This window comes from Streptomyces sp. NEAU-YJ-81 (genome assembly GCF_017592595.1).
Lineage (GTDB): Bacteria > Actinomycetota > Actinomycetes > Streptomycetales > Streptomycetaceae > Streptomyces > Streptomyces hygroscopicus_B.
Genome location: NZ_JAGFNO010000002.1, coordinates 565047 through 621609, shown reverse-complemented (window position 1 = coordinate 621609; position 56563 = coordinate 565047). Strand labels below are relative to the sequence as shown.

51 protein-coding genes and 1 pseudogene (1 of these 52 running past the window's edge) are annotated in these 56563 nt (G+C 71.4%); 20 read left to right on the top strand and 32 right to left on the bottom strand.

Going from position 1 to position 56563, the window contains the following annotated elements:
• The 11 genes from J5X86_RS08380 to J5X86_RS08330 form a co-directional block, all read right to left on the bottom strand.
• Nucleotides 1–168, bottom strand: the beginning of a protein-coding gene (locus tag J5X86_RS08380) for an OmpA family protein (RefSeq protein ID WP_208516105.1). The gene continues 468 nt to the left of window position 1, outside the view; only the first 168 of its 636 coding nucleotides appear in the window; it begins with the start codon at nucleotides 166–168; the stop codon falls past the left edge of the window.
• 8 nt (nucleotides 169–176) lie between these two features.
• Nucleotides 177–764, bottom strand: coding sequence for a hypothetical protein (locus J5X86_RS08375; RefSeq protein WP_208516104.1), 588 nt, complete (start codon nucleotides 762–764; stop codon nucleotides 177–179).
• Nucleotides 765–806: 42 nt separating this feature from the next.
• The gene (locus tag J5X86_RS08370) at nucleotides 807–1505 is read right to left on the bottom strand and encodes a pilus assembly protein TadG-related protein (RefSeq protein ID WP_208516103.1); all 699 of its coding nucleotides are present in this window, start codon (nucleotides 1503–1505) and stop codon (nucleotides 807–809) included.
• Nucleotides 1506–1513: 8 nt separating this feature from the next.
• Nucleotides 1514–1663 carry a hypothetical protein gene (locus tag J5X86_RS08365; protein ID WP_162496074.1) on the bottom strand — a complete coding sequence of 50 codons (150 nt, stop codon included), beginning with the start codon at nucleotides 1661–1663 and terminating at the stop codon, nucleotides 1514–1516.
• A gap of 290 nt (nucleotides 1664–1953) precedes the next feature.
• Entirely contained in the window at nucleotides 1954–2841 is an 888-nt protein-coding gene (locus J5X86_RS08360) for a DUF5936 domain-containing protein (RefSeq protein WP_208516102.1), read from the bottom strand.
• Nucleotides 2842–2911: 70 nt separating this feature from the next.
• On the bottom strand, nucleotides 2912–3850 hold the full coding sequence (locus J5X86_RS08355) for a type II secretion system F family protein (RefSeq protein ID WP_208516101.1): 939 nt from the start codon (nucleotides 3848–3850) through the stop codon (nucleotides 2912–2914).
• An 8-nt stretch (nucleotides 3851–3858) separates the two neighbouring features.
• Nucleotides 3859–5355 (bottom strand): CpaF family protein, encoded by a 1497-nt coding sequence (locus J5X86_RS08350; RefSeq protein ID WP_208516100.1) that lies wholly within the window; start codon nucleotides 5353–5355, stop codon nucleotides 3859–3861.
• Nucleotides 5352–5837: a TadE/TadG family type IV pilus assembly protein gene (locus J5X86_RS08345; RefSeq protein WP_374229231.1), complete on the bottom strand. Its 486-nt coding sequence runs from the start codon at nucleotides 5835–5837 to the stop codon at nucleotides 5352–5354. The genes J5X86_RS08350 and J5X86_RS08345 overlap by 4 nt, the downstream gene beginning before the upstream one ends.
• Before the next feature lie 583 nt (nucleotides 5838–6420).
• On the bottom strand, nucleotides 6421–8163 hold the full coding sequence (locus J5X86_RS08340; RefSeq protein WP_208516099.1) for an AAA family ATPase: 1743 nt from the start codon (nucleotides 8161–8163) through the stop codon (nucleotides 6421–6423).
• Between the two features lie 16 nt (nucleotides 8164–8179).
• Nucleotides 8180–8884, bottom strand: coding sequence for a Flp pilus assembly protein CpaB (cpaB, locus tag J5X86_RS08335; RefSeq protein ID WP_208516098.1), 705 nt, complete (start codon nucleotides 8882–8884; stop codon nucleotides 8180–8182).
• Between the two features lie 26 nt (nucleotides 8885–8910).
• Entirely contained in the window at nucleotides 8911–9816 is a 906-nt protein-coding gene (locus J5X86_RS08330; protein WP_119991288.1) for a hypothetical protein, read from the bottom strand.
• Nucleotides 9817–10097: 281 nt separating this feature from the next.
• Between J5X86_RS08330 and J5X86_RS08325 the strand changes: the two genes are divergently transcribed.
• Together J5X86_RS08325 and J5X86_RS08320 are read left to right on the top strand one after the other, a co-directional pair.
• Nucleotides 10098–11807, top strand: a complete 1710-nt coding sequence (locus J5X86_RS08325) for a chitinase (protein WP_208516097.1) — start codon at nucleotides 10098–10100, stop codon at nucleotides 11805–11807.
• A gap of 213 nt (nucleotides 11808–12020) precedes the next feature.
• Nucleotides 12021–13031, top strand: a complete 1011-nt coding sequence (locus tag J5X86_RS08320; protein WP_208516096.1) for a chitinase — start codon at nucleotides 12021–12023, stop codon at nucleotides 13029–13031.
• 84 nt (nucleotides 13032–13115) lie between these two features.
• Here the strand turns inward: J5X86_RS08320 and J5X86_RS08315 are convergent, their stop codons facing one another.
• On the bottom strand, nucleotides 13116–13958 hold the full coding sequence (locus J5X86_RS08315; protein WP_208516095.1) for a serine protease: 843 nt from the start codon (nucleotides 13956–13958) through the stop codon (nucleotides 13116–13118).
• Nucleotides 13959–14085: 127 nt separating this feature from the next.
• Between J5X86_RS08315 and J5X86_RS08310 the strand changes: the two genes are divergently transcribed.
• Complete coding sequence (locus J5X86_RS08310) at nucleotides 14086–15438, top strand: M14 family metallopeptidase (RefSeq protein WP_208516094.1); 1353 nt, start codon at nucleotides 14086–14088, stop codon at nucleotides 15436–15438.
• A 118-nt stretch (nucleotides 15439–15556) separates the two neighbouring features.
• Here the strand turns inward: J5X86_RS08310 and J5X86_RS08305 are convergent, their stop codons facing one another.
• Both J5X86_RS08305 and J5X86_RS08300 read right to left on the bottom strand, forming a co-directional pair.
• Complete coding sequence (locus J5X86_RS08305) at nucleotides 15557–15808, bottom strand: hypothetical protein (RefSeq protein WP_208516093.1); 252 nt, start codon at nucleotides 15806–15808, stop codon at nucleotides 15557–15559.
• The gene (locus tag J5X86_RS08300; protein WP_208516092.1) at nucleotides 15805–16149 is read right to left on the bottom strand and encodes a hypothetical protein; all 345 of its coding nucleotides are present in this window, start codon (nucleotides 16147–16149) and stop codon (nucleotides 15805–15807) included. The genes J5X86_RS08305 and J5X86_RS08300 overlap by 4 nt, the downstream gene beginning before the upstream one ends.
• A gap of 292 nt (nucleotides 16150–16441) precedes the next feature.
• Here J5X86_RS08300 and J5X86_RS08295 point away from each other — a divergent pair, with 292 nt between their 5' ends.
• Together J5X86_RS08295 and J5X86_RS52805 are read left to right on the top strand one after the other, a co-directional pair.
• Entirely contained in the window at nucleotides 16442–17266 is an 825-nt protein-coding gene (locus tag J5X86_RS08295) for a helix-turn-helix transcriptional regulator (RefSeq protein WP_208516091.1), read from the top strand.
• A complete protein-coding gene (locus tag J5X86_RS52805) occupies nucleotides 17253–17654 on the top strand; it encodes a DUF397 domain-containing protein (RefSeq protein WP_208516090.1) in 402 nt (133 codons plus the stop codon). The genes J5X86_RS08295 and J5X86_RS52805 overlap by 14 nt, the downstream gene beginning before the upstream one ends.
• A 70-nt stretch (nucleotides 17655–17724) precedes the next feature.
• Here J5X86_RS52805 and J5X86_RS08285 read toward each other — a convergent pair whose 3' ends face one another.
• From J5X86_RS08285 to J5X86_RS08270, 4 genes are all read right to left on the bottom strand, one after another.
• Nucleotides 17725–19197 carry a GntP family permease gene (locus J5X86_RS08285; protein WP_078643250.1) on the bottom strand — a complete coding sequence of 491 codons (1473 nt, stop codon included), beginning with the start codon at nucleotides 19195–19197 and terminating at the stop codon, nucleotides 17725–17727.
• Nucleotides 19198–19373: 176 nt separating this feature from the next.
• Complete coding sequence (locus J5X86_RS08280) at nucleotides 19374–19787, bottom strand: RidA family protein (protein ID WP_014054565.1); 414 nt, start codon at nucleotides 19785–19787, stop codon at nucleotides 19374–19376.
• Nucleotides 19784–20617: an IclR family transcriptional regulator gene (locus J5X86_RS08275; protein WP_208516089.1), complete on the bottom strand. Its 834-nt coding sequence runs from the start codon at nucleotides 20615–20617 to the stop codon at nucleotides 19784–19786. The genes J5X86_RS08280 and J5X86_RS08275 overlap by 4 nt, the downstream gene beginning before the upstream one ends.
• The gene (locus tag J5X86_RS08270) at nucleotides 20614–21852 is read right to left on the bottom strand and encodes a sugar kinase (RefSeq protein ID WP_208516088.1); all 1239 of its coding nucleotides are present in this window, start codon (nucleotides 21850–21852) and stop codon (nucleotides 20614–20616) included. The genes J5X86_RS08275 and J5X86_RS08270 overlap by 4 nt, the downstream gene beginning before the upstream one ends.
• Before the next feature lie 147 nt (nucleotides 21853–21999).
• On the opposite strand from J5X86_RS08270, the gene J5X86_RS08265 reads away from it, so the two are divergent.
• The 5 genes from J5X86_RS08265 to J5X86_RS08245 all read left to right on the top strand — a co-directional run bounded on the left by J5X86_RS08265 (nucleotide 22000) and on the right by J5X86_RS08245 (nucleotide 27429).
• The gene (locus J5X86_RS08265) at nucleotides 22000–23289 is read left to right on the top strand and encodes an amino acid deaminase (protein WP_119991261.1); all 1290 of its coding nucleotides are present in this window, start codon (nucleotides 22000–22002) and stop codon (nucleotides 23287–23289) included.
• A gap of 45 nt (nucleotides 23290–23334) precedes the next feature.
• On the top strand, nucleotides 23335–24945 hold the full coding sequence (locus J5X86_RS08260) for an amidohydrolase family protein (RefSeq protein ID WP_208516087.1): 1611 nt from the start codon (nucleotides 23335–23337) through the stop codon (nucleotides 24943–24945).
• A 593-nt stretch (nucleotides 24946–25538) separates the two neighbouring features.
• Nucleotides 25539–26186 carry a hypothetical protein gene (locus tag J5X86_RS08255; RefSeq protein ID WP_208516086.1) on the top strand — a complete coding sequence of 216 codons (648 nt, stop codon included), beginning with the start codon at nucleotides 25539–25541 and terminating at the stop codon, nucleotides 26184–26186.
• 173 nt (nucleotides 26187–26359) lie between these two features.
• A complete protein-coding gene (locus J5X86_RS08250) occupies nucleotides 26360–26929 on the top strand; it encodes a SigE family RNA polymerase sigma factor (RefSeq protein WP_374229230.1) in 570 nt (189 codons plus the stop codon).
• Nucleotides 26930–26997: 68 nt separating this feature from the next.
• A complete protein-coding gene (locus tag J5X86_RS08245) occupies nucleotides 26998–27429 on the top strand; it encodes a hypothetical protein (protein WP_243979691.1) in 432 nt (143 codons plus the stop codon).
• 90 nt (nucleotides 27430–27519) lie between these two features.
• Here J5X86_RS08245 and J5X86_RS08240 read toward each other — a convergent pair whose 3' ends face one another.
• The 6 genes from J5X86_RS08240 to J5X86_RS08215 form a co-directional block, all read right to left on the bottom strand.
• Nucleotides 27520–28188 (bottom strand): TetR/AcrR family transcriptional regulator, encoded by a 669-nt coding sequence (locus J5X86_RS08240; protein WP_208516084.1) that lies wholly within the window; start codon nucleotides 28186–28188, stop codon nucleotides 27520–27522.
• A complete protein-coding gene (locus J5X86_RS08235; RefSeq protein ID WP_208516083.1) occupies nucleotides 28155–30167 on the bottom strand; it encodes a CocE/NonD family hydrolase in 2013 nt (670 codons plus the stop codon). Before J5X86_RS08235 ends, J5X86_RS08240 begins: the two co-directional genes overlap by 34 nt.
• A 120-nt stretch (nucleotides 30168–30287) precedes the next feature.
• Nucleotides 30288–32090, bottom strand: a complete 1803-nt coding sequence (locus tag J5X86_RS08230) for an ABC transporter ATP-binding protein (protein WP_208516082.1) — start codon at nucleotides 32088–32090, stop codon at nucleotides 30288–30290.
• A complete protein-coding gene (locus J5X86_RS08225) occupies nucleotides 32090–33001 on the bottom strand; it encodes an ABC transporter permease (protein WP_208516158.1) in 912 nt (303 codons plus the stop codon). The genes J5X86_RS08230 and J5X86_RS08225 overlap by 1 nt, the downstream gene beginning before the upstream one ends.
• Before the next feature lie 17 nt (nucleotides 33002–33018).
• Nucleotides 33019–33978 (bottom strand): ABC transporter permease, encoded by a 960-nt coding sequence (locus J5X86_RS08220; protein WP_208516157.1) that lies wholly within the window; start codon nucleotides 33976–33978, stop codon nucleotides 33019–33021.
• A 5-nt stretch (nucleotides 33979–33983) separates the two neighbouring features.
• On the bottom strand, nucleotides 33984–35612 hold the full coding sequence (locus J5X86_RS08215) for an ABC transporter substrate-binding protein (protein ID WP_208516081.1): 1629 nt from the start codon (nucleotides 35610–35612) through the stop codon (nucleotides 33984–33986).
• Between the two features lie 265 nt (nucleotides 35613–35877).
• On the opposite strand from J5X86_RS08215, the gene J5X86_RS08210 reads away from it, so the two are divergent.
• Together J5X86_RS08210 and J5X86_RS08205 are read left to right on the top strand one after the other, a co-directional pair.
• The gene (locus J5X86_RS08210; RefSeq protein WP_208516156.1) at nucleotides 35878–37089 is read left to right on the top strand and encodes a pyridoxal phosphate-dependent aminotransferase; all 1212 of its coding nucleotides are present in this window, start codon (nucleotides 35878–35880) and stop codon (nucleotides 37087–37089) included.
• 72 nt (nucleotides 37090–37161) lie between these two features.
• Nucleotides 37162–37584 carry a hypothetical protein gene (locus tag J5X86_RS08205; protein WP_208516080.1) on the top strand — a complete coding sequence of 141 codons (423 nt, stop codon included), beginning with the start codon at nucleotides 37162–37164 and terminating at the stop codon, nucleotides 37582–37584.
• Nucleotides 37585–37786: 202 nt separating this feature from the next.
• Here J5X86_RS08205 and J5X86_RS08200 read toward each other — a convergent pair whose 3' ends face one another.
• Nucleotides 37787–39622 carry a phosphoenolpyruvate carboxykinase (GTP) gene (locus tag J5X86_RS08200; protein ID WP_208516079.1) on the bottom strand — a complete coding sequence of 612 codons (1836 nt, stop codon included), beginning with the start codon at nucleotides 39620–39622 and terminating at the stop codon, nucleotides 37787–37789.
• A 246-nt stretch (nucleotides 39623–39868) separates the two neighbouring features.
• Here J5X86_RS08200 and J5X86_RS08195 point away from each other — a divergent pair, with 246 nt between their 5' ends.
• On the top strand, nucleotides 39869–40579 hold the full coding sequence (locus J5X86_RS08195) for a hemolysin III family protein (protein ID WP_208516078.1): 711 nt from the start codon (nucleotides 39869–39871) through the stop codon (nucleotides 40577–40579).
• A gap of 1 nt (nucleotide 40580) precedes the next feature.
• Nucleotides 40581–41258, top strand: a complete 678-nt coding sequence (locus J5X86_RS08190; protein ID WP_208516077.1) for a TetR/AcrR family transcriptional regulator — start codon at nucleotides 40581–40583, stop codon at nucleotides 41256–41258.
• Nucleotides 41259–41820: 562 nt separating this feature from the next.
• Here J5X86_RS08190 and J5X86_RS08185 read toward each other — a convergent pair.
• Nucleotides 41821–43857: a thioredoxin domain-containing protein gene (locus J5X86_RS08185; RefSeq protein WP_208516076.1), complete on the bottom strand. Its 2037-nt coding sequence runs from the start codon at nucleotides 43855–43857 to the stop codon at nucleotides 41821–41823.
• A gap of 121 nt (nucleotides 43858–43978) precedes the next feature.
• On the opposite strand from J5X86_RS08185, the gene J5X86_RS08180 reads away from it, so the two are divergent.
• Nucleotides 43979–47266 carry a tetratricopeptide repeat protein gene (locus tag J5X86_RS08180; RefSeq protein ID WP_208516075.1) on the top strand — a complete coding sequence of 1096 codons (3288 nt, stop codon included), beginning with the start codon at nucleotides 43979–43981 and terminating at the stop codon, nucleotides 47264–47266.
• A gap of 108 nt (nucleotides 47267–47374) precedes the next feature.
• Here the strand turns inward: J5X86_RS08180 and J5X86_RS08175 are convergent, their stop codons facing one another.
• Together J5X86_RS08175 and mca are read right to left on the bottom strand one after the other, a co-directional pair.
• Nucleotides 47375–47623 (bottom strand): hypothetical protein, encoded by a 249-nt coding sequence (locus tag J5X86_RS08175; protein WP_208516155.1) that lies wholly within the window; start codon nucleotides 47621–47623, stop codon nucleotides 47375–47377.
• A gap of 7 nt (nucleotides 47624–47630) precedes the next feature.
• Nucleotides 47631–48503: a mycothiol conjugate amidase Mca gene (gene mca, locus J5X86_RS08170; protein ID WP_208516074.1), complete on the bottom strand. Its 873-nt coding sequence runs from the start codon at nucleotides 48501–48503 to the stop codon at nucleotides 47631–47633.
• A 97-nt stretch (nucleotides 48504–48600) separates the two neighbouring features.
• Here mca and J5X86_RS08165 point away from each other — a divergent pair, with 97 nt between their 5' ends.
• Together J5X86_RS08165 and greA are read left to right on the top strand one after the other, a co-directional pair.
• Entirely contained in the window at nucleotides 48601–49005 is a 405-nt protein-coding gene (locus J5X86_RS08165; RefSeq protein WP_208516073.1) for a DUF4307 domain-containing protein, read from the top strand.
• A 187-nt stretch (nucleotides 49006–49192) separates the two neighbouring features.
• Nucleotides 49193–49690 carry a transcription elongation factor GreA gene (gene greA, locus J5X86_RS08160; protein ID WP_078643222.1) on the top strand — a complete coding sequence of 166 codons (498 nt, stop codon included), beginning with the start codon at nucleotides 49193–49195 and terminating at the stop codon, nucleotides 49688–49690.
• A 145-nt stretch (nucleotides 49691–49835) separates the two neighbouring features.
• On the opposite strand, the gene J5X86_RS08155 is transcribed toward greA, so the two are convergent.
• From J5X86_RS08155 to ilvA, 3 genes are all read right to left on the bottom strand, one after another.
• Nucleotides 49836–50699, bottom strand: coding sequence for an ABC transporter permease (locus J5X86_RS08155; RefSeq protein ID WP_208516072.1), 864 nt, complete (start codon nucleotides 50697–50699; stop codon nucleotides 49836–49838).
• Nucleotides 50699–51685, bottom strand: coding sequence for an ATP-binding cassette domain-containing protein (locus J5X86_RS08150; protein ID WP_078643221.1), 987 nt, complete (start codon nucleotides 51683–51685; stop codon nucleotides 50699–50701). Before J5X86_RS08150 ends, J5X86_RS08155 begins: the two co-directional genes overlap by 1 nt.
• 239 nt (nucleotides 51686–51924) lie before the next feature.
• The gene (gene ilvA / locus J5X86_RS08145; RefSeq protein WP_243979686.1) at nucleotides 51925–53382 is read right to left on the bottom strand and encodes a threonine ammonia-lyase; all 1458 of its coding nucleotides are present in this window, start codon (nucleotides 53380–53382) and stop codon (nucleotides 51925–51927) included.
• A gap of 250 nt (nucleotides 53383–53632) precedes the next feature.
• Here ilvA and J5X86_RS08140 point away from each other — a divergent pair, with 250 nt between their 5' ends.
• The 3 genes and pseudogenes from J5X86_RS08140 to J5X86_RS08130 all read left to right on the top strand — a co-directional run bounded on the left by J5X86_RS08140 (nucleotide 53633) and on the right by J5X86_RS08130 (nucleotide 55162).
• The gene (locus tag J5X86_RS08140; protein WP_208516071.1) at nucleotides 53633–54133 is read left to right on the top strand and encodes a MarR family winged helix-turn-helix transcriptional regulator; all 501 of its coding nucleotides are present in this window, start codon (nucleotides 53633–53635) and stop codon (nucleotides 54131–54133) included.
• Between the two features lie 97 nt (nucleotides 54134–54230).
• Nucleotides 54231–54710 (top strand): annotated as a pseudogene (locus tag J5X86_RS08135) (sigma factor-like helix-turn-helix DNA-binding protein); the annotation flags it as partial.
• Nucleotides 54711–54907: 197 nt separating this feature from the next.
• Entirely contained in the window at nucleotides 54908–55162 is a 255-nt protein-coding gene (locus tag J5X86_RS08130) for a hypothetical protein (protein ID WP_208516070.1), read from the top strand.
• A 134-nt stretch (nucleotides 55163–55296) separates the two neighbouring features.
• Here the strand turns inward: J5X86_RS08130 and J5X86_RS08125 are convergent, their stop codons facing one another.
• Nucleotides 55297–56460: a cystathionine gamma-synthase gene (locus J5X86_RS08125; protein WP_208516069.1), complete on the bottom strand. Its 1164-nt coding sequence runs from the start codon at nucleotides 56458–56460 to the stop codon at nucleotides 55297–55299.
• Between the last annotated feature and the right edge of the window lie 103 nt (nucleotides 56461–56563).

Sequence of the window (56563 nt, the reverse complement as noted above, 5' to 3'; positions counted from 1 at the left end):
GGCGTCGATCTTCAGGGGCGGGGTGGTGTCGGCGGGCGCGCCGGGGCCGCTGTCCGCGTGGGCTGGCGGCGCCGGGGCGGTGAGGGTGACCAGGAGCGCGGTGGAGGCCAGCGCGGCCAGTACGGGGCCGCGGCGCGCGGGGCGGCGGGCCGCCGTCTGCGGTGTCATGTCCCGGCTCATCCGGAGAGGGTGATGCCGACGGACGGCATGGTCGGGATCTGGAAGTCGACCTCGGTGACGCTCTTCGGCGGGGCCGGGAACTGTGCGAACAGCGGCCGGCTCTCATTGGGCTTGATCCCGGAGAGCCCCGTGGTGCACAGGCACTGACCGTCGGTGTCCCGCAGGACGAGATAGCGCTTCTTGCCCTTCTCGTCGACCAGGGACGCGCCGGAGACGGACGACAGGGACTTCACCTCGGTCTCCTTCGAGCGCCAGTCGATCGCGTTGAAGAGCCGGCTGCCGTGGTTGGTGACGGTGGCGTTCACGGTGACGAACCCGCCGTCGTCGCGCTCCGCGGAGTGCAGGGTGACGACGATCCCGCCGGGACCCTTCATCTCGCCGATGGTCTTGGACGAGTCCGCCGCGGGCTCCTGATCCCCGCCGTCGTCCTTGGGCGCGGTCGACGTCCGGTTCGCGCCGTCGCCGGGCTTCTTGTCGCCGTCGCCGTCGCCGCTGCCGCACCCGGCCACGGCGAGGGCCAGGGCCGCGGCGAGCGCCGTCGCGGCGGCCCCCCTCCGGGCCTTCGTCGTGTGCCGAATGCTCATCGCTCGCTGTCCTTTGCTCTTCGTTCGCTCGTCAGTCGGCCGTCAGTCGGCAAGGTGCACGGAGAACAGGTCCTTGGCGTCGGGGAAGAGGTCGAGACGCGTCGGGTCGATGGTCAGGTCGAGTCCGTCGCAGCGGAGGTCGATGGGCGGCTTGTCGTCCTTGCCGTCGTCCTTACCGCCGTCCCCGTCGTCCTTACCGCCGTCCCCGCCCTCGTCGTCCTTACCGCCGTCGCCGTCATCGGGCCCCTTGGTCGGCGGGGCGGGCGGCTCGGCCGTGCAGCGCGGGGTGACGACCGCCTTGGCCGTCGCCTTCGCGTGCTTGGTCTCCGTGCCGGGGATGACGGTCTTGCCCACGGGCTTCTGCGTCCTGACGGTGACGGTGAAGGACGTCGGCAGGAACTCGGGCCCGTGGCAGTCGGTCACGTCCGCACCGTTCTGACCGGCGAACCACTGCGCCTCATCACAGGCGCTGGTCGAGCCCAATCCCCGTCCGTTCAGCAGGTCGTCCCAGGCGCTGCCGTCCGCGATCGCCTCCAGGAACCCCTTGCGCAACTGGTCGCGGTAGTCCTGGGCGGCCGCGAGGGCCGCCGCGTCGGCGGCGGTCTGTCCGCCGTTGCGGGTGGCTCCGGCCTGGCCGACGGCGAAGAGGGCGAGCGCGAGGAAGAGCAGGCCCGCCACCGCGGTGATGTAGATCGGAAATGCCTGCCCCGCGTCGCTCCTGAGATCTCGGCGCGCTGTCACGGGACCGGTCAGATGCCGACGACCTGTGAGATCTTGTCGGAGATGGCGTTCGCGATCATGCTGCCGAAGTCCGTGGTCGACAGGACCAGCACGATGGCCACCACCACGGCGATGATGCCCAGATATTCGATCGAGGTCTGTCCCCGATCGTTCCGCATGACGCGCTTCCCCATTGTGTTCCCCTCCATGGGCTGCCGTCCCTCTGTGGTCCGGCGACTCAACCCCCGTTGTGTCGCTCGCGACACGAGCAAAGTACGCCGAAACAGCCGTCTCGGAACAGTGCCCCAGGAAGCATTGCCTTCCCCGTTCACCACGTTCGAACCGTGGACGTGACGACCGGCCCCGGTCGTGCATCCGTCTCACCCCCTCCCGCCACCGAGGAGTTCTCCGTCGACGACTGTCCCACATTCAATTGCAACCGCGAAGGAGCTTCACCTAAAAGTGACCGTCAGTCCCCGGTCACCGAGCCGAAGTCGGTGCCGGAGCCGATGAAGAACCCCGCGACGAGCAGCACCATGGTTCCGGGGACCATGAAGGTCGTAATGACCATGGTCGCCTTCGGCACCGCGCGCGCCGCGCGCCGCCGTGCGTTCTGGGCGTCCGTACGGCGCATATCGTTCGCAATGGCGATCAGCGTTTCGACAATCGGAGCGCCCAGCTCCTCCCCCTGCTGGAGGGCGGTGACGAACTGCGCGACCTGTTCCGAGTCATTACGTTTACGTAGCTCCTCGAACGCATGGCGGCGGCTGACGCCCATGTCCATTTGCCGAAGTGTGATGCGAAGTTCATCCGCCCAGGGACCCTCATACTTCTCCGCGACCCGGTCCAGGGCCTGACGGAAGCTCAATCCGGCGCTCACCACGACGGCCAGAACATCCAGAAAGTCCGGCAGCGTTCGCTCGATCGCGTCCTTGCGCTCCCGCACCGCCGCCCAGATGCCCACCTCGATCCAGAACAGCCCGAACGCCACCAGCATCAGCGCCAGCAGGACTTGACTCTTGATCAGCATCACCAGCGCCCCGCCGAAGCCGAGCGCCCCGTAGACCGCCCGCCGGGCCGCGTAGCGGTCCACCGTCAGACCGCCCGGATTGCCCGCCAGATCGATCCGGCGGCGGACCCTGCCCACCCGCTTCTCGCCCATCAACCGCAGCACCAGCGGGGCGTAGCGGATGCCCAGCCGGTCGACGGCCGAGCCGACCGCGGTCGTCCGGCTGGAGCCGACCTCCAGGGCCACCGCGAGGTCGCTGGGCAGCTTGGCCTCGCTGCGGTACAGCGTGATGCCGTAGGCGATGCCCGCCACCGCGAGACCGGCCGCCAGCGCCAGCAGCAGTGCCATCTCCCTGAGTCCCCTTTACCTGTTTACCTGGATTCGCTCGTACGTCGGTCTCGGACGGTCTCGGACGGCCTCAGACGTCGATCTTGGACATGCGGCGGATGAGGAAGAAGCCGATCCCGTACAAGCAGAAGGCCACGACCACGGCGGCCTGCCCCCAGAAGGACGAGGTCATCCGGTCCAGCGAACCGGCCGCGATCCGGTTCATCAGCAGCAGCGTCCCGATCCCCAGCAGCGGTACGACATAGGCGGTGACGGTCACCTGCGAGAGCTGGGTGCGCACCTCCCGCCGGGTCTCCTTGCGCTCCTCCAGCGTCTGGGTGAGGTTGCGCAGCGAGCTGACCACGGTCCCGCCCGCGCGGTTGGACAGCACCAGCGTGGTGACCAGCACCACCAGCTCCCGGGAGGGCAGCCGCTCGGCCAGCTCCTCCAGCGCGTCGTCGATCGAGTGGCCGACGGCCAGCTTGGCCGCGACCTTGGCCAGCTCCTCGCCCGCCGGCGCCTCCATCTCGTCCGCCGCCATGCCGAGCGCGGTGCGCAGCGCCAGCCCGGCCTGGGTGGCGTTGGCCAGGATCCTTGACAGCTCCGGCAGTTGGTTGATGAAGCGCTCTATCCGCTTCTGCCGCTGCCAGCCGAGGAACGCGAAGGCACCCCAGACGGCGACCACCGCCGCTATCGGGCCGAAGAACGCGGCGAGGAAGGACGCCGCGATCAGCCACAGCCCGGCCGCCGCCCCCGCCGTGTAGACGAAGAACTCCCCCGGGGTGATCTCCAGGCCCGTCGCCGCCAGCCGCAGCTCCAGCTTCCGGCCGAGGGACATAGTGCGCAGCCGCCGGTCGACCCCGGCGAAGCGGCGCGCGCGGACGGTGCCCGGCAGCGGGCCGGTCTCCGAGAGCCGGTCGATCAGCGCGCGCTGCTGCTCCTTGCCGCGGACGTAGGTGTGCACGCCCACGACGCCCAGCGCGCCGCACACCAGCGTCGCGCCGAGTGCGGCCGTCGCGAGATGGTCCATGGGCCCTGCTACCTCCGGTCCCTGGGGTCGAACGGGGGTGGATCGAACGGGGGTCGGTCGTGCGGCGGTCGGCCGAACGGCGGCCGGTCGTGCGGCGGCCGGTCGTACGGCGGCCGGTCGTACGGCGGCCGGTCGTACGGCGGCCGGTCGTACGGGTCGTACCCGGCCGCGCGGGTAGCCAGTTGCGCCGGGAAGGCGGCCACGCCGAAGGCCGGCGGCACCGATTCGCTCGCCATCCGCAGCCGCTCCGCGACCCGCTCCGGCAGCGGGAAGTAGCCGAACCGCCCGTGCACCACCCGGTCCGCGCCCATGGGCTGGGCGTCGAAGCGGCAGACGGTGGCGATGCGGTACGCCTCGTGGCCGTGGCTGTCGAGCAGCGCGATCTCGCTGATCCGCCGGGATCCGTCGGCGTTACGGACGAGCTGGACGATGCAGTCCACCGCGCTGTTGATCTGGTCCCGCAGCGCCTCGTAGGGGATCGCCACCTCCGACATGGAGGCGAGCGTCTGCAGCCGCATCAGCGCGTCCTCGGCGTTGTTGGCGTGGACGGTGGCCAGCGAGCCGTCGTGGCCGGTGGACATGGCCTGGAGCATGTCGAGGGTCTCACCGCCGCGCACCTCGCCGACGATGATGCGGTCGGGGCGCATCCGCAGCGAGTTGCGGACCAGGTCGCGGATGGTGATACGGCCCTTGCCCTCGACATTGGGCGGCCGGGATTCCAGCCGGATGACATGGGTCTGCTGCAACTGCAGCTCGGCGGCATCCTCGACGGTGATGATGCGCTCCCCGTCGGGGATCAGCCCGGAGAGGGCGTTGAGCAGCGTGGTCTTGCCGGAGCCGGTGGGGCCGGAGACCACCACGTTGAACTTGGCCCGCACCAGCGCCGCGAGCAGCATCAGCATCTGCTCGTCCAGCGTGCCCATGCCGATCAGCTCATGGAGGGTGTAGGCGCGGGGGAAGCGGCGGATGGTGAGCGTGGCGCCGGTGAGGGCGAGCGGCGGGATGATCACGTTGACCCGCTCGCCGGACGGGAGCCGGGCGTCGACCATCGGATTCGACTCGTCCACCCGGCGGTTGACCGTGGAGACGATGCGCTCGATGGTCTGCATCAACTGCTCTTCGGAGGCGAAGCGGACGGGGACCTGCTCGACCCGGCCGGAGCGCTCCACGAAGATCTGGTCCGGGCCGTTGACCATGATCTCGGTGATGGAGGCGTCTTCGAGGAGGGGTTCGAGCACCCCGAGGCCGAGCGCCTCGTCCACCACCCGGCGGATGAGCTGGGAGCGCTCGGTGGTCGAGAGCACCGGGCCCTCGCGGCTGATGATGTGGCCGAGCACGCGCTCCAGCCGGGAGCGGCGCTCGGCGGTGGAGAGCGAGGACATCTCCGCGAGGTCGATCTCCTCGAGCAGCTTGGCGCGGTAGGCGGAGACGAGGTGGCCGTCCTGGCGTCCACCGCCGCCCTCGCCGGGCCCCTCGGGTGCGGTGATACGGGCCCGCAGGCTCATCGGTCGCCTCCCAACGCCGCCGCCTCCGGACTGTCCGTACCGCCATCTCCGTCGTCGCAGGGCATCGTGGCGCTCTTCTCGGCGCTGCCGAAGTCGAAGCCGGGGATGACGGAGGGGATCTCCACGGTCGCGGTGGCCCGCGCCTCCCCGCCGCCGCAGCCGCCGCTGCTGATACCGGCGCCGTCGGCCAGCCATCCGCTCATCGCCGCCTTCCCGGCGGCCTGCGGGCTGGTCCGCGGCTCGTCCAGCGACGCCGTGCGCGCCGCCGCCCGCGCCGCGGTCCCGGCCTGCTGCGCGGTGTACGCGGCGATGCCGAGCTGCGCGGCGGCGAGTGCGACCAGGATGAGGATCGGCAAGAACCCCAGGAACTCGATGGACGCCGACCCGGCGTCGGCCCGCCACCGGCGCGACGCACCGGGGCGCCGGTCCGCCCGGCCGAGGATCCCGCCGGGCAGGTGCCGAGCCCCCGCCCGTTCGCCCAACGGCGCGCCCGTCCCTGGGCGGTCGGCCGTGCGGCGACGTGCCCGCGAAGACCCGGCGGCCAGGTGGCTCGCCGCCGCCCCGGCGGCCCCCCACACGCGCGTCCGCCCGCCGCCCCCCGGCATCACGGCCGCGCGGCGCCGCACCGAGGCGCGACCGGCCGCGCCGTGCCACCGCGACGAGCCGCCCACCGTCACAGTCCCTCGGACCACTCGCAGCACGGCTGCCTCCCAACGGCCCCACCGCTCGGCGGCCTTCGCCGCACCGAGGAGTCCCGCCGGTGCCGGGCCCTGGTCCCCGGGCCGCGCGGCGGCGGGCGCGGGGCGGTCCCCCTGCTGGGCCGTCGTCCCGCCCCGGCGCGTGGCGACGGCGCGGAGTGACGACGCACGACCGGCCGCCCCGCGCCTGCGCAACGAACCGACCGCCTCGGGACGGCGCCGCGCCGTGGGAGCCGCGGCGGGCCCGCCGCCCGGCACCGCGGGCCCCGCAACCGGGGAGGCGGCCGCTCCAGGGCGGTTACGGCGGCGGGGCGCCGTCAGAGGGGCGCCCGGGACCGTTGCTACGGATACACGGTGACCGCTCATGTCACTCCCCTCCGCCCGCCAGGTCGCTCTCGTCCGCCGCCCCCGCCGTACCCGTGACCGTCCACGGGAAGTCGGCGGCGCCCGGGAAGAGGATCGGGACGTGGAGCTTGACCGTGGCCTTGTAGACCGAGCCGTCGCCGCCGGCGCAGTCGATGTCGGCGCTCCAGGAGCCGGGGATGTCCTTGCTCGCCGCGTCCTGGCAGGCGCCCGCGCCCTTGGTGGCGCCCGCGCGGGCGCCCTTGTCGGCCGAGTTGCCCGCCAGCGAGTACGTATAGCCGACCAGCACCACCTGCCAGACGACCGCGAGCACGATCAGCGCCAGCGGCAGGACGCCGAGGAATTCGACCGTCACCTGGCCGCGGTCGCCGCCGCGCTTGCGCAGGAAGCCCTTGGTGGACGGCGGGGCGATCTCGTTGAGCGCGTCGGTGCCGTCGCCCACGCTGCCCTGCGCCGGGTCGCCGCCCGCCTCTATGGCATGGCGCCGCCGCAGCCCCGCCAGGGCGCGCTCGCCGCCGCTCCCGGCCGCGTGGCCGCCCCGGTGGGCGGCGCGGCGGCCGCCGCCCGGGGGCGCGGCGTCCACCAGGCCCAGCTCACCGGCCAGCCCCCACAACGCCTGTTTGACGGCCGACTTGGCGTCCAGGTCCTGCATCCGGCCCGAGTCCACGGCGGGCTGCAGCTCCTTGAAGCCGGCCGGGATCGCCGTGCGCGCCACGGTCGTCCCGGTGGCCCGCTGGACGAGCTGCGGCTGGATCTCCGCGCTGCGGGTGTGCCGGTTGACCACGGTCACGGTCTCCTCCGCCTTGCGGATCTGGAGCCGGTCCCACAGCCGGACCATGCGCTTGGCGGCGCGCACCGCGACCACGTCCGGGGTGGTCACCAGCAGCGCGATGTCCGCGGTCTCGACGGCGGCGGCGCCCGCGGAGGTCATCTGCGTACCGCAGTCGACGACCACCAGCTCGAAGCGCGACCGCAGCGCGCCGATGACCTGGCGGGCGGTGCGGTCGGTCACTTCCTCGCCGCGCTCGCCCTCGCCGGGCGCGAGCAGCAGCCCGAGCCCGGTCTGGTGGGTGAACACCGCGTCCTGGAGCACCCGTGGCGAGATGTCGCTGATCTGCGCCAGATCGGCGATCGAGCGCCGGAACTGGACGTCGAGGTACGAGGCGATGTCCCCGGACTGCAGGTCCAGGTCGACGAGCGCGACCTTACGGCCCGCGGCCCGCGCGGCGAGCGCGAGCTGCACGGCGGTCACGGTGGTGCCGACCCCGCCCTTGGCTCCCGCGACCGCGACCAGCTTGCCTCCGGGCCCGGCGGCCAACGGATCACCGCCGCCCCCGAGATGGCGCCGCACGCCGGTGGCCCACTGGGCGGCGCCCTGGACGCGGGCCGCCAGCTCGTCGTACGACAGCGGTATCCCGGCGATGCCGCGGGCCCCGGCGTCCATGGCGGCCGAGTACAGCGCGGGCCCCGCGTCGGCGGTCACCAGCACCACGCCCACCGCCGGGAAGCGCAGCGCGATCTCGCGGATCAGCTCCAGCGCCGGGGCCGGGCCGATGCGCTCATGGACGAGGACGACCTCCGGCAGCTCCTCCAGGGAGGCGGCGGCCAGCGAGGCGAGGGTGTCGAGCAGCAGGGTCGAGTCGCCGACCGGCGCCGACGGTTCGACACCGGGCAGCTGGCCGAGCAGCCCGCTCAGGGAGCGGGCGGCGTCGGGGTCGCCGGCGGCCGGCAGAATCCTGATCGTCACCGCGGCACCTCCTCACTCATTTGTCGCCGTCGAGGGTGTAGGTGCGGTCGCCGGGGCCTATGGAGGTGCCCCCGCCGGGGGCGACCAGCGCGAGCCGCACATGCGAGGCGAAGGACTCTGCGTAGGCCACGCGCTGTGCGTTCTTGGTGTCGAGCGCGAAGGTGATCGGCACGGCCTCGTCGATCCGCCGCTTGTCGTCCTGGTTGGGCTCCAGGGCGGTGATCTTGCCGAGGTCGAGCACCTCGGCGCCCGCGACGATCAGTTTGGAGACCGCTTCCTCGCCCTGGGAGTTGCCCTCGAAGGTCGCGTAGATGTTGACCTTCGCACCGGGGGTGATCTTCCCGGCGACGCCGGTCGCCGCGTCGATCATGATGGCGATCTCCTGTTGGCCGGGCTTCAGGGCGGGCCGGTTCGCGATCATGTCCCGCTGCAGCAGCGACCCCTTGGTGAGCTGGGTCACCGCGATCTTCCCGCGTAGCTCGTCGAGATCGGTGACGGCGGTGGAGGGCACATAGCGCTTGGGCATCGAGACCTTCTCGAACTCCCCCGCGTCCAGCGCCTTGTAGGGCTTGACGTCCGAGGTGAGCTTGTAGGCGGTGGTCTCGGGGCCGACCTTCGACTCCACGTCGTTGACGACGGAGAGCACTCCGGCGAAGGCGCCGACGGCGCACAGGACCGACAGGAGCAGCAGGATGACTCCGCGGCGCTGGCGTGAATTCATGGGACGCACAACCTCGTTCGGGGACGTTACCGGCTGGTCAGGGCGGGACGTTGGGACGTGAGCAGTGCGGGGATCTCATCGCCGCGCGCCACCGGGCAGGAGCAGAAGGCACAGCGGTCGCCGATGAGTTCGAAACCGCACCAGTGGCATTCCTCTCTCCTTACGGAGGCCACGAGCTGGTAGAGGACCGAGAGGTCGGGGATGGCCGCGGCGAACTCGATCAGCTTCGGGGTGCCCCACCAGCGCGCCGACTCGGCGGGCAGCGGCACCTCCTCCACGCCCCGTACGCCCCAGGCGGGGGCGAGGGCGCCGGCGACCCAGTCGTCGTGGCCCGCGCCGCCGCCCCCGTAGCCATGGCTGTTGAGCTGGCCCCGGGCGACGGTCATGGAGGTGGCATACCCGGGGGCGGGCAGCTCGGACGCACCGCCGACCTTCACCAGCCGCGGGGTGGGATGGGCGAGCACCCCGAAGTGGGCGCCGGGCACCCAGGACTTGACGTGCGAGGTGAGGCTGACCGGGACCCGGTCCAGCCGGGCGACGCTGCCCAGCAGGGCGCCCGCGTGGATGTAGTGGGAGAGCAGCCGGGCGGCGCACGCCAGAACGCCGGGGCTGAAGTCGGATATGGATAGCTGACGTAACTGACGGGCCAGTACGGCGACGGCCAGCGGGGGCAGTTCGAGCGGCAGCAGCGCCATCCGGTCGCTCTCCAGGACGGAGCGCACGATATGGAGCCGGCGGACCACAGCCGCGGGGGTCGCGGCGGGATAGAGCACGACGAGATAGCCCTGCTGGTCGAGAAGGTTCCCGACCTCGGCGAGGGCGTCGTCGAGTGACTGTGCGTCCGGCGGGCGGAGCACGACGGCCGACGGGGTCTGCCCGTCGGGCGGCGGAAGCACCAGCTCACGGCCGGTGACTGCTATCGCGGTGGGCACGTCGGCTACCCCGTCTCACATCGGCGCCGAGCGGCGGCGGCCACAGGTCTCTACTGCCCCTGTCTCATTACTGCCCCTGTCCTGGTGCGTCGTCACTTTATCCACGAAAACGGCGTGAGAGAACAGTTCCTCTGGGTTACGCCACCCGGGTCCGATGCGGAGTCCGCGCATCCCCTTGACAAGGTTATTGGTCTGGACCACTTTACGTTCATACGGTGGCCACCGTCCGCAATCTCCTCCTTCACACCGGCTTCCCAACGGATTCCCCCACGGAGGCAGTCATGGACCGTGCCCCACACCCCCGCCCCACCCGACTCAGACGCAGCTTCGCCCGACTGACCAGCGCATTCGCCGCAATCGCCCTGGGCGCCACCGGCCTGGTCGCCCTCGGCGGCACCGCCGCGGGCGCCGCCGCCAACCTCGCCCAGAACCCCGGCTTCGAGTCCGGCCTCAGCGGCTGGACCTGTTCCGCCGGGAGCGGAGCCACGGTCGCGAGCCCCGTCCACGGCGGCTCGGCCGCGCTCAAGGCCACCCCGGCGGGCACGGACAACGCCCGCTGCGCCCAGACCGTGGCCGTCAAGCCCAACTCCTCGTACACGCTGAGCGCCTGGGTCCAGGGCAGCTATGTCTACCTCGGCGCGAGCGGCACCGGCACCACCGACGTCTCGGCCTGGACGCCCTCCGCGCCCGGCTGGCAGCAGCTCAGCACCGGCTTCACCACCGGTGCCAACACCACCTCGGTGACCGTCTACACCCACGGCTGGTACGGCCAGCCCGCCTACTACGCCGACGACATCAGCCTGGCCGGCCCCGGCGGCGACCCCGGCGACCCCGTGCCGGGCGCGCCGAGCGGGCTGCGGACCGGCGGCGCCACCTCGTCCTCCATCGATCTGTCCTGGTCCCCGGTCACCGGCGCGACCGGCTACAACGTCTACCGCGACGGCTCCAAGGTGCAGTCGGTGGGCGGCGCTTCGGCGACCGTGACGGGTCTCGCGGCCTCCACCTCGTACCAGTTCCAGGTCACCGCCACCAACGCGGCGGGCGAATCGCCCAGGTCGTCCGCCGTCACGGGCACGACCACGGCCGGAGGCGGCGGGGGCGACGGCACCGTGCCCAAGCACGCGGTCACCGGGTACTGGCAGAACTTCAACAACGGCGCGGCCGTGCAGAAGCTGCGCGAGGTTCAGGACCAGTACGACATCATCGCGGTCGCCTTCGCGGACGCCACCGGCACCCCCGGAGCCGTCGACTTCACCCTCGACCCCGCCGTCGGCTACGGCAGCGAGCAGCAGTTCAAGGACGACATCAAGGCCAAGCAGGCGGCCGGAAAGTCCGTCGTGATCTCGATCGGCGGCCAGAACGGCACGGTGTCCATCAACGACTCGGCCTCCGCGAACAACTTCGCCAACTCGGTCTACGCCCTGATGCGCGAGTACGGCTTCAACGGCGTCGACATCGACCTGGAGAACGGCCTCAACGCCACCTATATGACCCAGGCGCTGCGTTCCCTGTCGGCGAAGGCCGGGTCCGGCCTGGTGATCACCATGGCCCCGCAGACCATCGACATGCAGTCCACCTCGGGCGCCTACTTCCAGACGGCGCTGAACATCAAGGACATCCTGACGGTGGTCAACATGCAGTACTACAACAGCGGCTCGATGCTGGGCTGCGACGGCAAGGTCTACTCCCAGGGCTCGGTCGACTTCCTCACCGCCCTCGCCTGCATCCAGTTGGAGGGCGGTCTGTCGCCGTCCCAGGTCGGCCTCGGCCTGCCCGCCTCGACGCGCGGCGCGGGCAGCGGCTATGTCTCCCCGGCGATCGTGAACAACGCCCTGGACTGCCTGGCCCGCGGCACGAACTGCGGCTCCTTCAAACCGGCCCGGACCTACCCGGGTCTGCGCGGCGCGATGACCTGGTCCACGAACTGGGACGCGACCGCGGGCAACGCGTGGTCGAACGCGGTGGGCCCCAAGGTCCACGGTCTGCCCTAGCGTGACGCGGCCCCTCCCGCGGGGATGGGCCAAGGGGGCCGGGGCGCAAGCGCTCGGCCCCCTCATCCGCATTTTTCACCCTCATGTGCAGGGAAGATGTCGCGCGGGCTTGACAACGGCATTGGTCTGGACCACCTTGTACGCACGCCACAGGGGCCCCTGAACGCGCAATCGCACCACCTCCCCCACATCCCCCCACGCACGGAGGCTGTCGTGGTACGCGCACAGTTCACCAAGCGGCTGCTCGGAGCCGCCGCAGTCGTCGCCATCGCCGCCGGAGGGCTGATATCCGCCGGCTCGGCCAACGCGTCGGAAGAGCACCCCGACGCCAAGCAGCACGCCGCCGCCGTCCCCGAACACGCCGTCACCGGGTACTGGCAGAATTTCGACAACGGCGCGACGAAGCAGAAGCTCTCGGACGTCCCGGACGACTACGACATCATCGCGGTCGCCTTCGCGGACGCCACCGGCTCTCCCGGAGCGGTCGACTTCAAGCTCGACCCCGCCACCGGCTACGGCGACGAGCAGCAGTTCAAGGACGACATCAAGGCCAAGCAGGCGGCCGGGAAGTCCGTGATCATCTCCGTCGGCGGCGAGAAGGGCACCGTCTCGGTCAGCGACGACGCCTCGGCCGACGCCTTCGCCTCCTCCATCACCGGCCTGATGGACAAGTACGGCTTCAACGGGGTCGACATCGACCTCGAGAACGGCGTCAACTCCACCTACATGACCAAGGCCCTCAAGGCCGTCCACGACAAGAAGAGCGATGTCGTGGTCACCATGGCGCCGCAGACGATCGACATGCAGTCGGCGTCCACCGAGTACTTCAAGACCGCCCTGGGGATCAAGGACTTCCTGACGGTGGTCAACATGCAGTACTACAACAGCGGCTCGATGCTGGGCTGCGACGGCAAGGTCTACTCCCAGGGCTCGGTCGACTTCCTCACCGCCCTCGCCTGCATCCAGCTGGAGAACGGCCTCGACCCGTCCCAGGTCGGCATCGGCGTACCCGCCTCCACCAGCGGCGCCGGCTCCGGCTATGTCGAGCCGGGCGTGGTCAACAACGCTCTCGACTGCCTCGCCAAGGGCACCGGCTGCGGCTCCTTCAAGCCGTCCAAGACCTACCCCGGCATCCGCGGCGCGATGACCTGGTCCACCAACTGGGACGCGGCCGGCGGGAACGCCTGGTCGAAGGCGGTCGGCCCGCACGTTCACGGGCTGTAGGCCCTCGGAGCACGAACGACAGTTCGACGTACGCCGGTGCGCCCCGCTCACGCCATGCGGGGCACACCGGCGTACTGGTGTTCGCTACGGCTTGGGCAGCGCACACCCCGCCAGGTTCAGGTCGATCTTGTTGCCGGTGGTCACGCACTTGGTGATGCCGTAGGTCTCCTGGGCGTAGTTGATGCCCTGGCGCACCGTCACCGTGCCGTTCTCGTCCACCTCGCACGGGTTGTTGAGGGTGCAGCGGCCGCCGTCCTCGTTGCCCGTGTTGTTCACGGCCACGACCTTGCCGGACGCCGGGTCGACGACGGGAGAGCCCGAGGTTCCGCCGATCGTGTTACAGGCGGAGGTGTAGCGGACCGAGTCCTTCCAGGTCCAGTCCCCCTCCTTAAGGCGGTATGCAAATCCGTCGATATTGCAGGAGTAGATCTTCTTCCAGTAGCCGGAGACCACATTGATGGCGGAGCCCTGGGTCGGGTGGCTGTCCGACAGCGGCAGCGCCTTGATGCCGTACGCCGACTGGATCTGGGCGTATGTGGACGTCAGCTGGTACAGCGAGATGTCGGTGTCGGTCATCGTCGCGTACGCGACCTTGCTGGCCCGTACAGTGCCGGCGCTGCCACCCGAACCGGTCAGCAGGGTGAAGCTCCGGCTCGACGGCTTGTCGACGATCACCTCTCCCGCGCCGGGGAAGCCGCTCTCCAGGCAGTGGCCGTTGGAGAGCACGAGCGCGGGGTCGGTGTCGGCCGAGCCCGGCGTCCGGACGACGGAGCCGGAGCAGTTGCTGAGCGCCACCGTGCCCGCGAAGTCGACCGCCTTCGGGGCCTTGGCGGGGGATGCGGCCGCCGCGGGCGCCGCGCCCGCGCCGACGAGGGTCGCGCCGCCCAGCAACAGGGCCGAGAACGCACCGACGAGAGATCTGTTCATGCGGGGGGGTTCCTTCCCTCGATGAGAGATTCCTTCGGCTTCGACCATTTCCCACCCTTGCGCATGTCATGCGCATGGCCGAACACTGGCGCAGCAGTCGCTCGCCCCTCACCCCCCAGGAGATGTCATGCGACGTCGCATCCGCGGCAGACGGGCCACCGCCCTCACCGCCTTGCTCACCCTCGCACTCGCCGCCCCCATGGCAGCTCAGGCCGACGATCCCGCCCCACGGCCCGGCACCGACCGCACCGCATCACCCACTGCCCAGAGCGCCGACGAGAGCGTACGGCAGTACGAGGTATCCGGCCCCGCCACCCGGGCCGACCGCTCCGCCGTCGCCGCCACCGGCGTGTCCATCGACGAGGTGGACGCCCGCTCCCTGGTCGTCACCGCCGACGCGGCGCAGGCCAAACGGCTGCGCGCACTCGGCTACCGGCTCACCGCGCTCCAGGGCCCGCCCGACCGCGCCGAGGGCAGGTCCGCCAAGCCGTTCGACTTCCCGTCGGCCGATGCGAAGTACCACAACTACGCCGAAGCGAACGCCGAGATCAACGCGGCGGTCGCCAAGTATCCGTCGATCCTCAGCAAGCGCGTCATCGGAAAGTCGTACGAGGGCCGCGACATCGTCGCCCTCAAGATCAGCGACAATGTGGCCTCGGACGAGAGCGAGCCCGAGGTTCTCTTCACCGCCCATCAGCACGCGCGTGAGCACCTGACGGTGGAGATGGCGCTCTATCTGGTGCGGCAGTTCACCGAGGGCTACGGCAGCGACTCCCGGATCACCGGCGCGGTCAACGGCCGGGAGATCTGGATCATCCCGGATGTGAACCCGGACGGCGGCGAGTACGACATCGCCACCGGCTCCTACCGAAGCTGGCGCAAGAACCGCCAGCCCAACTCCGGCTCCTCGTCCGTCGGCACCGACCTCAACCGCAACTGGGACTTCAAATGGGGCTGCTGCGGCGGCTCCTCCGGCTCCCCCGGCTCGGAGACCTACCGCGGCCCCAGCGCCGGCTCCGCCCCCGAGGTGAAGGTCGTCGCCGACTTCGCCCGCAGCCGCGTCGTCGGCGGCAAGCAGCAGATCAAGGCCGCCATCGACTTCCACACCTACAGCGAACTGGTGCTGTGGCCCTTCGGCTGGACGTACGACGAAACCACCACCGGCATGACGCGGGACGACTACGACGCCTTCGCGGCGGTCGGCAAGAAGATGGCCGCGAGCAACGGCTACACCCCCGAGCAGTCCAGCGAGCTCTACATCACCGACGGCGCGATCGACGACTATCTGTGGGGCACCCAGAAGGTCTTCGCCTACACCTTCGAGATGTACCCGACCGACTCCGGCGACGGCGGCTTCTACCCGCCCGACGAGGTCATCGACCGCGAAACCAGCCGCAACCGCGACGCGGTGCTCCAGCTCGTGGAGAACGCGGACTGCATGTACCGCTCGATCGGCAAGGAAGCGCAGTACTGCTCCTGAGCCGGGGCCTGGGTCTGGGTCTGGGTCTGGGCCGAGGCCGTACGGCACGACGCGGGCGCCGTCCCGGCGGGGAGACCGTCGGGACGGCGCCTCGCGAAGACCCTGAGGGGGATCGCCTTCAGTACCGCTGTCGGCCGCCCGGGTAGCGGACGGGCTGACGGCACTCGGGCGCACCGGGGGGCGGGGGCTGCTCACCGAGCGCGTAGCACAGGGCCGCGTGCAACTGCTCCGCCTCGGCCGGGGTCAACTCAAGTTGGGCGATGGCGCAATGCTGCCCCCCATGGAGGATCTGGAGCGGCAACGCGAGTTCCCCACCGTTCACCCGGCGCAGGCCCCGGCCCGGAACGGGACCAATTCGCCAGTCGGTCACGACGCCCCCGCAGCGCCGCCAGGCGCCGTGCCCACGTCCGGGTCGTCGCCTTCGCCGTACGAGGGCAGTCGGGCGCCCCTGCTCTCGGCGACCCGCAACACATCGCGCAGCGCCTCACACAGCCGGTCCGCGAGGTACCGCAGTTCTCGCCTGTCGGCCTTGGGGGCGTCCAGCAGCGCTCGGGCGTGCCGGAGGAGTTCGGTCCCCATGGACATCTGTACGGCCTCGATCGCATCCGCACGTCGGCTCAGAGGGCTGTTCCCGTCGTCCGACGCCAGATAACACGGCTTGCCGTCGGGATCCGACCACGGCAGCAGGCGCAGACCGGTCATCGCGCCCATCCGGACATCTCCACACCATGGATTGCCGCCCGAGCCCCGGCCCAGTGACGGCCGGACGGCAGTAAGGCGAGAAGCGCACTCACCCATGCGAAGAACCGTCCCATAGGGTCGCTCACGTTCATCAGCTCCATTCAGCTGGTGGGCCACGCCCTCGGGCCGGTGCACCCCGGTCGCGAGGGTTCTGCGTCTCTTCACGCTGTGTGGCGATTTCCTCACAGAGTGGAGGTCGTTCTGGCTACGCTGCTAGGAGGGCGCGCCTGACAACGCACCTTTCAACTCGGGAGGTCAGCCCATGACGAGGGAACGAAGGCCACGCGCCCCCAGGGAGAAGTACGGGGAGGAGCTGAGGCTTCGTCGGATAGCGGCCGACCTGACGCAGGAGGCGCTGAGCGAACGGGTGGTGTGCTCGCCCACGCTGATCAGCCACTTCGAAGCGGGGCGCCGATTGCCGAAGCCGGATGACGCGGCCCGGATCGACCAGGCGCTGCAGACGGACGGGTTCTTCGTGCGGTGGCTTGAGGATCTGGAGTCGAAGTGGACCGATCACTTCGCGGCCGTCGCCGAGCTGGAGCAACAGGCCACGCTGATCCAGCAGTTCGCGCTCACGCTTGTTCCCGGCGTTCTCCAGACTCCCGCCTACGCCCGGGCCCTGTTCAGCGCGTACCGCCCCAACCACACGACCGAGGAACTTGACCGGGATGTCGTCATTCGAACGGAGCGTGCCCGGCTTCTGGACAGGCCCTCGAATCCTGTTGTGTGGACGCTCCTCGACGAAGCTGTCCTGCGGCGCCACGTCGGTGGCCCCCAAGTCATGGCCGAACAACTGAACAAGATCGCGGACATGGCTGGGGCGGGGCGCCTGCGGCTGCACGTGCTGCCCTACACCGCTGGGGCCCACGCACTCCAGCAGAGTCTGCTCACGCTCATGAGCTTCGGGGACTCCGCCCCGGTGGCTTACGTCGAAGGCTTCCTCACCGGCAACTTGATGGATGATCCGTCACTGGTGACCGCCAGCCAGACCGCCTACGCTCTGGCCCTGAGCGACGCGTTGTCGCAGCAGGAGTCACTGGCTCTCGTCAGGGCGGTAGCGGAGGAACACGCACATGGTCAGCAGTGAGCACACCACCCCCCATGCCTCCGCACTCACCGGGTGGTACAAGTCCAGCTACAGCGGCGGCGATCAGGGCGAATGTCTCGAAATAGCCCGGGGATACGCCGACGTCCCCGTTCGTGACAGCAAGCACCCCCATGGCCCGGCGCTCGTGTTCGAGTCGTCCGCGTGGTCGGCGTTCATCTCCGCCGTCAAGCGCGGGGAGTTCCCCGGGTGGTTCAAGTCCAGCTATAGCGGACCCAGCAACGGCGACTGCCTCGAAGTGGCGCGAGGTTACACCGACGTGCCCGTCCGCGACAGCAAAGACCCGCACGGCCCGGCGCTCGTATTCGAGCCGTCCGCCTGGTCGGCGTTCATCTCCGCCGTCAAGCACGGGGAGTTCCCCACCTCCTGAACCACCCGACTCCCCACCACAAAAGCGAACGGCCCCCAACCGGGGGCCGTCGTCATGTGGGCGCAGTCCGCTAGATGACGATGCTCAGCAGGGCCGCCACCACGAACCCCGCCACCGACAGCACCGTCTCCAGCACCGTCCACGACTTCAGCGTGTCGCTCTCGGAGATGCCGAAGTACTTCGCCACCATCCAGAAGCCGCCGTCGTTCACATGCGAGGCGAAGATCGAGCCCGCCGAGATGGCCATGATGACCAGCGCCAGATGGGCCTGGGAGTAGTGGCCCTCGGAGAGCATCGGGGTGACGATGCCCGCCGTCGTGACGATCGCGACCGTCGCCGAGCCCTGGGCCACCCGGAGCACCACCGAGATCAGCCAGGCCAGCACGATGACCGGCAGACCCGCGCTGTCGAAGGCGTCGGCCAGGGCCTGGGCGACACCGCTGCCCTTGAGGACCGCGCCGAAGACCCCGCCCGCGCCGACGACCAGGAGGATGTTGCCGACGGGCTTCAGGGAGGCGGTGGAGACGGTCTCCAGGGACTTGCGGGACCAGCCGCGCCGGATGCCCAGCAGGTAGTAGGCGAGGAGCAGGGCGATCGTCAGCGCCACGAAGGGGTGGCCGAAGAACTCGATGACCGAGCGGCCGGTGCTCGGGTCCAGCGCGACGGAGGAGAAGGTGGCGCAGAGGATCAGGACGAGCGGGGTGCCGATGATGGCGAGCACCGTGGCCACCGAAACCGGCCGCTCGGCCGGGGTGACGCCGGAGGCGCGCTGCTCGGCCGCGACCGCCTCCCGGGACTCCTCGGCCGCCTCCACCATGTCCTGCGGTACGGGGACGAAGATGCGCTTGCCGATCCAGGCGGCGTAGCCCCACGCGGCCAGCACCGAGGGGATGCCGACGACGATGCCCATCAGGATGACCCAGCCCAGGTCGACATGGAACAGTCCGGCCGCGGCCACCGGGCCGGGGTGCGGCGGCAGAAAGGCGTGGGTCATGGACAGGCCCGCGAGCAGCGGCATCGCGTAGAGCAGGATGGACTTGCCGCTGCGCTTGGCCGCCGCGTAGACGATCGGCGCGAGGACGAAGATGCCGACGTCGAAGAAGACGGGTATGCCGAAGATCAGGCCGGTCAGCCCCATCGCGAGCGGTGACCGCTTCTCCCCGAAGATGCCGAGCAGCCGGGCGCTGAGCGCCTCCGCGCCGCCGGAGACTTCGAGTATCGCCCCGAGCATGGTGCCCAGGCCGATGATGATGGCTATGTGGCCGAGGATGCCGCCCATACCGGATTCGATGAGCGAGACGGCGTCCGACTTCTGGACCGTGCCGAAGAGTTCGGTGACCGAGAGACCGGCGGCCAGGCCGACCGCGATGGAGACGCCGAGCAGCGCCACGAAGGGCTGCAGCCGGACCTTGATGATCAGGTAGAGCAGTAGCGCGATGCCGAGGGCGGCGACGGTCAGCAGACCGGCGGTGCCGTCGATGAGCGCGAGCAGACCACCGGTGTGGGGTGGTGTCTCGGCAGCGGGGGCGGCCGCGAGCAGCATGGGAACTCCGGGTGTGGGTAGGGGGTATCGCCGCACGGCGGGGGGCCGCGCGCTGGGTGAGCGTGGGTGCGGTTGATCAGGGCTCGAGCTTCCGACGGCGGGGACGGTGAGGACGAGTCAGGGGTGGAACCCGCGGCGGGCGAAAGGCGCTCCCGCCCGCCGCGGGGTTTTCGGGGTCAGCCCAGGACGGCGAGGGCGTCGATCTCGACGAGCAGACCGGCGGGGAGGCCGACGTAGACCGTCGTACGAGCGGCCGGGGCCTCCTTGAGATCGGCGAAGAACTCGTTGTAGATCTCGTTGAATTCGGCGAAGTGGCCGGTGTCGGTGAGGTAGACGCGCACCATCATGGCGTCCTCCCAGCTCGCGCCGCCCTCCTCCAGCACGGCCTGCACATTGCGCAGGGTCTGCAGGGTCTGCTCGCGCAGGGTCGGCCCGACGGGGGTGGGGGCCTGGCCCGCGACGGCGGGGCCGAAGCCGACCTGACCGGCGACCTGGAGGACGTTCCCCTTCTTCACACCGTGGGAGAACTTGGCGGGCGGGGTGGTGTGCGTGGCCGGGGTGATCGGGGTCTTCTGCAGCTTCTCGGTCATGAGGAGGGCTCCTCGGCTTTCTTCTCGGGTGTTTCTGCTGTTACTTGGGAGGGGTTCTGCGAGGCGTGGGACACCGGTGCCGACACCGGGACGCCGCCCGAGTATTCCCGGCTGATCTCCTCCGCCGTGCGGCGCACCAGCGGCAGCAGGGAGAGGAGTTCCTCGGCGCTGACGACGACGTTCGGCGCCGACACCGAGCAGGCGGCGACGACCCGCCCGTCCGTTCCCCGGATCGGTGCCCCGACGCAGTTGATCGACTCCTCGTGGCCGCCGAAGTCGGTGGCCCAGCCCTGTTCGCGCACGGTCGCCAGCTCCTTGAGGAACGCGGCGGCGTTCGGCGTCGAACGGGGCGTGTACGCGGGGTAGGTGAGCCGCTCGGCCAGCGTCCGCCGCTCGGGCTCGGGCAGATCGGCCAGCAGCAGCTTGGCCACGGCGGCGACGGTGATGGCGACGGGCTTGCCGATCCGCGAGTACATCCGCACCGGGTAGCGGCTCTCCACCTTGTCGATGTAGAGCACCTCGTTCTCCTCGTACACCGCGAGATGGACGGTGTGCCCGCACCGCTCGTTGAGCGCGATCAGATGGGGGTGGGCGATCTCGCGGACGTCGAGGTTCTCCACCGCCTCCTGCGCGAGCGCGAAGAGTCGGGCGCCCAGGCGGTAGCGCTGGTCCTGCTGGCGGTAGACCATGCCGTGCTCATGGAGGGTGCGCAGCAGCCGCAGCGCGGTCGACTTGTGCACGCCCAGCCGCGTGGCGACCTGCTCCAGATTGGCCGGGCCCTCCGCCAGCAGCGGCAGGATGCTCAGCGCTCGGTCGACGGTCTGGCTCATAGGTCGGATACCTCCACCGCTGCGGTCTCGGCCCACTTTTCGGCGGGACTCGGCAGATCTGTCCAGCCGGGGCCGAATCGCAGTGTCCCCCACTGCGCGGCATCGAGTGCCACCAATTGGTCGGCCTGCTCACGGGAGGGCGGGGTGCCGAGGTCGCCGGGGACGGTGAGGGCGGCGGCGGCCATGAGGTGGCCGTGGCGCAGCCGTTCGGCGACGGGCAGTCCGCGCAGGGTGCCGGAGAGGAAGCCGGCGGCGAAGGCGTCGCCCGCGCCGACGGGGGCGACGACATCGACGCGCGGGGCCGGTTCGAAGGTGACGTCGTCGGTGCCGTCCGGGCGGCGGGCGTAGGCGGTGGCCCCGGCGCCGCCCTGCTTGACGACCAGCACCGCCGGTTCGGGCAGCGCCGCCCGGATCGCCGCCGGGCCGCGCGTCCCCCAGACCGCCTCCGCCTCGTCCTCGCCGACGAAGACGAGGTCGCAGCCGCGGGCGAGGCCGAGCAGGACGGCGGGGCCCTGTTCGGCATCCTCCTCCCGCTGCCAGAGGGAGACCCGGTAGTTGAGGTCGAAGGAGACGAGGGGGCGGCCGGGGGCGCGGGCGGTCAGCTCACGCATCAGCGTGCGGCAGTCGGCGGAGAGGGCCGGGGTGATCCCGGTCAGATGGAGCACCCGGCCGGACCAGGCCCGCTCCCGGGGGATGAGCGCAGGGGACATGGCCGCGGCGGCGGATCCGGCCCGGTAGTAGACCACCTCGGCGAGCGGCTCCGGCGACTCCGGCGACTCGGGCGACTCCGGCGACTGTGCGGCGCCCTTCCCGTCGGCGGCGCCGTCCCCATCGGCGGGTCCGGAGCCGTCGGCGGGTCCGGACCCGTCCACCGTTTCCGACCCGACGGCGCGCTCGCCCGCCGTACGGAAGTAGATGCCGGTGGGGCGGTGCGGATCGCGCTGGACGTAGGCCGTGTCCACGCCGGTGGCCGCGATCTCCCGTACGAGGTGCTCGCCGAAGCCGTCCGTGCCCACCCGGCTGATCCACCGCGCGCGGTGCCCGGCGCGGGCCAGGCCACAGGCGACATTGGACTCGGCGCCGCCGATGCCCCGGGCGAAGGAGGGGACGTCCGCCAGCCGGCCCGGGCGGGACGGCACGAAGGTCACCATCGACTCGCCGAGGCAGACGACGTCGATGTCATCGGCGACATCAGCGACGCCATCGGCGGTCTCGACGCTGGGGAGAGGGGACACGTTTGGTCTCGCTCCTCGTGGGTGGACGGATGGGGGTCAGCCACACACCGTTGACCCGGTGCTGGGCGGGATGTTAGACAGCGCTAAGCGATATGCGCAATGAACGTTGCAGAGATTGCAACCGTAATCCGTAATGGAGGCGCCTCCATGGCCACCGACCACAGCGACCAGGCCGTCGCCGCTCTCGCACGGGAGCGCGTGGACCACCGCTTCAAGGGGCTGCCTGCGAGCGCCGAGGGCCTTACGGTCGGCGAGCTCGCCGCCGAGCGGCGGTCCCTGTTCACCGGCGGCTTCACCACGCCCGTCCTGGCACTGTCGGCCGAGGCGCTGGAGCACAATCTGGTGGCGATGGAGCGCTACTCCGCCGCCCATGGGCTCGCCTTCGCCCCGCACGGCAAGACCTCCATGGCCCCCCAGCTCTTCGAGCGCCAGCTCGCCCACGGGGCCTGGGGCATCACCGCGGCCGTCCCCACCCAGGTGCGGGTCTACCGGGCCTTCGGCATCCAGCGGATCTTCCTCGCCAACGAGGTCGTCGACGCCGCCGCCCTGCACTGGCTCGCGGCCGAGCTCGACGCCGACCCCGATTTCCGCTTCATCGCCTACGTCGACTCGGTGCGCGGCGTCGAGCTGATGGACGCGGCGCTGCGGGAGGCGGGCGCGCGGCGGCCGGTCGAGGTGGTGGTCGAGCTGGGCGGCGGCGAAGGAGCGCGCACCGGGGTCCGTACGGAGGCGGAGTGCGCGGCGGTCGCCGACGCGGTCGCGGCCACCGGGACCCTGCGGCTGGTCGGCGTGGCCGGCTACGAAGGCGAGGTGCCCAAGCCGGACGGCGAGCGGGTACGGGCATGGCTGCGCCGGCTCACCGCGCTGGCCGCGGACTTCGACGCGGCGGGCCGCTTCGAGGGCGTGGACGAGGTGGTCGTCAGCGCGGGCGGCAGCGCGTGGTTCGACGCGGTCGCGGACGTCCTCGCGGAGCTGCCCACACTGTCCCGGCCGGTGCTGAAGCTGCTGCGCTCGGGTGCGTACGTCTCCCACGACGACGGCCACTACCGACACCTCACCCCCTTCAACCGCGTCCCGGAAGAGGGCGAGCTGCACCCGGCCTTCCGCCTGTGGGCCCAGGTCGTCTCCCGCCCCGAGCCCGGCCAGGCGTTCCTCAACGCGGGCAAGCGGGACGCGGCCTACGACCTCGACCTGCCCGCACCCCAGCTCATCCGCTCCGCCCGCGACGGCGCCACCCGCCCCGCCACGGGCCTGGCCATCACGGCCCTCTCCGACCAGCACGCCTGGGTCACCGTCGCGGACGGCACGGAGCTGGAGGTCGGCGACTGGGTGGCCCTGGGGCTCTCGCATCCGTGCACCAGCTTCGACAAGTGGCAGCTCATTCCGGTGGCGGAGGCGGACGGCACGGTCACGGACTACATCCGCACCTTCTTCTGATCCCTCCGGGGCCCCGCCCCACTCCGCGCACAGGGAGACGCACCCATGGACCTGGTCATCCGCGACGCACGCGTCATCGACGGCACCGGTGGTGCCGCCTACCGGGCCGACGTGGCCGTGGACGGCGGCCGGATCGCCGCCGTCGTCCGTGAGGACGGCGGCGGGCCGCGCCCCACCGCCCGCCGCACCGTGGACGCGGACGGCCTCGTCCTCTCCCCCGGCTTCATCGACATGCACGCGCACAGCGACCTCGCGCTGCTCCGCGACCCCGACCACTCGGCGAAGGCCGCGCAGGGCGTGACCCTCGAAGTCATCGGCCAGGACGGGCTCTCGTACGCCCCCGTGGACGACCGGACCCTCGCCCAGATCCGTACGGCCATCACCGGCTGGAACGGCGACGGTTCCGACATCGACTTCACCTGGCGCACCGTCGGCGAGTTCCTGGACCGCCTGGACCACGGCTTCGACGGCCAGGGCATCGCGGTCAACGCCGCCTACCTCATCCCCCAGGGCACCGTGCGGATGCTCGCGGTCGGCTGGGAGGACCGCGACGCGACACCGGCGGAGGTCGCCCGGATGAAGGAGCTGGTGGCCGAGGGGCTTCAGCAGGGCGCCGTCGGCCTCTCCTCCGGCCTCACCTACACCCCCGGGATGTACGCCTCCGACGCCGAACTCACCGAGCTGTGCCGGGTCGTGGCCGCGTACGACGGCTACTACTGCCCGCACCACCGCTCCTACGGCGCCGGCGCCCTGCGCGCGTACGAGGAGATGGTGGCCCTCACCCGCGAGGCCGGCTGCGCGCTCCACCTCGCCCACGCCACCATGAACTTCGGCCTCAACAAGGGCCGCGCCCCCGAACTCCTCACCCTCCTCGACACCGCCCTCGCCGACGGTGCCGACATCACCCTCGACACCTACCCCTACCTCCCCGGCTGCACCACGCTGGCCGCGATGATGCCGAGCTGGGCGGCCGAGGGCGGCCCCGACGCGGCGCTCGCGCGGCTGCGCGACGACGCGACGGCCGAGCGCATCCGCCACGTGATGGAGGTGGAGGGAGCGGACGGCTGCCATGGCGTACCGATGGACTGGGACACGATCGAGATCTCCGGCGTGAACGACCCGTCCCTCACCGGCTACGTAGGCCGGACCATCGCCGCGAGCGCCCGCGAACGGGGCGAGGCCCCCTGGATCACCGCCCGCCGCCTCCTCCTGGACGACCACCTCGGCCCGACGATCCTGCAGCACGTCGGGCACGAGGAGAACGTCCAGGCGATCATGCAGCACCCCGTCCACACGGGCGGCAGCGACGGCATCCTCCACGGCGCCAAGCCCCACCCCCGCGCGTACGGCACCTTCCCGCAGTACCTCGGCCGCTACGTCCGCGAGCTGGGCGTCCTCACCCTGGAGGAGTGCGTCGCCCACCTCACCTCCCGCCCCGCGGCCCGCCTCCGCCTCCCCGACCGCGGGCAGATCCACGAGGGCTACCGCGCCGACCTCGTCCTCTTCGACCCGGAGACGGTGGCGGCGGGCTCGACCTTCGACACCCCGCGCACCCTGCCGACCGGCATCCCCCACGTCCTCATCGACGGCCGCTTCGTCATCGAGAACGGCCGCCGGACGGACGTCCTGGCGGGACGTTCGGTGCGGCGCGCCTAGGGCCTGGTATCCGATCGCCGCCGGACTCGGCGCTCAGTCGCACCGCTGGCACAGATTCCCACGCCGCACAGCGGACCGAGCCCCGACCACTCCCGGCACCGGCGCCCACCGGCCGCGGTGTGCCCGGCGCGGAGGCGGACCGTACGGCGACTGCCAGGCCGGCCGATCGCGCCGTACGACCGGGTCGGGCTCGGTGGTGTCTCCGCACCTGGTGCACAGCGCGAGGGACCAGGCGTTGATCGGGAGGCAGGTGGGCACGACAGCCCAGTTCTTGGCCACAGAGTGAACCGCTTCCAGTGAGAAAACCACAGCGAAAAGCAGCACGCCGCATATGCGCGACGCGCGACGGATCAGCGCTTGGGGGGTCTCACTTGGTGTACAACGGCATGTCCTTGACAGCGCGACTGTGGGCGAGACCACGCTAACGGCACACGGGAGCGCGGCTCCACCGCTTTTCAACGTGCCCGTCCTTCATCCTGCTAACGGCCGTGTTAGCGGGGTGTTAGCGGAGCGGCAGGCTTGCGGTAGCGGCCCCGGCCAGAGTGGGTGACGTACCGAGAACGACGTCACCGACTGCCCCTGGGGGACCCGACATGAACGCCAACACCACTGTCCGCACCGCTCGTCGCCGCACCATTCGCATCGCCGCCGCCGCCCTGATCGCAGCCGCCAGCCTCAGCCTGACCGCCTGCAACAACGACACGGACGACACCGGCACGAAGAAGCCCGCGGCCTCCGCCGAGTCCAGCAGTGGGGGCTCCTCCTCCGGAGCGCAGGGCTCCGACGCCAAGCCCGACGCCAAGACGGGCGATACGGACAAGGCGCCATCCTCGACCGGCGGCCAGAAGTTGGCGGACGGCAGCACGGCCAAGATCGACAAGCTCGGTACCCAGCACTACCGCCTCAAGATCATCAACGACGGTGCCGTCCTGGCCACGCTGGAGGCGAACCAGCGCGACGCCGGGCTCGACGCCAACGGCATGTACGTCGTGCTCACGCTGGGCGGCGAGGTCCACTCCTGGATGGGCGGCGAGCACAGCGGACCGGGCACCTTCAAGCTCGCGGGCGGCTGGACGGCCAAGGTCACGAAGGTCGGCGACGCCCACTTCCGCGCGGACATCATCGGCAACGAGGGCTCGGTGGACGGCACGCTGGAGGCGAACCAGCACGACGCCGGGATGGACGCCAACGGCGTGTACATCGTGCTCAGCGCCGGCGGTGTGATCAGCGCCCACGAGTAAGCCCCTGCCCCGACCGCGGCGGTGGAGTTGCCTACGGCGACTCCACCGCCGCCGCGTTCGCCGCCCGTCGCGGACCCGTCGCGCGCCTCGCCCTGTGACCCAGCTCTCATCGTGGCCATGCAGCAGATGAGCGGGCCTCCCCGTCAAGGAGGGGTGACAGGAAGGGAGGACGTGTGGATCTGGCAACTGAGTGGAAGCTGAGAACCGGCCTCGCCGAGGCCGGTTCGGCTGAGATGGACTTCCATGGTTTTGTCGCGACGCGGTCGGCCGCGTTGTTCCGCGGCGCCCTTGTCTTGACGGGGAACCGTGAGGCGGCGGAGGACCTGGTCCAGGAGACGCTGGAGCGGGCCTGCCGTAAGTGGCGCACGATCGCCGCCAAGGATGCTCCGGACGCCTACGTCCGGCGGATCATGGTGAACCTGGCCAACGACCGGTGGCGGAGGTTCCGCCGCATGGTTCCGCACCAGGACAGCGGCGAGCGGGCGGTTGCCGGGGACGAGTACAGGCGTATCGACAGCCGGGACCAGTTGGTCCGCGCCCTTCAGGGTCTGCCGATGCGCATGCGCACGGTCGTGGTGCTGCGGTACTTCCACGATCTGTCCGATGCCGAGATCGCGGCGGACCTGAACATCTCACCCAGCACCGTGCGGTCCCAGCTCTCCCGTGGCATGGACAAGCTCAGAAGCCAGTTCCCCGCGCTTTCCGGCCCTTCACCGCGGCAGCCCACGGAAGGAACCCGATGACCTCGCATGGTTCGCGGCCTCCCGGCTGCACCGGTTCTACGCCCTTCGAAGAGGAATTGGTGAACGCCATGAACGACTTTGTGAACGCGGCCGAGGCGCCGGACTTCGACACGGCCGGCATGGTGCGCAAGGCCCGTCGTAAGCGGGCCACGGCCATAGCGGGCATCGCCACCGCCCTCGTGGTGGTCGGCGGCGGCACCGCCCTGGCCTCCATCAACGGCGCTTCGGACAGCCCGAGGCCCGCCGCCGGCACCGCGACCGCCGACCCCGAAGCCGCCTACGTCGCGCTGGAGGACAGCAAGTACAAGCTCGACTTCGGGGGCCTGAGCCTGGAGTTCGCCAAGCAGCAGTTGCTGAAGTCGCAGCTCAAGCTCGGCAAGGTCGGCGAGGTGGACTGCGGCAAGAACGGCAAGCCGGGCACGGTCGTCGAGGTCTCCCCCCACAGCCCGAACGCCGTGCCCAGAGGCGCCAGCATCAGCCTGATCCTCTGCGCCGGGTGACCTGAGGCGCCCTGTCCTGAGGCGCCCTGTCCCCGTTCCTCCGGGCACCGGTGCCGGTGCCGGTGCCCGGAGGGGCGGGGCACTCCCCGTTCAGCCCTCCAGCTCCGCCGCCACGAAGCGGCGCAGGTGGCGGCGGGCATCCGCCACGGTCAGGGCGGGGGCCTGGCGGAGGCGGCGCAGGGCCAGGCCGTCGGCCAGGGCGGAGAAGCGGAGGGCGAAGTCGGCCGGGTCGTCGCATACGAAGTCGCCCTCGTCCCGGCCCCGTTCGACCAGGGACCGGATCTCGCCGTGCCATGCCTCGTAGCGCTCGGCCTGGCCACGGGCGAAGGACTGGTCGCGTTCGCCCGCGTTCCAGTAGTCGAACCACATCCGCCAGTGCTGGTCCGTGTCGTCCGTGAAGAGCGCGTCGATGAGCAGCCGCAGCCCCTCCGCGCCGCTGGTGGCCGTCGCCGCGGCCTCGCTCAACGCGGCGTAGTAGCGCTCTATGTGCAGCACCATCGCCTCGGAGAGGACTTCCTGCACGCTCTCGAAGTGGTACGTGACCGTGCCGACCGAGACCTCGGCCGCGGCCGCCACCTCGCGCACCCCGACCCCCTTGGTGCCGCGCTCCGCGATGAGCGGAACGGCGGCCTCCACGATGAGGCGGCGGCGCACCTCGGTGGGCTGCCGGGTGCGGCGCGAGGCGTCGACGGCGCGGCGCGGGGGGCGGCGTTCGGCGGGGGACGTCACGCGGATGTCCTCGGCGTGGTGTGGTGCCATGCGCGCGTGGCCACTGTCTCTCCGTTCGCCCGTGCCTCGATGCTGCTGTCCATGATGAATTCCTCCGCCGTGGCACGCAGTTCCACGGCGGTGATGACCTCCGCGTCCCAGGCCCCGCGCCGCAGCCGGATGGTCCACCGAGAGCTTGCCACGGCCGACAGCGGATCCTCGGAGCGGATGCGGTAGATCTCGCGGGCGCTCTCCTCGTAGCGGAGTCCGTCGGGATAGGTGCGGGAGCCGCCGTAGTTGGGGTCCACGTCCAGCACCCACTCGCCCGTCGCCACGTCGTGGGTGACGGTCCGCTCGGGGCGTGGTTCAGCGGGCGGGTCGACGGTCACGGCGAGCGGCGCGGCCTGCTCGGGCTCCTCGAAGACGATGGGCGGGCGGCCCGCGTCGGCGCCCGGATCCCGTACGGGCAGCAGCAGGGCGCTGTCCCCGGGCCGTACGGTCAGCCGGCCGCGCTCGCCGTGTGGCCAGACCCACGGCCAGTACGCGTCGGAGACGGCGACCCTGATGCGGTGGCCGGGCGGGAAGGCGTAGCCGGTGGCGTTCAGCTCGAACTCCACGTCCTCCTCGCGCCCTGGCCGCCACTCCACGGCCTTGTCCCGTCCCTTCCTCGACAGGAGGTTGAGCACCCCACGGGTGACCAGGGTGGACGAGCCGTCGGGCGCCACATCGCAGACCCGGGCGATGACATGGGCGCGCGGGGTGGCGCTGTCGAGGCGTAGCCGGACGCGGGGACGGCCCAGGATCTCGACCCTTCCGGTCAGCGGCGCCGAATCGAAGCAGACCGAGCGGCCGTCCTCCTCGCGCTGGTCGGGCGGCAGATCGGTGGCGTTGCCGAACGGGAAGAAGCGGCCCGCGTCCAGCCCGGTGTGCAGCGGCGAGCGTACGATCACCGGCTCGTCGGCGGGGCCGCCCAGGGGGCGTTCGTCCCAGGTGACGGACGGCGACGGCCAGGCGTCCTCGCCGACCCAGCGGCCGGGCATGGTGTCGTACGAGGTGGCGGGCGGTACGGGGTCGTTGATCCAGGCGCGCAGCGGCGGCTCGTCCAGCACGCCGGTCGGCTCGTCCTTGAGCCAGTGGTCCCACCAGCGCAGCGTCTCCTGGAGGAAGCCGATCGCCGGGCCCGGCGGCAGCCCCCGGTCCGGGTACTGATGCGACCAGGGGCCGATGAGCCCGCGCACGGGCGCGTCGAGGTGTTCCAGCAGGCGCAGCACGGTGTCCCGGTACGGATCGGCCCAGCCGCCGACCGCGAGCACGGCGGCCTCGATCGCGCCGTAGTCCTCGCAGACGCTGCCGTGCCGCCAGTAGTCATCCCGCTCCTGGTGGGCGAGCCAGGTGTGCAGATACGGCTCGAGCGCGTCGAGCCGCTCCCGCCACATGGGCAGCCAGCGGTCCTCGCCGACGGAGGTGGGGTGCGGGGGGCGGGCGGTGAACGCCAGCATGGTCCCGGCCCAGGCGAGCATGTCGATGCCGAGGACGGCGCCGCCGGTGTAGTGGACGTCGTTGTCGTAACGGTCGTCGGTGGAGCAGACGGTGACGATCGCCTTCAGCGGCTCGGGGCGCAGGGCGGCGATCTGGAGGGAGTTGAACCCGCCCCAGGAGATGCCGAACATCCCCACCTTGCCGGTGCACCAGGGCTGCTCCGCGAGCCAGTTGACGACGTCGACGCCGTCGGCGAGCTCGGTCGCGGTGTACTCGTCGAGCATCACGCCCTCGGAGTCGCCGCTGCCGCGCAGATCGACTCGTACGGAGGCGTAGCCGTGCCCGGCGTACCAGGGGTGGCGCTGGGCGTCGCGGGGTGCGGTCCAGTCGCTCTTGCGGTACGGGAGGTATTCGAGGAGGGCGGGGACGGGGGCGGTCTCGGCGTCTGTCGGGCGCCAGATGCGTGCGTGCAGCCGCGTTTTCCCGTCCCGGGTGGGGATCCATACGTCCTCGACCCGCACCTCGCGGTCGAACGTCTCGCGGTACTTCACGCTGCTCCCTTTTTGCGCCTAAGCCGGCGCCGCTCTCGCGGACCTGGTTCTCGCCGTTGGGGTTTCTCAATGAGTGGTTGCGGCAGCGGACGAGGGCTCACCACAGCAGCGTGCCAACGGCTAGCCATCCGCCGGCCGCCACCTGCGCACCCGGTGGCCCCCGCCCAACTCATCCCACACCGCCCCCGGCTCGGCGGCGTCCGCCCACTCCTCGGCCGGGGCCGAAGCCGCCGCCCCCTCCGCCTCCGGATCCGGCTCCAGCGCCGCCCCCATCAACGCCCGCGTATACGGATGCCCCGGCCCCTCGAAGACCGCATCCGTGGGCCCCTCCTCCACCACCACCCCATGCCGCAGCACCACCACCCGATCCGCGATCCCCCGCACCACCGCCAGGTCGTGGCTGATGAACAAGCACGCCAACTCCCGCTCGCGGCGCAGATCGTCCAGCAGCCGCAACACATCGGCCTGTACGGAGACGTCCAGCGCCGTCGTGATCTCGTCCGCGATCAGCACCTCCGGCTCCCCGGCCAGCGCCCGCGCGATCCCGATCCGCTGGCGCTGGCCGCCCGACAGTTGCGCGGGCAGCCGGTCGGCGAAGTCGGGGTCGAGGCGGACGTCGGCGATCAGCTTCCGGGCCCGCGAGGCCGCCTCGCCCCGCGACCCCGCCGAGCCGAAGAAGCGCAGGGGGCGCCGTATCGCATCGCCCACCGAACGCCGCGGATTGAGCGAGGTGTCGGCGTTCTGGAAGACGAGCTGCACGGTGCGGCGCAGGGCGAGCGGACGCCGCCGCGCGGGGGCGCCCAGGTCACCGCCGGACGCACTGCCGGGCGCACCGGCCGCCGCATCGCTCGACGCAGCCCTCATCGTCCCGCCCGACGCCCCCCGCAGTCCCGCCAGCGACCACGCGATCGTCGACTTGCCGCTCCCCGATTCGCCGACCAGCGCCAGCACCTCCCCCCTCCGCACGCTGAAGGAGACCCCGTCCACGGCGCGGCTGGTGCCGTAGTCGATCGTCACCTCCCGTACGTCCAGCGCCTCGGCCGCGTCCGCGGGCACCTCGGCCCGGGGGCGGATCTCGCGCGTGCCGTCCTCGCCCACCAGCGCCAGCCCGGCGTCCGCGATGCGCGGGACGCTGGCCAGCAGACGGCGGGTGTACGGGTCGGCGGGGGCGGCGAAGAGCCGCCGGGTGGGGGCGGCCTCGACGACCCGCCCGGCGCGTAGCACGCATACCTCGTCGGCCATGTGCGCGACCACGCCGAGGTCATGGCTGACCAGGACGGCGGCGAGGCCGAGTTCCTCGCGGAGGGCGCCGACCAGGTCCAGCACCCCGCGCTGGGTGATCACGTCGAGGCCAGTGGTGGGCTCGTCCAGGACGAGCACCTTGGGGCGGGCCGCGATGGCCATGGCGATCGCGACGCGCTGCTGCTGTCCGCCGGAGAGCTCATGCGGATAGCGGCGGGCGAGTTCGCGGGGGTGCGGCAGCCTGACCTGCTCCAGGAGATCCGTGACGGGCACCTCGCCGCCCGCCTCCGCGATCTGCCGTCCGATGCGCATGCTCGGCGTCAGGGCGTGGCCCGCGTTCTGGGAGACCATCGCGACCGTACCGCCGCGCAGCCGCCGCAGCTCCCGTGCGGAGAGCGCGAAGACGTCCTTGCCCTCGACGGCGACCCGTCCGCCGGTCAGCCGCGATCCGTGCCGCAGATGCCCCAGAAGCGTCGCGGCGACCGTCGACTTGCCGCTGCCCGACTCGCCGACCAGGGCCAGCGTCCGGCCGGGGCCGACCTCCAGCGACACCTCGTCCACGACGGGCACCTCGCGCCCGCCCGACCCGCCCGAACGGTAGGCCACGGACAACGCGTCCACCGAGACGATGGGCGTCGTCTTCGCCGGAACATTCGCGTCCGCCGACGTGATAGCCGTCATCAGGAGCCCTCCCGGATCCGGTCCACGCCCCACGCCTTGGACAGGCCGTCGGCCGCGAGGTTGAGCCCGACCACCAGCGTGGCCAGGGCGATGATCGGCGCGAGGCTGGCCATCGGGACGACGGTGATGGCGGTGCGGTTCTCCGAGACCATCAGCCCCCAGTCGGGGGTGGGCGGGTCGGCGCCGAAGCCCAGGAAGGACAGCGAGGAGATCAACAGCACCACCCAGGAGGCGCGCATCGCGAACTCGACGCACACCACGTCGGTGATGTTGGGCAGCACCTCGCGCCGCAGGATCGCCCAGGTGCTCTCACCGCGGGCGCGCGCCGCGGTGACGTAGTCCTGGGGGACGACGGCGAGCGCGGCGCCGCGCACGACCCGTACCACCTGGGGGACGCAGACGACGGCGATGGCCAGCACGATGACCGCGGATCCGGTGCCCAGCGCGGTGACGATCACCAGCAGGACGAGGATCGCGGGGATGGACAGCACCGCGTCCAGGACCCGCATGAGCAGATCGTCCAGCCAGCCGCCGCGCAGGGCGGCCGCGCAGCCGAGGACGGCGCCGAGGGCGACGGTGAGGACGGTCGCGGTGACGGAGACGCCGAGCGCGTACCGCCCGCCGTACAGCACCCGGGTCAGCACGTCGCGCCCGTAGCTGTCGGTGCCCGCCCAGTGGTCCGCGCCGGGCCCCAGCAGCGCGTGCGAGGCGTCGCCGGTGGTGGGGTGGTAGGGGGTGAGCAGCGGGGCGAGCAGCGCGACCACGAGGTGGACGGCGACGATCGCGAGCCCGATGGCGGTGGGGCGGGAGGAGCGCACGGCGCGCCAGGTGCGGGCGGCGACACCGGGCCGGACGGGCGCGGGCGGTGCGGCGGCCGGGGCCGCGCCCGCGGGTGCCTTCAGGGAGTTCATCGGATCTTCCAGCGAGCTCATCGGATCCTCCCTCCTCGGGTGCGGAGCTTGGGGTTGAGGGCCATGGAGCCGAGGTCGGCGGCGAGGTTGCACAGGACGTAGACGACCGCGCTGATGAGGGCGATGGCCTGGATGACGGGCAGGTCGCGGTTCTGGACGGAGGAGAGCATCAGCTTGCCGATGCCCGGGTAGTTGAAGACGTTCTCGACCACGGCCACGCCGCCGACCAGCCAGGCCACGTTGAGCGCGATGACGTGGAGGGTGGGCAGCAGGGCGCCGGGCAGGGCATGCCGGGTGACCACCCGCCAGGTGGACAGGCCCTTGAGCCGGGCGGTGGTGACGTATTCGCTCGCCATGACGTCGATCACCGACGTACGGGCCATCCGCACGATGTACGCGGCCATGACGATCGCGAGCGAGGCGGCGGGCAGCCAGACCGCAGGGAGGAGCTGCCCGGTGCCGGCGCCCGGTCCGTACAGCACCACGGCGGGAAGCACCGGCACGGTGACCGAGAAGGCGAGCACCAGCACGGTGGCCACGACGAATTCGGGGACGCTCATCCCGATCAGGCTGACCGTGGAGATCAGGTGGTCGGGCCAGCGGTCGCGGTAGAGCCCGGCGACGATGCCGAGGACGAGGGAGCCGGTGACCGCGAAGAGGATGGTGACGACGGCGATGAGGGCGGAGTTGCCGAGGTACTGGGCGACCTCGCCGCCCACCGGTTTGGTGGTGACCAGCGAGGTGCCGAAGTCGCCGTGCAGGGCGCCGCTGATCCAGTGGCCGTAGCGCTCCCATGCGGGCTGGTCGAGCCCCATCTGCTTGCGCAGCGCGGCGACCGCGTCGGGGGTGGCGTCCCTGCCGAGCACCTGGGTGGCGACATCGCCGGGCAGCGCCTGGACGGCCAGGAAGACCAGGACCGAGGAGAGCAGCAGGGTGCCCAGCGCGGAGACCACGCGGCGGACGAGGAAGGAGAGCATGCGCCTCATGCCCCCTTCAGGCCGATGCGGAGGTAGTCGAACTCGAAGCCGTGCTCGGCGTAGCCGCGCACCTTCCGGGAGATCCCGACGAGCCGGTCGGCGAACATCGGGGTGATGGCCCCGCCCCGCTCGATCACCAGCGTCTGCGCCTGTCCGTACAGCTCGCGCCTGCGGCCCGCGTCGGTCTCCCGGCGGGCCCGGTCGAGCAGCGCGTCGAACTCCTTGTCGGCCCAGGCGGTCTCGTTGTACGAGGAGCCGCCGCGGAAGACCTGGTTGAGGAGCTGGTCGACGGGGCGCCCGGTGTACCAGTAGGTGGCCATGAGCGGCTTCTTCATCCAGATCTGGGTGTAGTACGAGTCGGCGGCCGCGGTCTTGACCCGGATCCGGATGCCGGCGCGCCCGGCCGACTCCTGGTAGGCGAGGGCCATGGGCGTGAAGATCGGGTCGTACGAGGAGGTGTAGAGGTCCACCGCCAGCCGCTCGTGCCCGGCCTGCTTCAGCAGATGGCGGGCCTTCTCGGGGTCGTGGGCGGGGTGGGCGGCGGTGTGGGCGGGGTCGTTCGGCGGGACGGGGTTGTCCCAGCCGGCCGTGCCCGCGCCCTGGAGGGCGGCCTTCAGGATGTGCTCGGGGTCGTAGGCGAGCTTCATCGCCTGCCGTACCCGCACATCGGTGAAGGGCTTCTCGGTGGTGAGCATCGGCAGCACGTACCACTGGGCGTTCTCGGCGCGGGCGATGGTGGCGCGGTCGGAGGCGGCGATGACCCGGGCGGTGGCGAAGTCGAGGTTGGTCTGGGAGAGCAGATCGACCTGTCCGGCGAGCAGGGCGTTGGAGCGGGCCTGCATATCGGCGACGGAGTAGAAGTCGATGGCGTCCAGGACCGGGCGCCCGGCCCAGTGGTCCGGGTAGGCGGTGACCCGGCCGGGCCCGGCGGCGGCGAAGGATTCGAGCCGGAACGGGCCGGTGCCGATGCCGGTGCGGCCGATGGAGCGGGCACTGCCGTCCGGGACCACGTAGCAGTTGTAGTGGGTGAGCAGGCTGGGGAACTCGGCGTGCGGGCTCTTCAGCGGGACGACGAGGGTGTGGGCGTCCGGGGTGCGCAGCCGCTTCGGGTCGACCAGCGGGGACAGCACGGGGGCCTGCGGGGAGGCGGTCGCGGTGTCGAGGATGTGGCGCAGGGTGTAGGCGGCGTCGGCGGAGGTGAAGGCGCGGCCGTCGTGGAAGGTGACGCCGCGGCGCAGCCGGAAGGTCCAGGTGGTCGCCTTGGCGTCGGGCTCCCAGGATTCGGCGAGGTCGGGGGCGACGGTGCCGTCGGGCCCGATCCGGACGAGCCGGTTGTAGAGCGCGCCGAGGTACTCGTACGCGGAGAGCGCGCTCGCGGGGTCGAGGGTCTCGGCGTCGGAGGCGGGCGGCCGGGCGATGCGCAGGGTGCCGCCGCGGTCGGGCCGCCCGGCCGGGCCGTGGGTGGGCACGGCCCTCGTCGGGGACGCGGAGGCGGCTCCTGAGCAGCCGCTCAGCAGGGCGGAGCCGCCGAGCGCACCGCCGATCGCCGCCGCGGTGGTGAGCAGCGACCTCCGTGGCAGCCCGGCCGCGGCGGGGGCTGTTCGGTGCGAGGTCTCGGGCTTGAACGGGGACATGAACGGGGGCACCCTTCCCTTACTCGTTCAGTCGAACGATTGGGTGAAGTCCGTGAACGATAGCCACGACCCCCGTTCGGGCCAACCCTTCGTTCGCGAAAATTAACGCCGGAAACAGAGTCGTTACCCGGCGCGGAGAGCGGCCCGGGGACGGCGCGCGGGGTCGCGGACGCCACCCCACGGCGCCCCCGCACACCGTCCGCACACCGTCCACGTGGCGAAAAACACCGAGCGTCTCCGGATGCTCCGCCGTATGGTGGCCGACATGCAGGTGATCCAGTCCACGAAGCTCTCCAACGTCTGCTACGAAATCCGTGGCCCGGTGCTCGAGGAGGCGATGCGACTGGAGGCGGCAGGACACCGCATCCTCAAGCTGAATACCGGCAATCCGGCGACCTTCGGCTTCGAATGTCCCCCGGAGATCCTCGAGGACATGCTCCGCAACCTCGGCGACGCGCACGGCTACGGCGACGCCAAGGGGCTGCTGTCCGCGCGGCGCGCGGTGATGCAGCACTACCAGACCCAGGGCATCGACCTCGACGTCGAGGACATCTTCCTCGGCAACGGCGTCTCCGAGCTGATCCAGATGTCGATGCAGGGGCTGCTCGACGACGGCGACGAGGTCCTCGTCCCGGCCCCCGACTATCCGCTGTGGACCGCCTCGGTCTCACTGGCCGGCGGCACCGCCGTCCACTACCGCTGCGATGAGCAGTCGGACTGGCTGCCGGACCTCGCCGACATCGAGCGCAAGGTCACCGACCGCACCAAGGCGCTCGTCATCATCAACCCCAACAACCCCACGGGTGCCGTCTACGGCGAGGAGATGCTGCGCGGGCTCACCGATATCGCCCGCCGCCACCAGCTCATCGTCTGCTCCGACGAGATCTACGACAAGATCCTCTACGACGGGGCCACCCACACCCCGACCACCACCGTCGCCCCCGATCTGCTGACCCTCACCTTCAACGGGCTCTCCAAGGCGTACCGGGTGGCGGGCTACCGCAGCGGCTGGCTCGCGGTCTGCGGCCCCAAGGCGCACGCCGCCAGCTATCTGGAGGGGCTGACCATCCTGGCCAATATGCGGCTGTGCGCCAATATGCCGGCGCAGCACGCGGTGGCCACGGCGCTCGGCGGCCGTCAGTCGATCAACGACCTGGTGCTCCCCGGCGGCCGGCTGCTGGAGCAGCGGGACACGGCGTACGACCTGCTGACCCAGATCCCGGGCGTCACGTGCGTGAAGCCCAAGGGCGCGCTGTACGCGTTCCCCAAGCTGGACCCCAAGGTCTACAAGATCAAGGACGACCGGCAGATGGTGCTGGATCTGCTGCGGGCCGAGAAGATCATGATCGTGCACGGCACGGGATTCAACTGGCCGGAGCCGGATCACTTCCGCATCGTCACGCTGCCCGCCAAGAAGGATCTGGCGGACGCGGTGACCAGGATCGGGAACTTCCTGGACGGATACGGCCAACCCTGATCTTTTTAGCCTCAGCTCAACTTTAGACAGAGTCTAAGTTAGGATGGTCTCCTGACCCCTTGGAGGCCATCCATGTACGAGCCGATCCGCACCAAATCGGTCCACAGCATGGCCGAGCCCACGCCCGACTTCCCGCACCGCACCCGCGAGGAAGAGCTGGACATCCGGCTGGCCGGACATCTGACCGCGCTGCTCACCGTGACGGACGAGCTGCGCGCCCGCACCCCGCACCCCGGCCTCGACGACGCCGCCCAGCGGCTCGCCGAGCAGGCCGCCCGCCTGCGCGACGGCCACGCTCCGCTGCGCGCGGCCCCCTCGACGACGGAACCGGACGCGGCACACATCGCCGCCCTCCACCAGCGCGCCCACACCCTGGCCGGATGGGCCCTGGTCGTGGCCACGTCCCGTGACGACACGGCGGCCTCGACGCTGGCGGCCGAGCGACTGGAGGCACATGCGGCGGCACTGGGGCTCACGGACCGGAGCCCGGGCTGAGACCCAGGCCCCGGTCCGCCCTCTCGTCGGCTCGCCGCGCGGCGGCCAGGACGAGCTGCGCCGGGACCTGGCCTGTACGGCGTGGGCGCCCTGATCGCCCCGCCGGAGCAGCCCGCCGCCTTCCGCCGCACGGTCCGCACGGTCCGCACCGGTCGTACCGGGGGCCCGCACCTGGATGCGGGCCCCGGGCCTTGGGCTGTGCTCAGCCCAGGCGCTTGACCAGCGCGTGGTACTCGTCCCACATCTCCTTGGGCGTGTGCTCACCGAAGGTGTTGAGGTGGTCGGGCACCAGCCCCGCCTCCTCGCGCCAGACCTCCTTGTCGACCGTGAGCAGCAGCTTGAGCTCGGCGTCGTCGAGGTCCAGACCGTCGGTGTCCAGCGCCTCGGGCGTCGGCAGCACCCCGATCGGGCTCTCCACGCCCTCGGCCTTGCCGTCCAGCCGGTCGACGATCCACTTCAGCACCCGGCTGTTCTCGCCGAAGCCCGGCCAGACGAAGTGCCCGTCGGCGTCCTTGCGGAACCAGTTGACGTAGTAGATCTTCGGCAGCTTGGCGGCGTCCGCGTTCTTGCCGACCTTCACCCAATGGGCCATGTAGTCGCCCATGTTGTAGCCGCAGAACGGCAGCATGGCGAACGGGTCGCGGCGCAGCTCGCCGACCTTGCCCTCGGCCGCGGCGGTCTTCTCGCTCGCCACGTTGGCGCCGAGGAAGACACCGTGCTGCCAGTCGAAGGACTCGGTCACCAGCGGAACGGCGCTGGCCCGGCGGCCGCCGAAGAGGATCGCCGAGATCGGCACGCCCTTGGGGTCCTCCCACTCGGGCGCGATGATCGGGCACTGACCGGCCGGCACGGTGAAGCGGGCGTTGGGGTGGGCCGCGGGCGTCTCGCTCGCCGGGGTCCAGTCGTTGCCCTTCCAGTCGGTCAGATGGGCGGGCGGCTCCTCGGTCATGCCCTCCCACCAGACATCGCCGTCGTCGGTGAGCGCGACATTGGTGAAGACCGAGTTCCCCCACAGGGTCTTCATCGCGTTGGCGTTGGTGTGCTCACCGGTGCCGGGCGCGACGCCGAAGAAGCCCGCCTCGGGGTTGATCGCGTACAGCCTGCCGTCCTCGCCGAACCGCATCCAGGCGATGTCGTCGCCGATCGTCTCGACCGTCCAGCCCCGGATGGTCGGCTCCAGCATCGCGAGGTTGGTCTTGCCACAGGCGCTCGGGAACGCCGCGGCCACGTACTTGGACTCGCCGCGCGGCGGGGTGAGCTTGAGGATCAGCATGTGCTCGGCGAGCCAGCCCTCGTCCCGCGCCATCACGGAGGCGATGCGCAGGGCGTAGCACTTCTTGCCGAGCAGGGCGTTGCCGCCGTAGCCGGAGCCGTACGACCAGATCTCCCGCGCCTCCGGGAAGTGCGAGATGTACTTGGTCGAGTTGCACGGCCAGGGAACGTCGGCCTGGCCCGGCTCCAGCGGGGCGCCGAGGGTGTGGACGGCCTTGACGAAGAAGCCCTCGTCCCCGAGGACGTCGAGGACCTCCTGTCCCATGCGGGTCATGGTGCGCATGGAGACGGCGACGTAGGCGGAGTCGGTGATCTCGACGCCGATCGCGGACAGCGACGAGCCGAGCGGGCCCATGCAGAAGGGCACGACGTACATGGTCCGGCCGCGCATGGAGCCCCGGAAGACGCCCTGCTCCCCGGCGAAGATCTCGCGCATCTCGTCGGGGTGTTTCCAGTGGTTCGTCGGGCCCGCGTCCGCCTCCTTCTCGGAGCATATGAACGTACGGTCCTCGACGCGCGCCACATCGCTCGGATCGGAGGCGGCGTAGTACGAGTTGGGGCGCTTGATCGAATCAAGGCGTGTGAAGGTGCCCTTCTCGACGAGCTCCGCGCACAGGCGGTCGTACTCCGCCTCCGAGCCGTCGCACCACACCACACGATCGGGCTGGGTGAGGGCGGCGATCTCGCCGACCCAGGAGACGAGCTCCTGGTGGTTCGTGGGGCTCGGGGTGGTGGTGAGGGAGGAAGCCACATTGCTGGGCGCCACGATCGCTCCATCCCGCCGGAACCGCACGCGCTCCGGCGTCTTGATTGAGGGTTTTGGGCGGATATGTGCACTCATATCCGTTTATGGAGACAGCTACCCCTTGGGGGCTGCGACCCGGATGCTCAGCTCATCCGGTGCCGACCGCGCTCATTTGATCATCCGACTGTGTGGGCCATCTGTCCAGTGGGCGCTTTGGTGACCATCACCACTCGACATGGACCGGTAACTTACGGTGGCGTAGGTAGCATGAGCGCCATGACTGCCGCCGCGCCCGATGCCGCCGTTGAGAACCCCCCAGGGCCCGAAGCGGCCCCGCCGCTCCCCCTGAAGCCAATGCTCCGCGGCTGGCTGCACGCCGGCATGTTTCCCGCGGTCCTGGTCTCGGGGGTGGTGCTGACGGCCCTCGCCGACAGTCCGCGTGGGCGGCTGGCCTGCGCCATCTTCACGCTCACCGCATGTGCGCTGTTCGGCACCAGCGCCCTTTACCACCGTGGCAATTGGGGACCGCGCGCCGCCGCGGTGCTGCGGCGGCTGGACCACGCCAATATCTTCCTGATCATCGCGGGCACGTATACGCCCTTCACGATGCTGCTTCTGCCGCACGGCAAGAAACAGCTACTGCTGTGGCTGGTGTGGGCCGGGGCGCTCGCCGGAATCGCCTTCCGGGTCTTCTGGGTCGGCGCCCCGCGCTGGCTGTACACCCCGTGCTACATCGCGCTGGGCTGGGCGGCCGTCTTCTTCCTGCCCGACTTCCTGCACACCGGCGGCGCCGCCGTCATGACGCTGATCGTCGTCGGCGGGCTGCTCTACAGTGTGGGCGCGGTGATCTACGGCACCAAGCGCCCCAACCCCTCGCCCCGCTGGTTCGGCTTCCACGAGGTGTTCCACAGCTTCACGCTGGCCGCCTTCGTCGTGCACTACGTCGGCATCTCCTTGGTGGCGTATCAGCACGCCTGAGATGCCCAAGGCCACACCACCCACGTCACAGCCGGAGCGCAGGCCCGGGCCCGGGCCCGGGCTACGCGAACGGAAGAAGATCAAGACCCGGCAGGCGATCCGGCGCGCCGCCCTGCGGCTCTTCGCGGAGCAGGGCTACGAGGCCACTCCGGTCGACCGGATCGCGGCGGCCGCCGACGTCTCGACCAGCACCGTCTTCCGCTACTTCCCGGCCAAGGAGGACATCGTCCTCACCGATGAGTACGACGCGCTCATGGCGGAGGCGATCCGCGAGCGCCCGCTGGACGAATCCCCGACCGCCTCCCTGCGCCATGCCGTCGTGGGGCTGCTGGGGCCCGCGGCGGGTGCGGAGCGCGAGGAACTGCTGGCCCGGCTCGCCCTCGTACGGCAGGTCCCGGCGCTGCGCGCTCGGATGAGCGGCGGCCTGGCCGACAGCGGGACACTGCTGGGCGAGGCGCTGGCCGAGCGCAGCGGCCGGGCCCCGGACGACTTCGAGGTACGGGTCGCGGTGGGCGCCGTCCTCGGCGCCCTACGGGAAGCCGTCTTCCACTGCCTGGACCACCACCTGCCGACAGCAACCACGGCGAGCACGGCGAGGGCCACCGCCACCCGCGCCGACGCCATGACAACGGCCATCGACCGGGCCCTGGACCTCCTCTCCCGAGGCATCCCGCTATGACCCGCGGTGCGGGGCCCGCTGTGCCCCACCCCGCGATTCCGGCTATGAGCCGCCCGGCGAACCCGGCTGTGGCCCGCCCGGCGACCGGCCGCGCTCCCGCCCTGCGACCGGCTGCGGTCCCCCCTGCGATTCCGGCTGCGGTCCGCCCGGCGATTCCGGCCGGGCCGCTGGGGCTGACAGCGGGCTGGCCCCGGGCTGACCCATGAGCTTGCCGGGGCTGGCCTGGGTATCGGCCGGGGTGCCCAGGGGCCGACTGGCTGACTTCGGGCTGACCTGGGAGCCAACCGGGGCTGGCCGGGGGGCCGACCGGGGCTGCCCCCGAGCTGGCTCGGAGGCAGCCGGAGCTGACCCGGGACGCCAACCAGAACTGGCCCGAGGCCGGCCCCTGCACCGGCCAGGACGCCCAGGGGGCCGACTGGGCCGGGCCCGGGACTCACCCGGAGCTGGCCGGGAAGAGCCGAAGCCAGTCCGCAGCTCAGCCGGGAGCTAGCCCCCGGGGCCGACCGAAACCGACCCGGGACCTGGTCCGGCTCCCTGTCCAGCTCCCGTCCGGCTCCCCGGCTCAGCCGCCCAGCTTCGCCGCCAGGGCCTCGACATCGGCCGTGGGTGCGTCGCAGGTGAAGCCGCGGCAGACGTACGCCGCCGGGCGTCCCTCCAACAGGGGGCGGTCCTGCAGCAGCGGGACCTCCCCGGAGCCGGGCTCGCCGACCGCGACGACCGCGCCGGGAGCGGTGGCCAGGAGTGCGGCGCGGTGCAGGGCCCGGGTCGCCGGGTCGTCGCCGGGGCCCACCACGGCCACCTCGCGCGGCCCGTCGAGCCGGGCCTCGGCCACCGCCAGGCCCCAGCCGATGAAGCGGGGCACCCGGGGGCCGAGGGCCCGCACCACGGCGAGGGCGCGCTCGGCGGCCTCGCGGTGGCGGGAGCTGCCGGTGATGGCTGCGTAGGACAGCAGGGCCCCGGCGGCGGCCGTCCAGCCGGACGGCGCCGCGTTGTCCGTCGGGTCCTGGGGGCGGCGGATGAGCGCCTCGGCGTCATCGGCGGTGTCGAACAGCGTGCCGTCCTCGGCGGTGAACCGGGTCAGCACGGTGTCCAGGAGCAGCCCGGCGAAGTCCACCCACGCACCGTCGCCGGTGACGGCGGACAGGGCGAGGAAGCCCTCGGCCACATCCGCGTAGTCCTCGAGCACGCCCGCGTGGCCGCCCGCGGTGCCGTCGAGCGAGGTGCGGGCCAGCCGCCCGCGCTGGTCCATGTGGAGGCGCATCAGCAGCTCGGCGGCCTCGGTGGCGACGTCCACCAGGTCGGGGCGGTCGAAATAGGCACCGGTTTCGGCGAGAGCCGCGACGGCCAGCCCGTTCCAGGCGGCGACGATCTTGTCGTCGCGGCCGGGGCGGGCCCGCCGCTCCCGGGCGGCCAGCAGCCGCTCCCGTACGGAGGCGACTCGGCTCGCGTCCGCCGGCCGCCCCCCGTCGGGCAGCTGGAGCACGGAGGCTCCCTGCTCGAAGGTGCCCTCCTGGGTCACGCCGAAATACCCGGCGGCGAACTCCGCGTCGGCCTCCCCCAGCACCTCGCGCAGCCGCTCGGGCGTCCACACGTAGTACGCGCCCTCGACATGCCTGCCGGTGCCGTCGTCGCTGTCGGCGTCCAGCGCGGAGGCGAAGCCGCCCTGTGCGGTGCGCAGCTCGCGGACCATGAAGTCCGCCGTCTCCAGGGCGACACGACGTGCGAGGTCCGAGCCGGTGGCGCGCCACAGATGGGCGTAGACCCGGCACAGCAGCGCGTTGTCGTACAGCATCTTCTCGAAGTGCGGCACGGTCCAGCCGGCATCGACGGAATAGCGGGCGAAACCGCCGCCGAGCTGGTCGTAGATACCGCCGCGGGCCATCGCCTCGCAGGTGGCCGACACCATCTGCAGCGCGCCCTCGGAGCCGGTGCGGGCGTGGTGGCGCAGCAGGAACTCCAGCGCCATGGACGGCGGAAACTTCGGCGCACCGCCGAAACCGCCGCGCGTGGCGTCGAATTCGCGGGTCAGCCCCATGAGCGCGGCGTGCAGATCCTCCTCGCCGGGCGGCGCGGGCGCATCCGAGCCCAGGGCGATCCCGGTGCGCTGGGCCAGGTCCTCCACGATCCGCCCGGCGACGTCCACCACCTCCTCGCGGCGGTCCGCCCAGGCGGCGCTCACCCCCTCCAGCACCTGCCGGAAGGACGCCATACCGGGCCGGGGCCGGGGCGGGAAGTACGTGCCGAAGTAGAACGGCTGCGCCTCGGGGGTCAGAAAGACCGTCATGGGCCAGCCGCCCTGCCCGGTCGCGGCCTGCACCGCCTCCATGTACACCGCGTCGACGTCCGGCCGCTCCTCGCGGTCGACCTTCACGGAGACGAAGTGGGCGTTGAGATAGTCGGCGGTCTCCTTGTCCTCGAACGACTCATGCGCCATGACATGGCACCAGTGGCAGCTCGAATAGCCGACGCTCAGCAGCACGGGCACCCCGCGGCGACGCGCATCCTCGAACGCCTCGTCCGACCACGGCCACCAGTCGACCGGGTTCTCGGCGTGCTGAAGCAGATAGGGGGACGTCTCGTGCGCCAGACGGTTCGGCATGGGTCCATCCTCCCCCACCCGGCGAGGCAGACGAAGTTATCCACAGGGGAGTTATCCACAGGACTGCCGGATAAGAGCCAGAAACGGAAGACTGAGGGCACTGCTGCAGGAGGGGGATCACATGCCGGGGTCACTGGCGGTGCTGCGGGACAGCCACCGGACGGAAGTTGAGCGGCTGCTGTCGCGGGCCGTGGAGGAGGAGGTGCGCCGCTCGGGCGGGCGCACCGATGGCGGGGTGCTGCTCAGCCGGGCGCGGGGCGCGCTGGACGAGATGGCCGCGACCGCCGCGGAGGAGTACGGGGCGTATGTGCTCGCGTTGGACGAGTCCGACGCGGGCAGCAGACCGCTCTCGGAGCGGCTGTCGCGCGGTCAGCTCGGCACCCCGGCGCTGGCCGCGACGGTCGCCGCGGCGGCGGCCTTCGGTGCGGATCTCACCTATGGCACCTCGGCGGGCACGGCGCTGGGCGCGGGGGTGACGGCCGCCGTGGCCGGATCGGCCGCCGCGGTCGTCAAGCTCACCGCGCGCCATTGGCCCGCCGCTCACCGTCAGGCCGCGCTGCGCAACCAGCCCGGCGGGCCCGAGCAGTTGCGGCTGCAGTGGCTCACGGCGGTCGAGGTGCGGGGCATCCGGCCGTTCATCGACCAGCACCGGATGACCTCGGCCGCCACCCGCCAGGGCGGCGGTTCGGCCAAGCGCTCCACCTCCTCCGCCACCGGTCAGGTGCCGAGGCTGCGCGGTGCGGACCGCAGCCAGGCGGCCCGCAGGCGCACCGTGCTGGAGCAGTCCTTCGCCCATCTCCCCGAGGCGGAGGGCCCGTTCGCCGGGCGTCGGGCGCAGCTCACCCAGATCGCGCAGTGGGTGCAGCAGGCCCGCGTGTCCACCGAGACCCAGCCCACGGTGGTGCTGCTGGAGGGCCCGCCGGGCTCCGGCCGGACCATGCTGGCCGTGCGGGCGGCCCACCATCTGCGCGATCAGTTCCGCGGTGCGTGCCTGGTCGACTTGCGCGGCGACAGCCCCGAGCAGGCCCCGCTGCCCACCCGTGACGCGCTGCTGCATCTGCTGAACCGGCTCGGCGCACCCCGCGACCAGCTGCTCTTCCGCGAGCGGTCCTCGCAGGACCAGCACATCAGACGGCTCACCGAGCTGTATCACCAGTATCTGACCGGGCTGCCGGTCACCATCGTGCTGGATGACGCCCACGACGCCGAGCAGGTGCGCACGCTGATCCCGGAGCGGTCCGACAGCCTGGTCCTGATCACCTCGCGCACTCCGCTCGATCTGCCGGCCGACCTCGCCGCCCGGGTGCACCGGATGGAGGTGGGCCCGCTGGACGAGCCGGGCGCCGAGGAGCTGCTGCGGACCTCCGCCGAGGAGCCCACCGGGGCGGGCCCCTACGACGGGCAGTCCGTGGAGCGGATCGCCGAGCTGTGCGGGCGGCTGCCGCTGGCGCTGCGGATCGCGGGCTCCTCGCTCGGCCCCCGCACCCCCGCCGCCCTGGTCACCGAGCTGGAGGCGTACGGCCCGGTGGGCGCGATCGAGCGCGCCCTGTGGCTGCGCTACACCGACCAGCAGGACGGCGCCCGGAAGCTGCTGCGCCGGCTGGCGCTGGCCGGGCGGGCCAGCCTGGGCGGCGCGGCGGCCGCGGCGCTGCTGGACACCGATGAGCAGGAGGCCGGCCGCCATCTGGAGGCGCTCGGCCGGGCCGGGCTGATCCAGCATGTGCGCGGCAGCCGCTACCGCCTCCATGACCTGGTGCGCTCCTTCGCCCATGCCCGGCTGCTCGACGAGGAGCAGCCGGAGCAGCGCACCGCCGCGCAGGAGCGGCTGATCCGCAGCTATGCCGAGCTCGCGGATTCGGTGATCCGGCTGGTCGACGGCAAGACGTCCACCCGTGCCGATATGTTCGGCAAGGGTGCGGCGGGCGGCCATGGCTTCACCTCGCTGGACGCGGCGCTGCGCTGGCTGGACGACGAATCGAGCTTCATCACCGCCGCGCTGCGCCATGCGGAGGGCGTGGACCAGTCCGCGGTGCTGCATCTGCTGGGCGCGCTGTGCGACTACTGCCTGCTGCGCGGCGATCTCTACCGGCTGGGCGAGATCAGCGAGCTCACCCAGGCCGTGGACCAGGGGCTGCTGATGCGGTCCGTGCAGTGGCGCACCGGTATCGCGGCCCGCCAGCTCGGCGAGCTGGACCAGGCGCGCACCACGCTGTCCTCGGTGGTGGACCTGTATTTCGAGGCGCAGCACCAGGCGGGTGCGGCCCGTGCCCTGTGCAGTCTCGGCATCACCCTGCATCACCAGGGCAATCTCGGGGAGGCGGCGGCCAAGCTGCGCGAGGCGCTGGAGCTCCAGCAGGCCGAGGAGCTGCGCGGTGACCGGGGCTGGACGATGCACGCCCTGGCGGCGGTGGAGCGCGACCGCGGCGGGCTGGCCGAGGCGCTGGAGTTGCTGGACGCGGCCCTGGAGCTGCATCAGGAGAGCGAGAGCCTGCACGGCCAGGCGTGGGCGCACTTCCAGCTCGGCCAGGCATGTCTGCGGATGGGCGATGTGCCGCGCGCCGAGGCCGAGCTGCGGGGCGCGCTGGACGCCTACAGCCGCACCCATGACCAGCGCGGTGAGGCATGGGCGCTCACCCAGCTCGCCCGGGCCCGGCTGGTGGCCGGGGAGGCGTCGGCGGCCGTCGACCAGTTGCGCCAGGCCCTCTCCCGCCACCGGGAGAACGAGGACGCGCGCGGTGAGGCATGGACGCTGTACTACCTGGGCCAGGCGCTGGAGGAGCGCGGCGACCATGATTCGGCGCTGCGCGAGCTGGAGCGGGCCCGCCTGATGTTCAACCGGATGCGGGATGTGTATGGGCTGGCGTGTTCCCGTCATCACTCGGCACGGGTCACCCGTGATCTGCGGGCGGCGCAGACGGGCTCGCTGCGCAACAGCGGCTTCGCCCGCCAGCTGCTCCAGGACGCGCGGCATGACTTCCGGCGGGTGGGCGTGGCCCATGGCGAGGCATGGTCCTGCGTCGAGCTGGCGGTGATCGACGCGGGAAACGGCAAGGCGACGCAGGCGCTGGAGCTGGTGGACGAGGCGGCCGGGCTGTTCGCGGGGTACGGGGACCGGCGCGGCCGCTCCTGGGCCCGGTTCCTGCGCTGCACCCTGTTGCCGTTCGCCTCCGCGGGCGGTTCGGTCATCGGCACGGCGGTGGCCCAGGAAGAGCTGGCGGAGCTGGCGCGGGAGATGCGCGAGGAGGGCACGGCGGGGGATTCCCGGCTGGAGGGGTGCGCGGAGGCGTTCGCGCTGGTGCTGGAGCGCGGCGTCGAGCCGGAAACGGGGTGGCAGGCATGGCAGCTCGGCATGGTGCCGAGCCGCCACTCGCGCGAGGTCATGGCCGTGCTGCCGGAGCCTCGCGGCTAGCCACGAAGAGCGCAGAGAGCGCGGAGAGGGGGCCGGGATATGCGATATCCCGTCGGCCGGGCCGTGAGGCCCCGCTCACACGGGGCACGCGGTCGGGCCCGGCCAGGGTCAGGCCGTGCGTTCCTCGCCCTTGGTGCCTTCGGCGGAGGCCGTCGCCGGAGCCTTGCCGGGCTCCCGCCCCTCCTCGAAGTTCACCCGCTTCATGTGCTTGTTCATGGACTTCATCAGCAGCCACACCGCCGCGCCGATCACGGCGAAGACGATGAAGCCGAGGACGCCCGGGGTCACCTTGTTCTCGTCCAGGTCCTTGGCGAGCGGGACGAGATGCGTCATGGCGAGGGTGCTGGTGGCGCTCATCATGGGCTCAATTGTTGCGGATGCCCGCGAAGAGGTCGTCCTCGGGGAGGGAGGTGTCCACAAGTGACTTGGCGAGCTCGTACTCCTCGGTGGGCCAGACGTCCCGCTGGACGTCCATGGGCACCCGGAACCAGCCACCATCGGGATCGATCTGCGTACGGTGCGCGATCAGCGCCTTGTCGCGGATCTCGAAGAAGTCGGCGCAGGGCACATAGGTGGTCAGGGTGCGCTCGGGCCGGTCGAACGTCTTCCAGCGCTCCAGCCACTCCGCGTACGGCGAGTCCAGACCGCGGGCCAGCAGCGCCTCGTGCAGGGCGACGGTGCGCGCCCGGTTGAAGCCCTGGTTGTAGTAGAGCTTCTGCGGCCGCCAGGGCTCCCCCGCCTCCGGGTACTTCTCGGGGTCACCGGCCGCCTCGAAGGCCACCATCGTGATCTTGTGGGTCATGATGTGGTCGGGGTGGGGATAGCCGCCGTTCTCGTCATAGGTGGTGATCACCTGCGGCTTGAACGAGCGGATCAGCCTCACCAGGGGCTCCGCCGCTGCCTCGACGTCCTGCAGTGCGAAGCAGCCCTCGGGCAGTGGCGGCAGCGGATCGCCCTCGGGCAGTCCGGAGTCCACAAAGCCCAGCCACTCCTGCTTGACGCCGAGGATCTCGCGCGCCTCGTCCATCTCCTTGGCGCGGACCTCGTGGATGTTCTCCTCGATGTAGGGATCACCCTGGAGCTTGGGATTGAGGATGGAGCCGCGCTCTCCACCTGTGCAGGTCGCGACCAGCACGTCCACCCCCTCAGACACGTACTTGGCCATGGTGGCCGCGCCCTTGCTCGACTCGTCATCGGGGTGCGCATGCACGGCCATCAAACGCAGCTGCTCAGTCAAGTTCGATCCTCAGTGATTCGTCGTGGAAGACGGCTTCTATAGTGACCTAAACCAGGGACAAATAATTCCGATGTCTCTCCCAGCAGGAGGAACGCCCATGGCCGGGGTGCGCGAGGGTCTGCCCGACGGGCGTTACGGCCGGTCCGCGGACGCGCGTGCCGACCGCACGCTGAAGATCGTCGGTGCGGTGCTCGGTGCCGGGCTGCTGGCCCTGATCACGTGGTTCGGATACGACTACATCGCCGGTCAGGACGTCAGCGGCCGGTTGACCGGTTTCAAGGTGGTCGCCGACGACGCCGTCGACGTCCGGCTGGAGATCACCAAGGACAAGGACGCCACCGGTGTCTGCACCGTGCGTACCCTGGATGAGTACCACGACGAGGTGGGCCGGAAGGACTTCACCTTCGACCAGCGCGAGGGCGACCTGGTCAAGGTGGTGACCGTGCGCACCACGGCCCGGGCGACCAGCGCCGAGCTGATCGGCTGCGAGTCCGGACGATAATCGGACCGGACGTGTCGGCGGCTGCCCCGATCTGACCAGCGCTGACGGCTTTCCTGCGCATTGCGCCCAGTTCCCTCCTCCCCGTTTCTTGCCGGAATTGTTAGGCTCGTGGTTTCGCCCCGCTTTGAAGGCGCACCCTTCTGAGTAGGGCGTTCATTTGTATTCCCAGCACCGACGAGGAGCACCTGTGACCCAGACCAGCGAGAACGTCACCTGGCTGACCCAGGAGGCGTACGACCAGCTCAAGGCGGAGCTGGAGTACCTGTCGGGTCCCGCACGTGTCGAGATCGCGAAGAAGATCGAGGCTGCCCGGGAGGAAGGTGACCTCCGGGAGAACGGGGGCTACCACGCCGCCAAGGAGGAGCAGGGCAAGCAGGAGCTCCGAGTGCGTCAGCTGACGCAGCTCCTGCAGCATGCGAAGGTCGGCGAGGCACCCGCGGACACCGGCGTGGTCGCCCCCGGCATGGTGGTCACCATCGCGTTCGACGGCGACCCGGACGACACCCTGACCTTCCTGCTCGCCTCTCGTGAGTACGCGAGCGCGAACATCGAGACCTACTCGCCGCAGTCCCCGCTGGGCTCGGGTGTGAACGGCAAGAAGGTCGGCCAGGACGCGGAATACGAGCTGCCCAATGGCCGCACCGCCTCAGTGCGGATCCTGGAGGCCAAGCCGTACCAGGGCTGAGCACCCGGTGTGGAGCCCCGGCCGGGCGGCCGGGGCTCCTCCACGATCACCACACCCCTCAGCGGGGCCGCTCTCGATCACCACATCCCCCAGCGGGCCCCCAGCGGGGCCGCCTCTCGATCTCCACGATCCCCGGCCGGACCGCTCAGGCGGTCGCCGAGCGGTATTTGCGCACCGCCAGCGTCCGGAAGAGCACGATGATCAGCAGCGACCAGAGGGCCGACGCCAGCGCCGAATGCTGCATCGGCCAGGCGTCCGAGACCACGCCCTCCGGATTGCCGAAGAGCTGCCGGGACGCTTGCACCGTCGCGCTGAAGGGATTCCAGTCGGCGATATGGCCCAGCACGGCGGGCATCTTGCTGGACGGCACGAAGGCGTTCGAGATGAACGTCAGCGGGAAGAGCCAGATCAGCCCGCCCGAGGTGGCCGCCTCCGGCGTCCGTACCGACAGGCCGATCAGCGCGCCGATCCACGAGAAGGCGTAGCCGAGCAGAAGCAACAGCCCGAACGCGCCCAGCGCCTTCAGGGCGCCGTCATGGATCCGCCAGCCCACGATGACCGCGACGATCGCCAGCACCACCAGCGTCAGCGCCGTCTGCACAAGATCCGCGAGCGTACGGCCGGTGAGTACCGCGCCACGCGCCATCGGCAGTGAGCGGAAGCGGTCGATCAGCCCCTTGTTCATATCGTCGGCGATCCCCGCCCCCGCGCCCGCCGTGGCGAAGGTCACGGTCTGCGCGAAGATCCCGGCCATCAGGAACTCGCGATACACCGTGGCATCCGCGCTGGCCTGCCCCGGAACCATGATCGCGCCGCCGAACACATAGCTGAACAGCACCACGAACATGATCGGCTGTACCAGGCCGAACACCACCATCTCCGGGATGCGCATCATCCGCAGGAGATTGCGCTTGGCGACCACCAGCGAGTCCCGGACGGAGCGCAGCGGTCCGCCGCGCGGCCGGGGGGCCGCCGCGACGGTGGCACCGGTCTCCTCGACGACGGCCATCATTCGACTCCCTTGCTCTCGGCCTCGCCGCCGCCCTGGAGTCCGTCCTCGGTCCCATGGCCGGTGAGGGAGATGAACACGTCGTCCAGGGTCGGGCGGCGCAGCCCGATGTCGTCGATCTCCACACCGCGGGTGTCCAGTTCGCGGATGACCTCGGCGAGCAGCTTGGCGCCGCCCACGACCGGGACGGTGACCTGACGGGTGTGCTCCTGCACGGTCGTCTCGCCCTTGCCCAGGACCCGCAGGACCTCCTGCGCGACCGCGATGTGCTCGCGCTCATGCACCACGACCTCCACCCGCTCCCCGCCCGTATGGGCCTTGAGCTGGTCGGAGGTGCCGCGGGCGATGACCCGGCCGCGGTCGATCACGCAGATGTCATGCGCCAGATGGTCCGCCTCCTCCAGATACTGCGTGGTCAGCAGCAGCGTCGTGCCACCGGCCACCAGCTCCTGGATGACCTCCCACAGCGCCTGCCGGTTGCGCGGGTCCAGACCGGTGGTCGGCTCGTCCATGAACATCACGGGCGGGCTGACCACCAGGGCCGCGGCGAGGTCCAGCCTCCGGCGCATCCCGCCGGAGTACGTCTTGGCGGTGCGGTCGGCCGCCTCGGCGAGGCTGAACCGCTCCAGCAGCTCACTCGCGCGGGCTTTGGCCGCCCGCGCTCCCATCTGGTAGAGCTGGCCGACCATCTGGAGGTTCTCGCGGCCGGTCAGATACTCGTCCACGGCGGCGAACTGGCCGGACAGCCCGATGGAGCGGCGGACCTCGTCGGGGTTCTTCAGCACGTCCACCCCCGCGACCACCGCCGTTCCGCTGTCCGGGCGCAGCAGCGTGGTGAGCACGCGCACCGCGGTGGTCTTGCCGGCGCCATTGGGGCCGAGCAGTCCGAGCACGGTTCCTTCCGGTACGTCGAGGTCGACGCCGTCCAGAGCCCTTACGTCGCCGAAGGTCTTCACCAGACCCTCGGCGTGAATAGCGCCTGGCATGTTGGCACTCCCGGGGTTGGGGCCGTTCCACACTTAATCAAGGCATAAGTCCGCCCATATGGGCAGCGCTCGGCAGCAACTGGACGGCAATGGTACCGGGAACGCGATACATCGCGACATACGCGAGGCAAAGAAAATAAGACCGGGGGCCGACGGTCGACAGGGCTGCCCGGGGGCGATGGCGGCCCCCGAGCAGTCAGGGCATCAGCCCCGCCGCGGGGGCGGGCCGGCTCCCGTCGTCAGGCCATCACCGTGTACCCGGCCCCGCGCAGCGCCTCCCGGACCTCCTCGCAGTGGTCCGTCCCCTTCGTCTCCAGGTGCAGCTCCACCTCGGCCTCGCTCAGCCCGAGCCGCGGATTGGTGCGTACATGGCTGACGTCGAGCACATTGGCGTCCAGCGTCGACAGCACCCCCAGCAGCGTGGCCAGCGCCCCCGGCCGGTCCGTGAGCCGCAGCCGCAGCGACAGATAGCGCCCCGCCGCGGCCATGCCGTGCCGCAGGATGCGCTGCATCAGCAGCGGATCGACGTTGCCGCCCGAGAGCACCGCGACCACCGGCCCCTCGAAGGACTCCGGCGCCGACAGCAGTGCGGCCACCGGGCTCGCGCCCGCCGGCTCCACCACCAGCTTCGCCCGCTCCAGGCAGAGCAGCAGCGCGCTGGACAGCTCGTCCTCGGTGACCGTACGGACCTCGTCGACGAGATCGTCGATGATCTGGAACGGCACATCGCCCGGCCGCCCCACCTTGATGCCGTCAGCCATGGTCACGGGCGCCTCGATCGAGACCGGCCGCCCGGCCGCCAGCGACGGCGGATACGCCGCGGCGCCCTCCGCCTGCACCCCCACCACCCGCACATCCGGCCGCAGGGCCTTCACCGCCACCGCGATCCCGGCCGCCAGCCCGCCCCCGCCGATGCCCACCACCACGGTGCGCACCTCGGGGCACTGCTCCAGGATCTCCAGCCCCACCGTGCCCTGCCCCGCGATGATGTCGGGGTGGTCGAAGGGGTGGATGAAGACCGCGCCCGTGCGCTCGGCGTACTCCTGCGCCGCCCGCATCGTCTCGTCCACGATCTGGCCGCGCAGCCGCACCTCGGCGCCGTAGTCCCGGGTGGCCGCGATCTTGGGCAGCGGGGCGCCCTCGGGCATGAAGACCGTCGAGCGCACCCCCAGCAGCGAGGCCGCGAGGGCGACGCCCTGCGCATGGTTCCCGGCGCTCGCCGCGACCACCCCGGCCGCGCGCTCCTCGGGGCTGAGCCCGGAGATCCGCACATAGCCGCCGCGCAGCTTGAACGACCCGGTGCGCTGCAGGTTCTCGCATTTGAGGTGGACCGGCGAGCCGACCAGACCGGACAGATAGCGGCTGCCCTCCAGGGCGGTGAGCCGGGAGATCCCCGACAGCGTCTTCTGCGCCCCGCGGATGTCGTCGAGCGTGATCGGCTTGATCGTCTCGGGTCCCTCGGAGGCGGAAGCGGAGGCAGAGCCCCCGGGGGCGGAACCCTCGGAGCCGGACCCCTCGGAGCCGGACCTCTCGGAGCCAGAAGCGGAGGCGGACCGCCCGGCGCCGGAAGCAGGGCTGGAAGCGAGGCCAGACCCCGCGGAACCCGTGGAGGCGGAAGCAGAAGCGGAGGAGGTGGGGTGCGAGGCCGGGCCGGACCCGGAGCCGGGCCCGTCCTCGTCGCCGTGTCGTGCAGCCATGGTCCCCAGTCTGGCAGCTCACCCCCGGCAGGCCCCCGCGGCCCGGGCCGGTGCCGGGCCGGTGCCGGTCCGCTGCCGGTCGGGTACCGGGCCAAGGCCCACCGGCGGGCTACGGCGATGGAGAACGGCTCAGAACGGCAGGTTGTGGCTCGGAGGTCGTCAGGTTTCTGCAGCCCCCGTACGGGCAGGGCCCCGGCCGCGTACTCTGTGCCACATCCCACAGACCACCGCATGAAGTGAGCCCTAGGCCATGCCCACCCAATCGGACATGACGACTCAACTCGACACCGGCGTACTGGACACGCTCCAGCATCAGGTCGCCGTCTTCGCCCGCCGTGCGGAACAGACCCGGCTCGGCGGCGTCGGCCAGGCCCGCAACTCCATGGACCGAGCCGCGTATCTGCTGCTCAACCGGCTCGACCAGGAAGGCCCGATGGGGGTCAAGGCGCTCGCGGGGAGCATGGGCATCGACTCGTCCACCGTGACCCGCCAGGTCGCCCCGCTGGTCGACTCCGGCATGGTCAAGCGCACCTCGCACCCCGAGGACGGCCGCGCGGTCGTGCTCCAGCTCTCCCCGCGCGGCAAGGCCCGCCTGGAGGAAGTGCGCTCCTCACGGCGCGACCTGATGGCCCGTGTGACCGACGACTGGACGGCGGAGGAGCGCGATCTCTTCTGCGATCTGCTGACCCGGTTCAACATCGCCCTCTCCGCCGCACACAGCACGGTGCCCCAGGCGACGCCCGCCACCTGACCCCCGGCGCGACCGCGCGACCTCGCAGACCTCGCAGACCTCTTGACCGGGTGCCCGTGCCTGCCGTGTCCTAAAGGAACGGGAGGCGGAGGACGTGGTGCGAGAGCGGCGGGCAGCACGAGATGGCCGCCGGGCCCGGGAGTTCGAGGTATTCGTCGCGGGCGCGGGTGGCCGCCTGCTGCATGCGGCCGCGCTGCTCACGGGGGAGCCGACGGGGGACACCGAAGCCGCCGAGCGCCTGCTGACCGCCGCGCTCGCGCGCACGTACGCCCGCTGGGACCGGCTGCGCGGCGAAGATCCGTACGACCACACCCGCCGGACGCTGGCCGCCCTCTTCGCCCACCGAGGCCACCGCTACCGCCACCCGCGCGGCGGCCTCCTGGCCCGGCTCACCCCGCAGGAGCGGCTGGTGCTGGTGCTGCGGCTGTACGAGGGGGTCGCGGAGGAGCAGACGGCGGCGGCGCTCGGCCTCCCGGTCGAGCGGGTCCGGGCGATCTGCACCCGCGCGGTCACGGCGATGCGCAGCGCGGCGCCGCGGCGCGGTGCGTACGGAACGCCCCCGTCCACCGGAACGCCCTCGTCCGCCGGAACGCCCGCGTCCGCGGGACGGCCTCCGGCCGCTGGAACGCCCCCGTCCGCGGGACGGCCCCCGCCCGCCGGACAACCTCCGTCCACCGGAACGCCCCCGTCCACCGGCCGCCGGACGGCCACCGGCGCGGCCGGAGCCGGGACGGGAGCTGGAGCCGGGGCTGGAACCGGGACCGGGGTGGCGCCATGAGCTTTCCGGACCGCAAGGAGACCGAGGTCCGCCGGATGCTGGAGGGACCGCATCCGGCGCTGCCGCCGGATCTGGCGGGCCGGGCGACCGAACGGGGGCGGCGGATGCTCCGCCGCCACCAGGTCGTACGCACCATCGGCTGGCTGCTGCTGCTCGCCGCGGTCGTGGCCTTCGCCGTCTGGGCGGCGATCGTCGAACCGTGGACAGCGCCGCCGCCCACCGACACCACCCCACCCCTCGAAGGATGGTGACCGCCGGAGGAGGACGGTGGCCGCCGAACGACGGTGACCGCCCTCAAAGATCCGCAGCCCGCACGCTCAGGCACCAGACGGCCAGACGGCCAGGCGTCAGGCGTCAGGCGTCAGGCGTCCAGACAATCCAACCGTCAGCCCAGAGCCTGGCTCAGGTCCATGAGCAGATCGTCGACCGACTCGATGCCCACCGACAGCCGTACAAGATCGGCCGGCACCTCGAGTGCCGAGCCCGCCGCCGAGGCGTGCGTCATCCGCCCCGGGTGCTCGATCAGCGACTCGACGCCGCCGAGGGACTCCCCGAGCGTGAACAGCCGCGCCCGGTCGCACACCTCGACCGCCGCCTCCTCGCCGCCCGCCACCTGGAACGACACCATGCCGCCGAAGGCCCGCATCTGCTTGGCCGCGATCTCGTGCCCCACGTGCTCCGGCAGCCCCGGGTAGTAGACCCGCGTCACCTTGGGGTGCGCGACGAGCATCTCCGCGATCCGCGTGGCGTTCGCGCTGTGCCGGTCCATGCGGACGGCGAGGGTCTTGATGCCGCGCATCACCAGCCAGGCGTCGAAGGGCCCGGCGATGGCGCCCATCGCGTTCTGGTGGAAGGCGAGTTCGTCCCCGAGGCCGGTGTCGGAGACGACCAGCGCACCGCCGACGACGTCCGAGTGCCCGCCCATGTACTTGGTGGTGGAGTGCACCACGACATCCGCGCCGAGCGCGAGCGGCTGCTGGAGGTAGGAACTGGCGAAGGTGTTGTCCACCACCAGCCGGGCCCCCGCGGTGCGGGCGATGTCGGCGACGGCGGCGATGTCGGTGATGCCGAGCAGCGGATTGCTGGGGGTCTCGACCCAGATCACCTTCGTGCGGGGGCGGAGCGCGGCCCGTACGGCCGCCGGGTCGGAGGTGTCGGCGACCGACCACTCCACCCCCCAGCGCTCCACGACCTTGGCGAACAGGCGGAACGTACCGCCGTACGCGTCGTCCGGGATGACGACATGGTCGCCCGGCACCAGAAGCGTGCGCAGCAGGCAGTCCTCGGCGGCGAGACCGGACGCGAAGGCGAGGCCGCGGCGGCCACCCTCCAGGGCCGCCAGGTTCTCCTCAAGCGCGCTGCGGGTGGGGTTGGCGGAACGGCTGTACTCATAGCCGCCCCGCAGACCGCCCACCCCGTCCTGCTTATAGGTGGAGACCTGGTAGATCGGGGGGACGACGGCGCCGGTGAGCGAGTCGGCCTCCTGACCCGCGTGGATGGCGAGCGTCTCGAAACTCTGAGGATGCCCCTGGGGGTGCTGGTGGCTCATGAGCCCGAGCGTAACGCCCGACGCGCCCGTGCTGGATTCAACGACCGCCGAGGCGCATAGGCTGGACCACAAGCCGTTCTGGGCCACCAGTCGTTCTGGACCA

Bases quoted from the DNA above. Each gene is read 5' to 3' on its own strand.
- J5X86_RS08325 (WP_208516097.1), top strand. From the start codon at position 10,098: ATGGACCGTGCCCCACACCCCCGCCCCACCCGACTCAGACGCAGCTTC.
- J5X86_RS08215 (WP_208516081.1), bottom strand. From the start codon at position 35,612: ATGTCCCCGTTCAAGCCCGAGACCTCGCACCGAACAGCCCCCGCCGCG.
- J5X86_RS08285 (WP_078643250.1), bottom strand. From the start codon at position 19,197: ATGCTGCTCGCGGCCGCCCCCGCTGCCGAGACACCACCCCACACCGGT.
- J5X86_RS08155 (WP_208516072.1), bottom strand. From the start codon at position 50,699: ATGGCCGTCGTCGAGGAGACCGGTGCCACCGTCGCGGCGGCCCCCCGG.
- J5X86_RS08220 (WP_208516157.1), bottom strand. From the start codon at position 33,978: ATGCTCTCCTTCCTCGTCCGCCGCGTGGTCTCCGCGCTGGGCACCCTG.
- J5X86_RS08165 (WP_208516073.1), top strand. From the start codon at position 48,601: ATGGCCGGGGTGCGCGAGGGTCTGCCCGACGGGCGTTACGGCCGGTCC.
- J5X86_RS08210 (WP_208516156.1), top strand. From the start codon at position 35,878: ATGCAGGTGATCCAGTCCACGAAGCTCTCCAACGTCTGCTACGAAATC.
- J5X86_RS08350 (WP_208516100.1), bottom strand. From the start codon at position 5,355: ATGAGCCTGCGGGCCCGTATCACCGCACCCGAGGGGCCCGGCGAGGGC.
- J5X86_RS08150 (WP_078643221.1), bottom strand. From the start codon at position 51,685: ATGCCAGGCGCTATTCACGCCGAGGGTCTGGTGAAGACCTTCGGCGAC.
- J5X86_RS08365 (WP_162496074.1), bottom strand. From the start codon at position 1,663: ATGCGGAACGATCGGGGACAGACCTCGATCGAATATCTGGGCATCATC.
- J5X86_RS08125 (WP_208516069.1), bottom strand. From the start codon at position 56,460: ATGAGCCACCAGCACCCCCAGGGGCATCCTCAGAGTTTCGAGACGCTC.
- J5X86_RS08180 (WP_208516075.1), top strand. From the start codon at position 43,979: ATGCCGGGGTCACTGGCGGTGCTGCGGGACAGCCACCGGACGGAAGTT.
- J5X86_RS08225 (WP_208516158.1), bottom strand. From the start codon at position 33,001: ATGAACTCCCTGAAGGCACCCGCGGGCGCGGCCCCGGCCGCCGCACCG.
- J5X86_RS08185 (WP_208516076.1), bottom strand. From the start codon at position 43,857: ATGCCGAACCGTCTGGCGCACGAGACGTCCCCCTATCTGCTTCAGCAC.
- J5X86_RS08375 (WP_208516104.1), bottom strand. From the start codon at position 764: ATGAGCATTCGGCACACGACGAAGGCCCGGAGGGGGGCCGCCGCGACG.
- J5X86_RS08355 (WP_208516101.1), bottom strand. From the start codon at position 3,850: ATGGACCATCTCGCGACGGCCGCACTCGGCGCGACGCTGGTGTGCGGC.
- J5X86_RS08205 (WP_208516080.1), top strand. From the start codon at position 37,162: ATGTACGAGCCGATCCGCACCAAATCGGTCCACAGCATGGCCGAGCCC.
- J5X86_RS08295 (WP_208516091.1), top strand. From the start codon at position 16,442: ATGACGAGGGAACGAAGGCCACGCGCCCCCAGGGAGAAGTACGGGGAG.
- J5X86_RS52805 (WP_208516090.1), top strand. From the start codon at position 17,253: ATGGTCAGCAGTGAGCACACCACCCCCCATGCCTCCGCACTCACCGGG.
- J5X86_RS08140 (WP_208516071.1), top strand. From the start codon at position 53,633: ATGCCCACCCAATCGGACATGACGACTCAACTCGACACCGGCGTACTG.
- J5X86_RS08230 (WP_208516082.1), bottom strand. From the start codon at position 32,090: ATGACGGCTATCACGTCGGCGGACGCGAATGTTCCGGCGAAGACGACG.
- J5X86_RS08175 (WP_208516155.1), bottom strand. From the start codon at position 47,623: ATGAGCGCCACCAGCACCCTCGCCATGACGCATCTCGTCCCGCTCGCC.
- cpaB (WP_208516098.1), bottom strand. From the start codon at position 8,884: ATGAATTCACGCCAGCGCCGCGGAGTCATCCTGCTGCTCCTGTCGGTC.
- J5X86_RS08315 (WP_208516095.1), bottom strand. From the start codon at position 13,958: ATGAACAGATCTCTCGTCGGTGCGTTCTCGGCCCTGTTGCTGGGCGGC.
- ilvA (WP_243979686.1), bottom strand. From the start codon at position 53,382: ATGGCTGCACGACACGGCGACGAGGACGGGCCCGGCTCCGGGTCCGGC.
- J5X86_RS08265 (WP_119991261.1), top strand. From the start codon at position 22,000: ATGGCCACCGACCACAGCGACCAGGCCGTCGCCGCTCTCGCACGGGAG.
- J5X86_RS08310 (WP_208516094.1), top strand. From the start codon at position 14,086: ATGCGACGTCGCATCCGCGGCAGACGGGCCACCGCCCTCACCGCCTTG.
- J5X86_RS08300 (WP_208516092.1), bottom strand. From the start codon at position 16,149: ATGGGCGCGATGACCGGTCTGCGCCTGCTGCCGTGGTCGGATCCCGAC.
- J5X86_RS08130 (WP_208516070.1), top strand. From the start codon at position 54,908: ATGAGCTTTCCGGACCGCAAGGAGACCGAGGTCCGCCGGATGCTGGAG.
- J5X86_RS08280 (WP_014054565.1), bottom strand. From the start codon at position 19,787: ATGACCGAGAAGCTGCAGAAGACCCCGATCACCCCGGCCACGCACACC.
- J5X86_RS08245 (WP_243979691.1), top strand. From the start codon at position 26,998: ATGAACGACTTTGTGAACGCGGCCGAGGCGCCGGACTTCGACACGGCC.
- J5X86_RS08195 (WP_208516078.1), top strand. From the start codon at position 39,869: ATGAGCGCCATGACTGCCGCCGCGCCCGATGCCGCCGTTGAGAACCCC.
- J5X86_RS08260 (WP_208516087.1), top strand. From the start codon at position 23,335: ATGGACCTGGTCATCCGCGACGCACGCGTCATCGACGGCACCGGTGGT.
- J5X86_RS08360 (WP_208516102.1), bottom strand. From the start codon at position 2,841: ATGGCACTGCTGCTGGCGCTGGCGGCCGGTCTCGCGGTGGCGGGCATC.
- J5X86_RS08255 (WP_208516086.1), top strand. From the start codon at position 25,539: ATGAACGCCAACACCACTGTCCGCACCGCTCGTCGCCGCACCATTCGC.
- J5X86_RS08275 (WP_208516089.1), bottom strand. From the start codon at position 20,617: ATGAGCCAGACCGTCGACCGAGCGCTGAGCATCCTGCCGCTGCTGGCG.
- J5X86_RS08240 (WP_208516084.1), bottom strand. From the start codon at position 28,188: ATGGCACCACACCACGCCGAGGACATCCGCGTGACGTCCCCCGCCGAA.
- J5X86_RS08190 (WP_208516077.1), top strand. From the start codon at position 40,581: ATGCCCAAGGCCACACCACCCACGTCACAGCCGGAGCGCAGGCCCGGG.